The sequence below is a fragment of the uncultured Devosia sp. genome (assembly GCF_964244875.1).
In the GTDB taxonomy this organism is placed as follows: Bacteria; Pseudomonadota; Alphaproteobacteria; order Rhizobiales; family Devosiaceae; genus Devosia.
This window is the reverse complement of record NZ_CAXTKA010000016.1, coordinates 1-57,671: the sequence shown is the minus strand read 5'-3', so window position 1 is coordinate 57,671 and position 57,671 is coordinate 1. Positions and strand designations below refer to the sequence as shown.

The 57,671-nt window shown below is 62.2% G+C and carries 52 protein-coding genes and 1 pseudogene (1 of these 53 running past the window's edge); 30 read left to right on the top strand and 23 right to left on the bottom strand.

Features of this window, described 5'->3' with window-relative positions; translation table 11 throughout:
- From ACFE8X_RS16130 to sseA, 5 genes are all read left to right on the top strand, one after another.
- Positions 1-675, top strand: the 3' portion of a protein-coding gene (locus ACFE8X_RS16130; protein WP_375452540.1) for an ABC transporter substrate-binding protein. It extends 423 nt beyond the left edge of the window; 675 of the gene's 1,098 nt are visible here — the last part of the coding sequence; the start codon falls outside the window, past its left edge; the stop codon is at positions 673-675.
- Between the two features lie 109 nt (positions 676-784).
- On the top strand, positions 785-1,705 hold the full coding sequence (locus ACFE8X_RS16125; RefSeq protein WP_375452517.1) for an ABC transporter permease: 921 nt from the start codon (positions 785-787) through the stop codon (positions 1,703-1,705).
- A complete protein-coding gene (locus ACFE8X_RS16120) occupies positions 1,702-2,511 on the top strand; it encodes an ABC transporter permease (RefSeq protein ID WP_375452516.1) in 810 nt (269 codons plus the stop codon). The genes ACFE8X_RS16125 and ACFE8X_RS16120 overlap by 4 nt, the downstream gene beginning before the upstream one ends.
- Positions 2,512-2,520: 9 nt before the next feature.
- Positions 2,521-3,582 (top strand): ABC transporter ATP-binding protein, encoded by a 1,062-nt coding sequence (locus ACFE8X_RS16115; RefSeq protein WP_375452515.1) that lies wholly within the window; start codon positions 2,521-2,523, stop codon positions 3,580-3,582.
- Positions 3,583-3,643: 61 nt separating this feature from the next.
- Positions 3,644-4,477 (top strand): 3-mercaptopyruvate sulfurtransferase, encoded by an 834-nt coding sequence (gene sseA / locus ACFE8X_RS16110; RefSeq protein ID WP_375452514.1) that lies wholly within the window; start codon positions 3,644-3,646, stop codon positions 4,475-4,477.
- A 393-nt stretch (positions 4,478-4,870) separates the two neighbouring features.
- Here sseA and mmsB read toward each other — a convergent pair whose 3' ends face one another.
- The 3 genes from mmsB to chvE all read right to left on the bottom strand — a co-directional run bounded on the left by mmsB (position 4,871) and on the right by chvE (position 8,827).
- Positions 4,871-6,142 carry a multiple monosaccharide ABC transporter permease gene (mmsB, locus tag ACFE8X_RS16105; protein ID WP_375452513.1) on the bottom strand — a complete coding sequence of 424 codons (1,272 nt, stop codon included), beginning with the start codon at positions 6,140-6,142 and terminating at the stop codon, positions 4,871-4,873.
- Positions 6,139-7,671, bottom strand: a complete 1,533-nt coding sequence (gene mmsA / locus ACFE8X_RS16100) for a multiple monosaccharide ABC transporter ATP-binding protein (RefSeq protein WP_375452539.1) — start codon at positions 7,669-7,671, stop codon at positions 6,139-6,141. The genes mmsB and mmsA overlap by 4 nt, the downstream gene beginning before the upstream one ends.
- Before the next feature lie 127 nt (positions 7,672-7,798).
- Positions 7,799-8,827 carry a multiple monosaccharide ABC transporter substrate-binding protein gene (gene chvE, locus ACFE8X_RS16095; protein ID WP_375452538.1) on the bottom strand — a complete coding sequence of 343 codons (1,029 nt, stop codon included), beginning with the start codon at positions 8,825-8,827 and terminating at the stop codon, positions 7,799-7,801.
- Positions 8,828-9,323: 496 nt separating this feature from the next.
- On the opposite strand from chvE, the gene ACFE8X_RS16090 reads away from it, so the two are divergent.
- The 16 genes from ACFE8X_RS16090 to ACFE8X_RS16015 all read left to right on the top strand — a co-directional run bounded on the left by ACFE8X_RS16090 (position 9,324) and on the right by ACFE8X_RS16015 (position 27,982).
- The gene (locus ACFE8X_RS16090; protein ID WP_375452512.1) at positions 9,324-10,088 is read left to right on the top strand and encodes a FadR/GntR family transcriptional regulator; all 765 of its coding nucleotides are present in this window, start codon (positions 9,324-9,326) and stop codon (positions 10,086-10,088) included.
- A gap of 69 nt (positions 10,089-10,157) precedes the next feature.
- The gene (locus tag ACFE8X_RS16085) at positions 10,158-11,111 is read left to right on the top strand and encodes a sugar-binding transcriptional regulator (protein ID WP_375452511.1); all 954 of its coding nucleotides are present in this window, start codon (positions 10,158-10,160) and stop codon (positions 11,109-11,111) included.
- Between the two features lie 162 nt (positions 11,112-11,273).
- Positions 11,274-12,581, top strand: coding sequence for an ABC transporter substrate-binding protein (locus ACFE8X_RS16080; RefSeq protein WP_375452510.1), 1,308 nt, complete (start codon positions 11,274-11,276; stop codon positions 12,579-12,581).
- A gap of 205 nt (positions 12,582-12,786) precedes the next feature.
- Complete coding sequence (locus ACFE8X_RS16075) at positions 12,787-13,659, top strand: carbohydrate ABC transporter permease (RefSeq protein ID WP_375452509.1); 873 nt, start codon at positions 12,787-12,789, stop codon at positions 13,657-13,659.
- A gap of 93 nt (positions 13,660-13,752) precedes the next feature.
- Positions 13,753-14,583 carry a carbohydrate ABC transporter permease gene (locus ACFE8X_RS16070; protein ID WP_375452508.1) on the top strand — a complete coding sequence of 277 codons (831 nt, stop codon included), beginning with the start codon at positions 13,753-13,755 and terminating at the stop codon, positions 14,581-14,583.
- 351 nt (positions 14,584-14,934) lie between these two features.
- The gene (locus ACFE8X_RS16065; protein ID WP_375452507.1) at positions 14,935-15,939 is read left to right on the top strand and encodes an ABC transporter ATP-binding protein; all 1,005 of its coding nucleotides are present in this window, start codon (positions 14,935-14,937) and stop codon (positions 15,937-15,939) included.
- Between the two features lie 21 nt (positions 15,940-15,960).
- Positions 15,961-17,439: a mannitol dehydrogenase family protein gene (locus ACFE8X_RS16060; RefSeq protein ID WP_375452506.1), complete on the top strand. Its 1,479-nt coding sequence runs from the start codon at positions 15,961-15,963 to the stop codon at positions 17,437-17,439.
- Positions 17,440-17,509: 70 nt separating this feature from the next.
- Positions 17,510-18,190: an HAD family hydrolase gene (locus ACFE8X_RS16055; RefSeq protein ID WP_375452505.1), complete on the top strand. Its 681-nt coding sequence runs from the start codon at positions 17,510-17,512 to the stop codon at positions 18,188-18,190.
- A 2-nt stretch (positions 18,191-18,192) separates the two neighbouring features.
- On the top strand, positions 18,193-19,779 hold the full coding sequence (locus tag ACFE8X_RS16050) for an FGGY-family carbohydrate kinase (RefSeq protein WP_375452504.1): 1,587 nt from the start codon (positions 18,193-18,195) through the stop codon (positions 19,777-19,779).
- A gap of 129 nt (positions 19,780-19,908) precedes the next feature.
- Positions 19,909-23,241 carry a DUF2126 domain-containing protein gene (locus ACFE8X_RS16045; RefSeq protein WP_375452503.1) on the top strand — a complete coding sequence of 1,111 codons (3,333 nt, stop codon included), beginning with the start codon at positions 19,909-19,911 and terminating at the stop codon, positions 23,239-23,241.
- 10 nt (positions 23,242-23,251) lie between these two features.
- Positions 23,252-25,663 carry a circularly permuted type 2 ATP-grasp protein gene (locus ACFE8X_RS16040; RefSeq protein WP_375452502.1) on the top strand — a complete coding sequence of 804 codons (2,412 nt, stop codon included), beginning with the start codon at positions 23,252-23,254 and terminating at the stop codon, positions 25,661-25,663.
- A gap of 5 nt (positions 25,664-25,668) precedes the next feature.
- Entirely contained in the window at positions 25,669-26,547 is an 879-nt protein-coding gene (locus ACFE8X_RS16035) for a transglutaminase domain-containing protein (RefSeq protein ID WP_375452501.1), read from the top strand.
- A gap of 123 nt (positions 26,548-26,670) precedes the next feature.
- Positions 26,671-26,838, top strand: a complete 168-nt coding sequence (locus tag ACFE8X_RS16030) for a hypothetical protein (protein ID WP_375452500.1) — start codon at positions 26,671-26,673, stop codon at positions 26,836-26,838.
- Between the two features lie 44 nt (positions 26,839-26,882).
- Complete coding sequence (locus ACFE8X_RS16025) at positions 26,883-27,041, top strand: DUF3309 family protein (protein WP_082092705.1); 159 nt, start codon at positions 26,883-26,885, stop codon at positions 27,039-27,041.
- A 117-nt stretch (positions 27,042-27,158) separates the two neighbouring features.
- Complete coding sequence (locus ACFE8X_RS16020; protein WP_375452499.1) at positions 27,159-27,533, top strand: YqjD family protein; 375 nt, start codon at positions 27,159-27,161, stop codon at positions 27,531-27,533.
- Between the two features lie 5 nt (positions 27,534-27,538).
- The gene (locus ACFE8X_RS16015) at positions 27,539-27,982 is read left to right on the top strand and encodes a phage holin family protein (protein ID WP_375452498.1); all 444 of its coding nucleotides are present in this window, start codon (positions 27,539-27,541) and stop codon (positions 27,980-27,982) included.
- 13 nt (positions 27,983-27,995) lie between these two features.
- Here the strand turns inward: ACFE8X_RS16015 and ACFE8X_RS16010 are convergent, their stop codons facing one another.
- The 4 genes from ACFE8X_RS16010 to ACFE8X_RS15995 all read right to left on the bottom strand — a co-directional run bounded on the left by ACFE8X_RS16010 (position 27,996) and on the right by ACFE8X_RS15995 (position 32,861).
- Positions 27,996-29,417, bottom strand: a complete 1,422-nt coding sequence (locus tag ACFE8X_RS16010; protein ID WP_375452497.1) for a sensor histidine kinase — start codon at positions 29,415-29,417, stop codon at positions 27,996-27,998.
- Between the two features lie 188 nt (positions 29,418-29,605).
- Complete coding sequence (locus ACFE8X_RS16005; protein ID WP_375452496.1) at positions 29,606-30,535, bottom strand: diacylglycerol/lipid kinase family protein; 930 nt, start codon at positions 30,533-30,535, stop codon at positions 29,606-29,608.
- 16 nt (positions 30,536-30,551) lie between these two features.
- Complete coding sequence (locus tag ACFE8X_RS16000) at positions 30,552-31,967, bottom strand: sensor histidine kinase (protein ID WP_375452495.1); 1,416 nt, start codon at positions 31,965-31,967, stop codon at positions 30,552-30,554.
- 126 nt (positions 31,968-32,093) lie between these two features.
- Entirely contained in the window at positions 32,094-32,861 is a 768-nt protein-coding gene (locus tag ACFE8X_RS15995) for a Crp/Fnr family transcriptional regulator (protein WP_375452494.1), read from the bottom strand.
- On the opposite strand from ACFE8X_RS15995, the gene ACFE8X_RS15990 reads away from it, so the two are divergent.
- A complete protein-coding gene (locus tag ACFE8X_RS15990) occupies positions 32,842-33,315 on the top strand; it encodes a hypothetical protein (RefSeq protein ID WP_375452493.1) in 474 nt (157 codons plus the stop codon). The two genes, ACFE8X_RS15995 and ACFE8X_RS15990, sit on opposite strands and share 20 nt — an antisense overlap.
- 4 nt (positions 33,316-33,319) lie before the next feature.
- Here the strand turns inward: ACFE8X_RS15990 and ACFE8X_RS15985 are convergent, their stop codons facing one another.
- A complete protein-coding gene (locus ACFE8X_RS15985; protein WP_375452492.1) occupies positions 33,320-33,898 on the bottom strand; it encodes an RNA polymerase sigma factor in 579 nt (192 codons plus the stop codon).
- Positions 33,899-33,902: 4 nt separating this feature from the next.
- Positions 33,903-34,127 (bottom strand): NepR family anti-sigma factor, encoded by a 225-nt coding sequence (locus ACFE8X_RS15980; RefSeq protein ID WP_375452491.1) that lies wholly within the window; start codon positions 34,125-34,127, stop codon positions 33,903-33,905.
- 140 nt (positions 34,128-34,267) lie between these two features.
- Here ACFE8X_RS15980 and ACFE8X_RS15975 point away from each other — a divergent pair, with 140 nt between their 5' ends.
- Positions 34,268-35,062: a response regulator gene (locus ACFE8X_RS15975; protein ID WP_375452490.1), complete on the top strand. Its 795-nt coding sequence runs from the start codon at positions 34,268-34,270 to the stop codon at positions 35,060-35,062.
- A gap of 375 nt (positions 35,063-35,437) precedes the next feature.
- Positions 35,438-36,415, top strand: coding sequence for a sensor histidine kinase (locus ACFE8X_RS15970; RefSeq protein WP_375452489.1), 978 nt, complete (start codon positions 35,438-35,440; stop codon positions 36,413-36,415).
- A gap of 6 nt (positions 36,416-36,421) precedes the next feature.
- Here ACFE8X_RS15970 and ACFE8X_RS15965 read toward each other — a convergent pair whose 3' ends face one another.
- A complete protein-coding gene (locus tag ACFE8X_RS15965) occupies positions 36,422-37,213 on the bottom strand; it encodes a YdcF family protein (protein ID WP_375452488.1) in 792 nt (263 codons plus the stop codon).
- Between the two features lie 163 nt (positions 37,214-37,376).
- On the opposite strand from ACFE8X_RS15965, the gene ACFE8X_RS15960 reads away from it, so the two are divergent.
- The 5 genes from ACFE8X_RS15960 to ACFE8X_RS15940 all read left to right on the top strand — a co-directional run bounded on the left by ACFE8X_RS15960 (position 37,377) and on the right by ACFE8X_RS15940 (position 41,926).
- Positions 37,377-38,174, top strand: a complete 798-nt coding sequence (locus ACFE8X_RS15960) for an ABC transporter ATP-binding protein (RefSeq protein ID WP_375452487.1) — start codon at positions 37,377-37,379, stop codon at positions 38,172-38,174.
- Positions 38,175-38,263: 89 nt separating this feature from the next.
- Entirely contained in the window at positions 38,264-39,010 is a 747-nt protein-coding gene (locus tag ACFE8X_RS15955) for a transporter substrate-binding domain-containing protein (RefSeq protein ID WP_375452486.1), read from the top strand.
- Between the two features lie 131 nt (positions 39,011-39,141).
- Positions 39,142-39,990 carry an ABC transporter permease subunit gene (locus ACFE8X_RS15950; protein ID WP_375452485.1) on the top strand — a complete coding sequence of 283 codons (849 nt, stop codon included), beginning with the start codon at positions 39,142-39,144 and terminating at the stop codon, positions 39,988-39,990.
- Entirely contained in the window at positions 39,990-40,724 is a 735-nt protein-coding gene (locus tag ACFE8X_RS15945; protein ID WP_375452484.1) for an ABC transporter permease subunit, read from the top strand. Before ACFE8X_RS15950 ends, ACFE8X_RS15945 begins: the two co-directional genes overlap by 1 nt.
- 59 nt (positions 40,725-40,783) lie before the next feature.
- Entirely contained in the window at positions 40,784-41,926 is a 1,143-nt protein-coding gene (locus ACFE8X_RS15940; RefSeq protein WP_375452483.1) for a succinylglutamate desuccinylase/aspartoacylase family protein, read from the top strand.
- A gap of 38 nt (positions 41,927-41,964) precedes the next feature.
- On the opposite strand, the gene ACFE8X_RS15935 is transcribed toward ACFE8X_RS15940, so the two are convergent.
- The 3 genes from ACFE8X_RS15935 to ACFE8X_RS15925 form a co-directional block, all read right to left on the bottom strand.
- Positions 41,965-43,998, bottom strand: coding sequence for a putative bifunctional diguanylate cyclase/phosphodiesterase (locus ACFE8X_RS15935; protein ID WP_375452482.1), 2,034 nt, complete (start codon positions 43,996-43,998; stop codon positions 41,965-41,967).
- Positions 43,999-44,083: 85 nt separating this feature from the next.
- Positions 44,084-45,295 carry a mannonate dehydratase gene (uxuA, locus tag ACFE8X_RS15930; RefSeq protein ID WP_375452481.1) on the bottom strand — a complete coding sequence of 404 codons (1,212 nt, stop codon included), beginning with the start codon at positions 45,293-45,295 and terminating at the stop codon, positions 44,084-44,086.
- Between the two features lie 82 nt (positions 45,296-45,377).
- The gene (locus ACFE8X_RS15925; protein WP_375452480.1) at positions 45,378-45,992 is read right to left on the bottom strand and encodes a trimeric intracellular cation channel family protein; all 615 of its coding nucleotides are present in this window, start codon (positions 45,990-45,992) and stop codon (positions 45,378-45,380) included.
- Positions 45,993-46,069: 77 nt separating this feature from the next.
- Between ACFE8X_RS15925 and ACFE8X_RS15920 the strand changes: the two are divergent.
- Positions 46,070-46,688: pseudogene (locus ACFE8X_RS15920) on the top strand (hypothetical protein).
- Positions 46,689-46,758: 70 nt separating this feature from the next.
- Here the strand turns inward: ACFE8X_RS15920 and ACFE8X_RS15915 are convergent.
- From ACFE8X_RS15915 to sucC, 10 genes are all read right to left on the bottom strand, one after another.
- On the bottom strand, positions 46,759-47,088 hold the full coding sequence (locus ACFE8X_RS15915; RefSeq protein ID WP_375452479.1) for a cupin domain-containing protein: 330 nt from the start codon (positions 47,086-47,088) through the stop codon (positions 46,759-46,761).
- Positions 47,088-48,497 carry a dihydrolipoyl dehydrogenase gene (gene lpdA / locus ACFE8X_RS15910; RefSeq protein ID WP_375452478.1) on the bottom strand — a complete coding sequence of 470 codons (1,410 nt, stop codon included), beginning with the start codon at positions 48,495-48,497 and terminating at the stop codon, positions 47,088-47,090. The genes ACFE8X_RS15915 and lpdA overlap by 1 nt, the downstream gene beginning before the upstream one ends.
- Before the next feature lie 29 nt (positions 48,498-48,526).
- Positions 48,527-49,159: a LysE family transporter gene (locus ACFE8X_RS15905; RefSeq protein WP_375452477.1), complete on the bottom strand. Its 633-nt coding sequence runs from the start codon at positions 49,157-49,159 to the stop codon at positions 48,527-48,529.
- Between the two features lie 96 nt (positions 49,160-49,255).
- Positions 49,256-49,786, bottom strand: coding sequence for a hypothetical protein (locus ACFE8X_RS15900; protein ID WP_375452476.1), 531 nt, complete (start codon positions 49,784-49,786; stop codon positions 49,256-49,258).
- A 43-nt stretch (positions 49,787-49,829) separates the two neighbouring features.
- Positions 49,830-50,588 carry an SDR family oxidoreductase gene (locus tag ACFE8X_RS15895; RefSeq protein WP_375452475.1) on the bottom strand — a complete coding sequence of 253 codons (759 nt, stop codon included), beginning with the start codon at positions 50,586-50,588 and terminating at the stop codon, positions 49,830-49,832.
- A 125-nt stretch (positions 50,589-50,713) separates the two neighbouring features.
- Positions 50,714-52,081 (bottom strand): 2-oxoglutarate dehydrogenase complex dihydrolipoyllysine-residue succinyltransferase, encoded by a 1,368-nt coding sequence (gene odhB / locus ACFE8X_RS15890; RefSeq protein WP_375452474.1) that lies wholly within the window; start codon positions 52,079-52,081, stop codon positions 50,714-50,716.
- 91 nt (positions 52,082-52,172) lie between these two features.
- Positions 52,173-55,172, bottom strand: a complete 3,000-nt coding sequence (locus tag ACFE8X_RS15885) for a 2-oxoglutarate dehydrogenase E1 component (protein ID WP_375452473.1) — start codon at positions 55,170-55,172, stop codon at positions 52,173-52,175.
- Positions 55,173-55,445: 273 nt separating this feature from the next.
- The gene (gene sucD, locus ACFE8X_RS15880; protein WP_375452472.1) at positions 55,446-56,354 is read right to left on the bottom strand and encodes a succinate--CoA ligase subunit alpha; all 909 of its coding nucleotides are present in this window, start codon (positions 56,352-56,354) and stop codon (positions 55,446-55,448) included.
- A gap of 8 nt (positions 56,355-56,362) precedes the next feature.
- Entirely contained in the window at positions 56,363-56,734 is a 372-nt protein-coding gene (locus tag ACFE8X_RS15875) for a cupin domain-containing protein (RefSeq protein WP_375452471.1), read from the bottom strand.
- A gap of 4 nt (positions 56,735-56,738) precedes the next feature.
- Positions 56,739-57,671, bottom strand: a 933-nt coding sequence (gene sucC, locus ACFE8X_RS15870) for an ADP-forming succinate--CoA ligase subunit beta (protein ID WP_375452470.1), incomplete at its 5' end; no start/stop codon positions are given.

Here is a 57,671-nt window from a genome sequence, read left to right as displayed (position 1 = left end):
TACGGCGTGCTCGCCATCGGTGTGAACACCGATATCGTGACCGAACTGCCCACCAGCTTTGCCGATCTCAAGGACCCCAAGTTTGCCAACGCCGTCGCCATCCCCGGCGATCCGCGTACCGGCAACTCGACCATGATGACCGTTTACGCAGCGGGTCTCGCCAACGGCGCTGCCGGCGGCGCCGATGCGCTTAACGCGGGCATCGCCTTCTTCAAGGACCTCAAGGGCAGCGGCAATCTCGTACCGGTCAACGGCTCGGCCCAGAACCTGGCCCAGGGCACGACGCCCCTTTATTTCGACTGGGACTACAACCTGCTTGCCATGCGCGACCAGCTGGCCGGCAACCCACCTGTCGAAGTTATCGTCCCCAGCGACTCGGTCGTGGCCGGCGTCTACGTTCAGGCCATTTCCGCCTTCGCGCCTCATCCGAACGCTGCCAAGCTGTGGATGGAATATCTCTACAGCGACGAAGGTCAGCTCGGCTGGCTCAAGGGCTATTGCCACCCCATCCGCTTCAACGACATGGCGACCCGCGGCGTGGTTCCGCAGGATCTGCTTGACGCGCTGCCGCCGGCCGAGAACTATGCCAAGGCCGTATTCCCGAGCCTTGACGAGCAGGGCTCTGCCAAGGAAGCCGTGGCCGCCAACTGGGCAACCGAGATGGAAGTGCAATAAGCGCCTCGACCGGCTGCTTGCAGTCGCTCGCAACCGACTTTGGGCTGCCGGGACCTGGTTTCCGGCAGCCCGACGGATCTGATCATTTCCTCAATCTGGCGGGCCGACCATGACCGTGATCGCCGAAAATGCCGAACCCTTGGCGCGCCGCGCATCCAAGCCGGTCCCCAATCAGACCGCTGTTGCCAGGATCGACTGGAACTGGCTTGGTGCGGTGCCCTATTTCGCCTTCACCGCGCTGTTCATGATCCTGCCGATCTTCTACATCTTCATCGGCGCGTTCCAGACGCCCGAAGGCAGCTTTACCCTCCAGAATATCCTCGATCTGGCATCGCCCACCCTTGCCAACTCATACTGGCTGTCCATCCGCCTCAGCCTGGCCTCGGCCGCGATCGGCACCGTCTTCGGACTGGCCCTGGCCTATGCGGTGATCCTGGGCGGCATGCCCACCTGGATGCGGCACGCGTTCACCACGTTTTCGGGCGTAGCCGCCAATTTTGCCGGTGTGCCGCTGGCCTTCGCCTTCATCGCCACCCTGGGCCGGCTCGGGCTCGTGACCATCATCCTGCGCGATGTGTTCGGCATCAACATCTACTCGGGCGGCTTCACGCTGTTTTCCTTCTGGGGCCTGGCGCTGACCTATCTTTACTTCCAGCTGCCGCTGATGCTGCTGGTCATCACGCCGGCGCTCGAAGGCCTCAAGACCGAATGGCGCGAGGCTGCTGAAATCCTGGGCGCCAGCCGCATGCAATACTGGCGCATGGTGGGCGTGCCGATCCTGGCGCCCTCCGTGCTCGGCTGCTTCCTGCTGCTGTTCGCCAATGCCTTCGGCACGCTGGCCACCGTCATCGCCCTTACCGGCTCCAACTTCTCGGTCGTGCCGATCGTGCTGTTCCAGCAGATCCGCGGCAATGTGCTCTACAATCCCAACCTGGGCTATGCCCTCGCCTTCGGCATGGTCGTCATCATGGCGGTATCGAACATTTTGTACCTGATGCTGCGGGCGCGCGCCGAGCGGTGGCAGAAATGAAGCGGCAGTTCCCCTACGTCTCGACACTCATCGTCATCGCCAGCGCCGCGTATTTCCTCGTCCCGCTCTATGCCGCATTCCAGTTCTCCCTGCAGATGCGCCGGGGCGAAACGTCCTTGGATGCCTATGCGTCGGTGTTTTCGAGCCCGGTCTTTCTCAACACACTGACCTTTTCGGCCATCACCTCGTTTGCCGCCGTCATCATCGGCTCGGTTCTCGTGGTGCCGACCGCCTACTGGGTTCGCCTCAAGCTGCCCAAGCTCCGCCCCATCGTCGAATTTGTTTCGCTGATGCCGCTCATCATCCCGCCCGTCGTGCTGGTCTTCGGGCATTTGCGCCTGTTCGGCACCAATTCCATCCTGCCGCTGACCGGCAGCGATCTGGGCACCAATATCCTGCTGGTGCTGGGCTATGTGGTGCTGTCACTGCCCTACATGTTCCGCGCCGTCGACAACGGCATGGCCACAGTCGATATCGCCACCCTCACCGAAGCGGCCGAAAGCCTCGGCGCCTCGCGCCTGCGCATCGTCACCCAGGTGATCTTCCCCAATGTGCGCTCCGCCATCGTCTCGGGCGCCTTCCTGACCTTTTCGATCTGTCTGGGCGAGTTCGTGCTGGCCAGCCTGCTCAACCGCCCGGCCTTTGGTCCCTACATGGTGCAGCTTGGCCAGGATCGCGCCTACGAGCCTGCGGCCCTCGCCATCCTCAGCTTCGGCCTCACCTGGCTGTTGATGGCCTTCATGCAATTTTTCGCGACGCGTCGTCCGGGACAGCGCATCCTTCCCCGTTTCCGACCTGCCCGCTAGGAACCTCCCATGAGCTTTCTCAACGTTCGTTCGGTCAACAAGAATTTTGGCAGCAATGCCGTGGTCAAGGGTTTCAACCTGGCGGTGGAACGCGGCGAGTTCATCTCGTTCCTGGGGCCGTCGGGCTGCGGCAAGACCACGGTCCTGCGCATGATCGCCGGCTTCGAGACACCCTCGTCGGGCACGATCACCATCGATGGAGCCGACGTCACCAATCTGCCGCCCAACAAGCGCAAGATCGGCATGGTGTTCCAGGCCTATGCGCTGTTTCCCAACCTCGATGTGTTTGGCAATGTGGCCTTCGGGCTCAAGGTGGCCGGCGTGCCCAAGCCCGAAATCGAAAGCCGCGTCGCCGAAATGCTCAAGCTCATCGGCCTGCCGCATCTGGCCGACCGCTATCCCTACCAGCTCTCGGGCGGCCAGCAGCAGCGCGTCGCTCTGGCCCGCGCCCTCGCCCCCAAGCCGCAGGTCCTGCTGCTCGATGAGCCGCTCTCGGCGCTGGACGCCAAGATCCGCGTCTCCCTGCGCGAAGAAATCCGCGCCATTCAGCTCGACCTCGGCATTACCACCGTCTTCGTCACCCACGACCAGGAAGAGGCCCTCTCCATTTCCGACCGCGTCGTGGTGATGAATGCCGGCAATATCGACCAGCTCGGCCGCCCGCACGACATCTACAACAAACCCGCCACCCGTTTCGTCGCCTCCTTCGTCGGCCAGTTGAACAATATCGAGGGCACCGTCGTCGATCCGACCACCAAAACCGTGTCGATCGACGGCCAGCCCATCATCGTGCCCAACCTGCCCGCCAATACGGCAGTCGGCTCCAGCAGCATGCTGACGCTGCGGCCCGAGGTACTCTCGGTGGGGCCGCGCGACGGCAACGACATCACCCTCGCCGGCACCATATCCGATGTGACCTTCCTGGGCTCGGTGATCCGGCTGCGCGTCAGCCTGGGCAAGAATGTCGTCAGCCTCGACACCTTCAACGACCAGCGCACCGCCCCGCCCACCCGCGGCGAGCCGGTGACCATAAGCCTTGCGGGCAAGGATTTGCTGGCGCTCCAGCATTAGCCGCTTGCGAGGTAGGCAATGAGGGCGTTACCACCGTCTCCGTACCCAGGAGCAAAGCGCCGTGGAAACTCCTTTCGTCACCACTGACTGGCTGTCCCGGCACCTGAGCGATGCCAATCTGGTTATCCTCGACGGCTCCTGGCACATGCCGGCGGCCAACCGCGATGCACAGGCCGAATACCTTGCCGGCCATATTCCGGGCGCGGTGTTTTTCGATATCGACGCCATTGCCGATACCAGCACCGACCTGCCCCATATGCTGCCTGCCCCAAACGACTTTGCCCGCATGGCCGGCGCTCTGGGTCTGGCGGAGGACATGACCATCGTCATCTACGATGAGGCCGGCCTGTTCTCGGCGCCGCGCGTCCGCTGGACGCTGCGGACCATGGGGGCGAAAGACGTTCGCCTGCTCGAAGGCGGCGGGCCGCAATGGCGGGCGGAACGCCGCGCCATCCAGAGCGGCCCGGTGACCCGCGCACCGCGCACCTTCCGCGCCAGCTTCAACCCGGCCAATGTCGCCAACTTCCACACAGTGCAGGCCCGTAGCCGCGATCATGCAGCCCAGATCGCCGACGCGCGTGCAGCGCCACGGTTCAGGGGCGAAGTGCCCGAACCTCGCGCTGGCCTGCGCGGCGGTCATATTCCCGGCAGTGTCAATGTGCCGGTCGGCGCGCTGACCGTGGATGGCAAGATGCGGCCGGTGGGGGAGCTCAAGGCGCTGTTTGCCGAGCAGGACCTCGATCTCGACAAGCCCATCATTACCAGCTGCGGCTCGGGCATAACCGCGTCGAGCCTGGCGCTGGCACTGGAGCTGGCAGGCGCCAGGCAGGTTGCGGTCTATGACGGGTCATGGGCGGAGTGGGGCGGGCGCAGGGATGCGGAGGTCGAGGTTTGACGGCAGCGGCGTAACGCATGATGACTGATGGGTCCTCACTTTTGCCCCTCGCTCTTCTCCCAAGGCTATCGTAAATGGCTTTAACCTGATCTGGCCAGCGCCCAGGACGGCTCCTCCCCCTTCCAGGGGGAGGTTGGGTGGGGGTACGAGCGCCCCAAATATTAGGGCCAGCAGACCCCACCTTGATCCTACCCCTGCAAGGGGGAGGCGTTGACTGGGGCATTTTGGCAAGAGTCTTGGCTATATTCGGTAGCCCTACCTCTCCCCTGAGAGGGAGTGGAGGACGACCTGCGCAATGCGCCACGGCATCTATCAACCCGCACGCCGCCACCCTGAAACCAAACCGCCGCGATTTTGCGATCGCGGCGGCAAATCAATCCCGATCGAAACCGGTCAGGCCTTGTTCTTGTTATAAAGATCGAACACCACAGCGCCGAGCAGGACGACGCCCTTGATCATCTGCTGCAGGTCGATGTTGATGCCCAGGATCGACATGCCGTTGTTCATCACCCCGAGGATGAACGCGCCGATCACCGCGCCTGCCACCTGGCCGACACCGCCCAGCGCCGAAGCGCCGCCGATGAACACGGCCGCGATCACGTCGAGCTCGAAACCCTGGCCGGCTTTGGGAGTGGCGGTGTTGAGCCGCGCTGCGAAAATGAGCCCGGCCAATGCGGCCAGTGCGCCCATGATGACGAAGACATAAAAGGTCAACCGCTCGGTCTTGATGCCCGATAATTGCGCCGCCTTGGGATTGCCGCCCAGCGCATAGATGCGCCGGCCGATGGTCATGCGCTTGGTCATGAACACGAACAGGGCAATCAGGATCGACATCACGATCAAGACGTTCGGCATGCCTCGGTACGAGGCGACGAGAAAGGTAATGTAGAGGATCAGGCCGGCAATGATCGCGGTCTTGACCACGAACAGGGGGAAAGGCTCGGTATCATAACCATTGTTGCGGCGGCGGGCACGGGTGCGCAGATTGGAAAATACCATGCCCAGAATGATCAGAACGCCGATGACCATGGTGGTGGAATGCAGCACCAGGCTGGTTCCGGCAACGGCCTTGCCGGCCGCATCCAGCGTCGGCTGAATCAGCGTGATCGGGCCGATGACATCGGGAATGAAGCCGGCGCTGAGCAGCTGGAACTCGGTGGGGAACGGACCGACGGACTTGCCGCCGAGCACCGCCAGCGACAGGCCCTTGAATACCAGCATGCCCGCCAAGGTCACGATGAACGAGGGCACTCGCATATAGGCGATGAAATAGCCTTGCGAAGCGCCGATAATGGCGCCCAGCACCAGGCAGAGCAGGCCCGCCGGAATGGCCGGCACATGATATTGCACCATCAATATGGCGGCGATGGCGCCGATGAACCCCGACACCGAGCCGACCGACAGATCGATATGCCCGGCCACGATGACCAGCAGCATGCCCAGCGCCATGATGATGATGTAGGAATTCTGCAGCACCAGATTGGTCAAATTGACCGGCTTGAACATCACGCCATTGGTGAAAATCTGGAAGAACAGCATAATCGCCAGCAAGGCGACAACGAGGCCATAATCGCGCAGATTGGCCTGCAGGATCGAGCGGCGTGTCGGGCGAGCCACCAACTGGCTCGGCACCTCTGTGGGAAGGGGTGCGGTTTCGGTGGTCATGCGGTTCTTCCTTCTGCCCGGACAATGGCGCGCATGATCTTTTCCTGGCTGGCCTCGCTCCCCGCGAGTTCGCCTACGATGCGGCCTTCGTTCATAACGTAGATGCGATCACAAATCCCCAACAGCTCGGGCATCTCCGAGGAAATGACCAGAATGCCCTTCCCCTCGCCCGCCAGTCTGTTGATGATCGTGTAGATTTCATATTTGGCACCGACGTCGATGCCGCGCGTCGGCTCATCCAGGATCAACAGGTCCGGATTGGAGAACAGCCACTTGGACAGCACGACCTTTTGCTGGTTGCCGCCCGACAGGTTGCCGGTGAGCTGGAACACGCTCGATGAGCGGATATTGGTGGCCTTGCGATAATCGTTGGCCACCTTCATCTCGGCCATGTCGTCGAGTACGCCGCCGCGCGATACGCCCGGCAGATTGGCGATGGTGACGTTGTTCTTGATATGGTCGATCAGGTTCAGCCCGTAGGTTTTGCGATCCTCGGTGGCATAAGCCAGACCCGCGTCTACCGCCCGGCGCACGGTGGAGGTATCCACCGGCTTGCCGTTCATCAGCACCTGGCCGGTAATCTTTTGCCCATAGGTGCGACCGAACACGCTCATGGCAAATTCGGTGCGGCCCGAGCCCATCAGCCCGGCAATACCCACCACCTCGCCCTTGTTGACGTGGATACTGACGCCTTTGACCACCTGCCGGTCGGCATGCAGCGTGTGATAGACCGACCAGTCCTTGACCTCGAACATGGTCTCCCCGATCTGGGGCGTCCGGTCCGGATAGCGGTCATCGAGCGAGCGGCCCACCATCGAGGTGATGATGCGGTCCTCGCTGATATCGGCCTTGTTCATGGTCTCGATGGTCTTGCCATCGCGGATCACGGTGACCCGATCGGCGACGCGCTTGATCTCGTTGAGCTTGTGCGAAATCAGGATCGAGGTGATGCCCTGCGTCTTGAAGTCGATGAGCAGGTCGAGCAGCGCCGTGCTGTCCTTTTCTGACAGGGACGCGGTCGGCTCGTCCAGGATCAACAGCTTGACTTCCTTGCTCAAGGCCTTGGCGATCTCCACCAATTGCTGCTTGCCCACCCCGATATGGGTGATCAGCGTATCGGGATCTTCCTTCAGCCCGACCATGGTCAATAGCTTGCGGGCGCCATTGCGGGCCTCGTCCCAGTCGATGACGCCGTTCTTGGCGGTTTCATTGCCCAGGAAAATGTTTTCCGCGATCGACAGCAGCGGCACCAGCGCCAGTTCCTGGTGGATGATGACGATGCCCTGGTGCTCGCTGTCCCGGATCGTCTTGAATTGCATTTCCTGGCCGCGATAGATGATCTGGCCATCATAGCTGCCGGCGGGATAAACCCCGCTCAAGACCTTCATCAAGGTCGATTTGCCGGCGCCGTTCTCACCCACGATGGCGTGGATTTCACCCTCGCGTACGTCCAGATTCACATCCGACAGCGCCTTGACGCCCGGGAAAGTCTTGGTGATGCCGCGCATCTCCAGAATTGTCGTATCCATCGCTTCGCCTTCGATTTCACGCAAGCGCGGCGCTTAGCGCTATTTTTGATCCCATACAAGTGCGGCACGCCGACGTGACGGGAAAGGGCCCCGCGTTACCGCGAGGCCCCCGATATAAAAGCCCGAATTACTGGAGCTCTTCGGCCTTGATGTAGCCTGAGTCGACGACGAGTTCCTTGTAGTTGGACGCATCGACGGCATAGGGGGTCAAAAGAACCGAGGGAACAACCTTGACGCCATTGTTGTAGGTGGTGGTGTCGAGGCCTTCCGGCGTGCCGCCGGTCAGCAGCGTGTCGACCAGGTCCGCGGTCTTGGCAGCCAGTTCACGGGTGTCCTTGTAGACCGTCGAGTACTGCTCGCCCGCAATGATCGCCTTGACGGACGGCACTTCCGCATCCTGGCCCGAAATGATCGGCCATGGCTGATCGGCGGCGCCATAGCCCACGCCGCGCAGCGACGAGATGATGCCACGGCTCAACCCGTCATAAGGCGACAGCACGGCATCGACGCGCGAGCCGTCCGAATAGTTGGCCGAAAGGATATTGTCCATGCGTTGCTGGGCAGCGGCACCGTCCCAACGCAAAGTACCGACAGTTTTCATGCCCATCTGGCCGGACTTGACGACCAGGTCACCCTTGTCGATCAGCGGCTGCAAAACCGACATCGCGCCATCATAGAAGAAGAAGGCGTTGTTATCGTCGGGCGAACCGCCGAACAGCTCGATATTGAACGGGCCGGGCTTGCCGGGATAGCCCAGGCCGGTCAGCAGCGAATTGGCCTGGAGCACGCCCACCTGGAAGTTGTCGAAGGTAGTGTAGAGATCGACATTGGCGCTGTCGCGGATCAGGCGGTCATAGGCGACGACCTTGATACCCGCATCGGCGGCCTGCTGCAGCACGGCGCTGAGCGTAGTGCCATCGACGGCGGCAATGACCAGCGCCTTGACGCCCTTGGTGACCATGTTCTCGACCTGCGAGAGCTGGTTGGGGATATCGTCTTCCGCATATTGCAGGTCGACGGTATAGCCTTTGGCGGTCAGCGCGGCGACCAGTGCGTCACCGTCCGAAATCCAGCGCAGCGAGGACTTGGTCGGCATGGAAATGCCGATCGCGCCCTTGTCCTGGGCGAAAACCGCGGTCGAAGCGGTCAGCGCCATGGCGCCAACGGCGATCACGGTAGCAAGCGTTTTTAGAACCTTCATCTCGACTCCCTTTGTGTCTTTCGAGTTCAGAAGCTTGAATGGATATCCTGGAAGGATGACAGAAGAAGAAACCTGGCCGCGGACGATCCGCCTGCCCCGTCGCCAACCCCATGCCCGCAAAACCGCGTCGCATCAGCCTGCACCAACCTGCCAGGGCCAGCCATCCCGATGTCCTGCATGAAGTCCTCCTGCACGGCGGCAGAAGCCGCCGGAGCCCTCCCAAGCCCACGGGTGCAGCCTTAGAATAATCAGATACCCTTGTAAAGTGCGATTGGTGGCCCGGCGGCACTTTCCAGCGCTACCGAACGTTAAGCATAGTGCCTGCGTTTTGGCCGATTGCGCCCGCAGGGCAGTCTGGATATGGTGCCGGCTCGCGATACCGGATCATCCTTCGCACGGCCACAAAAGAGGCGTAAGGTAAACCAAAGGTATCTGATATCTCGGAGGAGATGTGACTCAGCATGGTGCGGACGACCGGCTCGATACCCCCAGCGCCGCCAGCACGGTCGCCGGGGACCTGGCACGCCTGATCCTGGGCGAGCTTGCGCCGGGCACCAGCCTGCCCAGCGAAGCCGACCTGGCCACCCGCTACGATGTCAGCCGGCTGACCATCCGCGAGGCGGTCAAGATGCTGGAGGGGCGCGGCTTGCTCGAAATCGCCCGCGGCCGCAAGGCGGTCGTGCGCGCCCCCGACGGCTCTGCCTTCGCCGATTTTTTGACCTCGGTCATTCGCTACGATGCCAAGGGACTGTTCGATCTGGTGGAGGTCCGGCTGTCGCTTGAAGTGCAGTCGGCAACCCTGGCCGCGCGGCACTCGACCCGGGCCGGCGTCGCGGCGGTCGAAGCGGCCTTGCAGGGCATGCGCGAGGCGGCCGACGGCGCCATGAACCTGCCCAGCGAAGAGGCCGAACTGCGCTTTCACAGCTGCGACGTCGGTTTTCACGAAGCCATTGCCCTGGCCAGCGGCAACCGGGTGCTGGGCTATCTGTTCGAAGCCATGTCGCTGCCGCTGCGCGAAGGCTTCTACATCAGCCGCCGCGGCCATGAGCAGCGCGGCCATACGGTCCAGGACACGCTACAAGCCCATCAGCGCATCCTCGATTGCATCAAGGCCGGCAATGGGCGCGCGGCCGCCGAAGCCATGCGCTTGCATCTCAAGGATACCGAGCGCGACATTCGCGCCGCCCTGACCAGCCGCCCTGCCCGCGCCGAATAGCCTTGCGATAGCCCCTTGCGGCATGGCCCGGCATAACCGAATAATCCGCCGATAGTGCGGGACCAAGTCATGGCGCCAAGACAAGACAGTTCCAGCCACCGGCTGGATGACGCGGCCCGGGCGGGCTGGCTCTACTATGTGGCCGGCAATACGCAGGAGGAAATTGCGTCCAAGCTGGGCATTTCCCGGCAATCGGCGCAGCGCCTGGTATCGCTTTCGGTCAGCGAGGGCCTGATCAAGGTGCGGCTCGATCACCCGATCGGCCGCTGCATGGACCTGGCCGGCCGGCTGCGGTCGCGCTTCGCGCTCGACCTGGTGGAAGTGGTGCCCTCCGATCCGGCGAGCGACTCGACCATCATCGGCCTTGCCGAAGCCACCGCCGCCGAAATCGAACGCTGGCTGCGCCGCTCCGACCCTATCGTCATGGCCATCGGGACCGGCCGCACGCTCAAGGCCGCCATCGAACAGCTGACGCCGATGGAGTGCCCGCAGCACAAGGTCGTCTCGCTGACCGGCAACATCGCGCCCGACGGCTCGGCGGCGTTCTACAACGTCATTTTCAACGTCGCCGACATGGTCAAGGCGCGCAGCTTTCCCATGCCCCTGCCCGTCATCGCCTCTTCGGCGCGCGAGCGCGAACTGCTGCATGCCCAGCCCATGATTCGCGAGACCCTGGCCCTGGCGGCGCAGGCCAACGTCACCTTTCTCGGCATCGGGGATATCGGTCCTGAGGCGCCGCTGTTCGTGGATGGGTTCATTACCAAGACGGAATTGCATGCCCTGCAGCAGGCCGGCGCCGTCGGGGAAATCTGCGGCTGGTGCTTCGATGCGGATGGCAAGCTGGTCGAGGGACTGACCAATAACCGCGTCGCCAGCGCGCCCATGCCCTCGCGCGAGCGCTCCCTGGTTGTGGCAATTGCCATGGGCCGCAAGAAATTGCCCGGCATCCGCGCCACGCTCAACCGCCGGCTGGTCAATGGCCTGATCACCGACGAGCGCACCGCCGAAAGTTTGTTAACTTAGTTTAACCCGTTGCAATAACTGAAATAATCACGTTCCGAAAACGTTTTCGGCCTACCGTACATCAAGCACCGAGCGCATGGCACGCTTGACTCCTGCGCATAAGTAGTGAGTATTTGCCCATCGCCGGGACAAATGCTCGTCTCGGTCACTGGGAGGATATCCATGAAACTGACACCCTTTATTGTGGGCGCGCTGACCCTTGCGCTGGCCTCGTCGGCTTCGGCCGAAACACTGACCATCGCCACGGTCAACAATGGCGATATGATCCGCATGCAGGCCCTGTCGCCCGCGTTCACCACCGAAACCGGGATCGATCTGAACTGGGTTGTGCTCGAAGAAAACACCTTGCGGCAGAACGTCACCACCGACATCGCCACCAATGGCGGCCAGTATGACGTGATGACCATCGGCACCTACGAAGCCCCGATCTGGGCCAAGCAGGGCTGGCTGGTGCCGCTCGACGCGCTGAGCGCCGACGCCACCTATGATGTCGACGACATCCTGCCCGCCATTCGCGGCGGCCTGTCGGTTGATGGCAAGCTCTACGCCGCCCCGTTCTATGGTGAATCTTCCATGGTCATGTACCGTAAGGATCTGATGGAAAAGGCCGGGCTGACCATGCCCGACGCGCCGACCTGGGAATTCATCGGCCAGGCCGCCCGCGCCATGACCGACCGCGCCAACGACATCAACGGCATCTGCCTGCGCGGCAAGGCCGGCTGGGGCGAGAACATGGCCTTCCTGACCGCCATGTCCAATTCCTTCGGTGCCAGCTGGTTCGATGAGAACTGGAAGCCGCAATTCGACAGCCCCGAATGGAAGTCGACCCTGGACACCTATCTGTCGCTGATGACCGATGCCGGCCCGGCCGGTGCGTCGTCCAACGGCTTCAACGAAAACCTGACGCTGTTCCAGCAGGGCAAGTGCGGCATGTGGATCGACGCCACAGTTGCGGCGTCCTTCGTCACCGGCAAGGACTCCACCGTCGCCGACCAGGTCGGTTTCGCCCTGGCGCCCGACAATGGCCTGGGCAAGCGCGGCAACTGGCTCTGGGCCTGGTCGCTGGCCGTTCCCACCAGTTCCCAGCATGCCGAAGCCGCCGAAAAGTTCATCAACTGGGCAACCAACAAGGCCTATCTGGCAACCGTTGCCGAAAAGGAAGGCTGGGCCGCCGTGCCGCCGGGCACCCGCACCTCGCTCTATGAAAATGCGGACTACCAGGCTGCTGCGCCCTTCGCCAAGATGACGCTGGACTCGATCAATTCGGCCGATCCGACCAAGCCGTCGGTCAAGCCGGTGCCTTATGTCGGCATCCAGTTCGTCGCCATTCCCGAGTTCGCGGGCATCGGCACCAATGTCGGCCAACTGTTCTCGGCAGCGCTTGCCGGCCAGATGTCCGCCGACGATGCCCTGGCCCAGGCCCAGGACGCCACGACGCGCGACATGACCCGCGCCGGCTATATCAAGTAGGTAAACTCTCCAAGCAACTGACGGTCGGAGAACCTGACCGTCATCGTCCCCCTCACCCTAACCCTCTCCCCAGAGGGGCGAGGGGATAGCTTCAGCGTCGGTGGCAACATGCTGCCCAAAACGCGATATATCCCCTCGCCCCTCTGGGGAGAGGGTTAGGGTGAGGGGTTCTGGCCCCGCAACAGTAGCCTGGAGACAAGCAGTAATGGCCACTGCCCAAACGCGCACCCTTGCCCGCACGATGATGTTGCCGTCCGTCGTGCTGTTGTTCATCTGGATGATCGTGCCGCTGGTGATGACGTTGTGGTTCTCGTTCCAGAACTACTCCTTGATCAACCCGATGATGACCGGCTTTGCCGGCTGGGCCAACTACATCTACGTCATCGGCGATCCCAGCTTTACCCAGTCGCTGGTCAATACCTTGATCCTGGTGCTGGGCGTGCTGGTGATCACCGTGGTCGGCGGCACCTTCATTGCGCTGCTGCTCGACCAGCCGGTCTGGGGCCAGGGCGTCCTGCGCATCCTGGTGATCTCGCCCTTCTTCGTCATGCCCCCGGTTGCGGCGCTGATCTGGAAGAACGGCTTCATGCATGCCGACTACGGCCTGCTGGCCCACCTCTGGCGCGTCTTCGGGCTGCGACCGATCGACTGGTTCGCCCAATATCCGCTCTTGTCGGTCATCATCATCGTCGCCTGGCAATGGCTGCCTTTCGCCACGCTGATCCTGTTGACCGCCCTGCAATCGCTGTCCGAGGAACAGCGCGAAGCCGCCGAGATGGATGGCGCCAATGCCCTGAACCGGTTCTGGTACATCATCATGCCGCATATGGCGCGGGCGGTGACCATCGTCATCCTGATCCAGACCATTTTCCTTCTGGGCATCTTCGCCGAGATCCGCGTCACCACCGGGGGCGGGCCGGGCTATGCCTCCACCAACATCGCCTTCCTGGTGTTCCGAACGGGTATCCTCTCCAACGACATCGGCGCCGGCTCTGCCGGCGGCATGGTCGCCGTCGTCATTGCCAACATCGTGGCGTTTTTCCTGATGCGGGCTGTCGGCAAGAACCTGGATGCGTGAGATGAGCCAAGACCCATCGGCATCGCTCATGTTCACTGCTCCCCCCGAGGGGGATGGTGAGACATCCCCAACCCTTGGCGCAAGGAGCTAGCCATGGCACGTAATGTTTCCACGCCGGCCAAGGTCGGCTTCACCATCGGCGCCTGGCTCGTCGCCCTGCTGCTGTTCTCGCCCATCCTGTGGGTGATCCTGACCGCCTTCAAGACCGAGGCCGAGGCAATCGCCAATCCGCCCACCTTCGTGCCGCAGACCTTCACGCTGGAGAACTTCGGCGCCGTGCAGGACCGCTCGGACTATATCAAGCACGTCACCAATTCGATCGTGGTCTCGCTGGGCTCGACCCTTCTGGGCCTGCTGATCGGCATTCCCGCCGCCTGGTCCATGGCCTTTGCGCCCACCAAAAAGACCAAGGACATCCTGATGTGGATGCTCTCCACCAAGATGATGCCGGCTGTGGGCGTCCTGATCCCGATCTACCTGATCTTTCGCGACCTGCGCCTGCTCGATACCGTGCATGGCCTGACCATCATCATGACGCTGATCAACCTGCCGATCATCATCTGGATGCTGTATACCTATTTCAAGGAAATCCCCGTCGATATCCTGGAGGCCGCGCGCATGGATGGGGCCGAACTGTGGAACGAGATCGTCCACGTGCTGGTGCCCATGGCCGTGCCCGGCATTGCCTCGACGCTGCTGCTCAACGTCATCCTGGCCTGGAACGAAGCCTTCTGGACCATAACGCTGACCTCGGGCCGCGCCGGCACGCTGACCGCCTTCATCTCCTCGTTCTCGAGCCCGCAGGGCCTGTTCCTGGCCAAGCTCTCGGCCGCCTCGCTCCTGGCCATCGCACCCATCCTGCTGCTCGGCTGGTTCAGCCAGAAGCAACTGGTTCGGGGTTTGACCTTTGGAGCGGTGAAATGAGCATGCGCCGGATCAAACTTATCCCCACTGGCGCCAAGCCGAGTAGTCTTGGCCTCATCACCCCGCTGGGCGGCCTGCAGGCAAACAGTAGTGGAGTGAGCCGGGTGCGGCTTTTGCCTGCTGCACAGGTTCGAGCGCCGGCCGCTGCGTGGCGAGCGACCACGCGGCGCGTTTCTCCGGCGCTGCTCCAAAAACCGGCGCCCCGAGGCGGTTTTCGTCTCACTAAAAAACCTATCAGAGGCGAACGCCGCCTCGGGGTCCGCTCATTGTTTTTGCCCGGAGGCGCCTGCGCCATCCGGCGTCTTGGCACGTCCACTCCTGCAAACCTGTCGTCTGCAAAGGACTACTGAAATGGGTTCCATCTCCCTCTCGCACGTCAACAAGTCCTTTGGCGACGTCCAGGTCATCCCCGATATCACGCTCGACATCCAGGATGGCGAGTTCGTGGTCTTCGTCGGCCCTTCCGGTTGCGGCAAGTCCACCTTGCTGCGCCTGATCGCGGGCCTAGAGGACACCACCGGCGGCCAGATTCTGCTCGATGGTGCCGACATGACCAAGGCACCGCCGGCGCGCCGGGGCCTGGCCATGGTGTTCCAGTCCTATGCGCTTTATCCGCATATGAGCGTGCGCGACAACATCGCCTTCCCGCTTAAGATGGCCAAGATGCCCAAGGAGCAGATCGACGCAAAGGTGGAATACGCCGCGCGCACCCTGAACCTGGGCTCATATCTCGATCGCCGCCCGCGCGCCCTGTCCGGTGGCCAGCGCCAGCGCGTCGCCATCGGCCGCGCCATCGTGCGCGAACCCAAGGCCTTCCTGTTCGACGAGCCGCTCAGCAATCTCGACGCGGCGCTGCGCGTCAATATGCGACTGGAAATCACCGAACTGCATCAGCAGCTCAAGACCACGATGATCTACGTCACCCACGACCAGGTCGAGGCCATGACCATGGCCGACCGCATTGTCGTGCTCAATGCCGGCAATGTGGAACAGTTTGGCTCACCGCTCGATCTCTACAACAAGCCTGCCAACCGCTTCGTCGCCGGCTTCATCGGCAGCCCTAAGATGAACTTCATCGATGGCGCCGAAGCCGGCAAATACCAGGCCCACTCCATCGGCGTGCGACCCGAGCACTTCACCCTGTCCCGCACACCCTCCCCCGGCGCCTGGAAGGGCACGGTCGCCGTGGCCGAACTGCTCGGCAGCGACACGTTCCTCCACGTCAATGTCGATGGCTTTGGGCTCTTCACCGTCCGCACCGGGGGCGAAGACACCTATCAACACGGCGACGACGTCTTCCTGACGCCCGAGCCGACGCGCATCTATAAATTCGGGCCTGATGGCAAAGCGCTTTAGGCCGGACTAAGGACTAAGTATATGACCACCAAGCTCTCCGCCGCCACGCTCGACGCCGTCGCCGGAACGGCATCGATTCCGCAATACGACCGGAGCAGCCTGACCGCCGGCATCGTTCATTTCGGCGTCGGCAACTTCCATCGCGCCCACCAGGCGGTCTATCTCGACGACCTATTCGCTACCGGCAGCGATCACGACTGGGCTCTGGTCGGTGCCGGCGTGCGCGCGGCGGATGAGGCGATGCGCCAAAAACTGTTGGATCAGGATTTGCTCACCACCGTGGTCGAGCAGGAGGCCGAGACCAGCACGGCCCGCGTCACCGGTGCGATGATCGATTACCTTCAGCCCGGCGATAGCGCCGCCATCATCGACAAGCTGAGCGATCCCGCTATCCGCATCGTCTCGCTGACCATCACCGAAGGTGGCTACTACATCGATCCGGCATCGCAAAAATTCGATCCCAAGCACCCCGATATAGCCTATGACGCGGCCCACTTTGACGCGCCCAGGACCGCGTTCGGCCTGATCCTGGGCGGCCTGCTGGCGCGCCGCGCCGCTGGTGTCCAGCCGTTTACCGTGATGAGTTGCGACAACATTCCCGGCAACGGCCACGTCACCGAAAACGCAGTGATCGGCCTGGCGGCGCTGCTTGATCCCGAACTCGCCACCTGGGTCAAGGCCAATGTTGCCTTCCCCAACGGCATGGTCGATCGCATCACGCCCGCGACCTCGGATCGCGAACGCGCCCTTTTGGCCGACGATTTTGCGATCGAGGATAATTGGCCGGTATTCTGCGAAAACTTCCGCCAATGGGTGCTGGAGGACAAGTTCCCCGCCGGCCGGCCGGCTCTGGAAAAGGTCGGTGTGCAATTCGTTGATGACGTGGCGCCCTATGAACACATGAAGATCCGTATCCTCAATGGCGGGCACGCGACCATCGCCTATCCCGCCGGGCTGATGGACATTCATTTCGTGCACGCGGCGATGGAAAACCAGCTGGTCGCTGCCTTTCTGAGGAAAGTCGAGAACGACGAGATCATCCCCGTCGTCCCGCCGGTGCCCGATACTAACCTCGACGATTATCTCGCTCTCTGCACCCGCCGCTTCGCCAATCCCAAGATTGGCGACACCGTTCGCCGGCTGGCTTTCGACGGCTCCAACCGCCAACCTAAATTCATCATTCCCTCCGCCGCCGATCGCGTTGCGGCCGGGCAGTCCGTGACTGGCCTGACTCTCGTCTCTGCCCTGTGGTGCCGCTACTGCTTCGGCACCACCGATTCGGGTGCGCCCATCGAGCCGAACGATCCAAGCTGGGAGCGTTTGACCACCCAGGCCAAGCTGGCGAAAGATGATCCCGGGGCCTGGCTCGCGATGAGTGACATCTATGGTGACCTCGCGAACGATGCGAGGTTTGCTGCAGCGTTCAGCCACGCATTGACGACGCTCTGGTCGATTGGAACCAAGGCGACGCTGGAGCGCTATCTGGCCGACCAATTGTGATCGGCGCCGGAAGCCCCGCCAACTGGATAAGTCTTCTCCCCGGGGAGCGGAAACAGATCGCACCGGACCGATGATCGACCTGATCATCTTCGATTGCGATGGCGTCCTCGTCGATAGCGAGCCGCTCGCCATGCGGATACTCGTCGCCGCTATCGCTGCGCAGGGCATTACCATCACGCTCGAGGCCGCCTATCGCGATTTCCTGGGACGCTCGCTGGCCGCGATCTCGTCTAGCCTGCTCGATGCCCACGGCGCTCCGCTCGGTCCGGCCGCGCTCGCCAGCATGCGTGGCGACCTTTATGCGCTCTACCGCCAGGAACTGCGCCCCAGCCCCGGCCTGCCCGAAATGCTTGGCCGGCTGAACGTGCCATTCTGCGTCGCCTCTTCGTCCGAGCTCGAACGCATCCGCCTGAGCCTTGCACTCACCGGCCAATTGCCCTGGTTCGAGCCGCATGTCTTTTCCGCCAGCATGGTGGAAAACGGCAAACCCGCGCCCGATTTGTTTCTTCATGCTGCACGGCAAATGGATGTCCAACCCGCCAATTGCCTGGTCATCGAGGATAGCCCCGCCGGCATCGCTGCCGCCCGCGCTGCCGGCATGGCGGTGTTTGCCTATACGGGGGGCAGCCACGTCGCGCCGGCCCGGTTGCAGGCCGCTGTCGCCGCCCTGCACCCCGACATGATTTTCAACGATATGCACACCCTGCCCGATCGGCTAAACTTGCCTCGAACCAACAAGAAGGCGCCATAGCGTTGCAGCAAAGCCTCCTGGTGGCAGTGGATGTGGGCACGGGGAGTGCCAGGGCCGGAGTCTTGACGCCGCAGGGCGCCCTGCTTGGCCGTGCCGAACAGCCCATCGCCATGAACCGCACCGATGCCAATCACGCCGAGCACGACAGCCAGAACATCTGGTTTGCCGTTTGCTGTGCAGTGCGGGGCGCCATGGCCCTGGCCCAGGCCGATCCTGCAGCGGTCGTCGGCCTCGGCTTTGACGCCACCTGTTCGCTCGTCGTGCGCGACAGCCGTGGCGCGCCCCTCAGCGTGTCCACTAACGGCCTGCCGCGCTGGGACACCATCGTCTGGCTCGACCATCGTGCCTTGGCGCAGGCCCAGGAATGCACCGCCACCGGGCACGACGTGCTGAAATATGCCGGCGCCGCCATGTCACCGGAAATGGAAGTGCCCAAGCTGATGTGGCTCAAGCGCCATCTGCCGGCGACCTGGACCAGCGCCGGCCAAATCTTCGACCTCGCCGACTTCCTGTCCTGGAAAGCCACCGGATCGCTGGCCCGCAGCCAATCGACGCTGGTCGCCAAATGGACCTATCTGGGCCATCTGACTGCGCCCTGGCGCCGCGATTTTTTGGCTTTGGTCGGCCTTGAGGATTTGTTCGAGCATGCCGGCCTGCCCGAAACCGCAAGCCCGGTCGGCGCCGATCTCGGCCCGCTCACCCCCGCTGCTGCCGCCGAACTGGGCCTGACCCCGGCATGCCGGGTCGGTGCCGGACTGATCGATGCCCATGCCGGCGCTCTTGGGGTGCTCGGCAGCTTTGCCGGGGATGTCGATACCATCGACCGGCACCTGGCCCTGATCGCCGGCACCTCTAGCTGCGTCATGGCGCTATCGGCCGAAGAGCGTCCGACTCCTGGCGTCTGGGGCCCTTATTTCGGCGCCGTCCTGCCAGGCGTCTGGCTCAACGAAGGCGGCCAATCCGCCACCGGGGCCCTGCTCGATCACATCATCAGATCGCACGGCGCCGGTGGCGAGCCGACACCCGCCATGCACACCCGCATCGCCGATCGTGTCGCGACACTGCGGGCGCGGGACGGCCAGGATTTCGCGCCGCGCCTGCACGTGCTCCCGGATTTTCACGGCAACCGGTCCCCACTCGGGGATTCCCATGCGCTTGGCGTCATCTCGGGCCTCACGCTCGACAGCGATTTCGACAGCCTGTGCCGGCTCTACTGGCGCACCGCCGTTGCCATCGCGCTGGGCGTCCGTCACATCCTCGAAACCCTCAATACCCGCGGCTACGCCATCGATACGCTGCACGTCACCGGCGGCCACACCAAGAACCCGCTGCTGATGGAACTCTATGCCGATGCCACCGGCTGTACCGTGGTCGAACCCGCCGCCAAGGACGCAACGCTCTTGGGCATGGCCATGGTCGCAGCGACTGCGGCCGGGCTTTACCCCAGCCTCGACCAGGCTTGCATCGCCATGCACCAGGGCGGCACGGAGCGTAAGCCTGACCCCACGGCCCGCCTGCGCTTCGACAAGGACTACGCGATTTTTTTGGAGATGCTGCGGCAGCGGCAGATTATCGACGCGATGGGTTAAGGCCCCCTGATCCGCCTCAAACCGCAACCCACTTGTTCATCCGTCCCGCCTATCCCTTGCCGCCAACACAGGCTAAGGTTTGACCGGGAAGTCAAAAATCGTGGCACTTGAAGCGAGCGACGCGAACGCATGTCGATCAAAGCCGCAATTTACCATCTGACCCATTATAAATACGACCGTCCGGTCGTTCTGCAGCCCCAGATCATCCGGCTCCAGCCTGCGCCCCACAGCAAGACCAAGGTCTTGAGCTATTCCTTGCGGGTGTCGCCGAGCAAGCATTTTGTCAATGTGCAGCAAGACCCCTACGGCAATTTCCTGACCCGCTTCGTCTTTCCCGAACCGGTGACCGAACTCAAGATCGAAGTCGATCTCGTGGCCGACATGACGGTCTATAATCCGTTCGATTTCTTCGTCGAGGAAAGCGCCGAAATCTGGCCTTTCGAGTACCCCGCAGATATCCGGGCCGACTTGTCGATCTATACGCAGCCCGAACCGGTCGGCCCGCTGCTGGCAACGTTCCTCGCCGGCATCGACCGCACGCCGATGAATACGGTGAACTTCGTCACCGCCATCAATGCCTCCATCCAGCAGCATATCGCCTATATCGTGCGCCTGGAAACCGGCGTCTGGAGCCCCGAGGAAACGCTTGGCAACGCGCGTGGCTCCTGCCGCGATTCCAGCTGGCTGCTGGTCCAGACCTTGCGCAATCTGGGCTTGGCCGCACGCTTCGTTTCCGGCTACCTGATCCAGCTCAAGCCCGATCTGGTCGCGCTGGATGGCCCCGCCGGCACCGACCACGATTTCACCGACCTGCATGCCTGGTGCGAAGTCTATCTGCCCGGCGCCGGCTGGGTCGGGCTTGATCCGACCTCGGGCCTGCTGACCGGGGAATCGCACGTGCCGCTGGCCGCAACGCCGCATTACCGCAACGCTGCCCCGATATCGGGCTTTGCCAGCTACGCCGAAGTCGATTTCGCCTTCGACATGCGCGTCGATCGCGTTGCCGAGCATCCCCGCATCACCAAGCCGTTCTCCGATGCCGCCTGGGATGAGCTCAATGCCTTGGGCCATCAGGTCGATCAGGTGCTGGTCGACAACGATGTCCGGCTCACCATGGGCGGCGAGCCCACTTTCGTGTCCATCGACGATTTCGAGGCCGACGAATGGAACACCGGCGCCGTTGGCCCCACCAAGCGCGCGCTGGCCGATGACCTGATCCGGCGCCTGCGCACGCGTTTTGCACCCACCGGCCTTCTGCATTATGGCCAAGGCAAGTGGTATCCCGGCGAAACCCTGCCGCGCTGGACGTTTTCGCTCTATTGGCGGCTCGACGGCAAACCGGTCTGGAACGACGAGGCTCTCATCGCCCGCGAAGGCGTCAAGACCGCCGCCACCCATGAGGATGCCAGAAAATTCCTCGATGCCTTTGCCCATAATCTGGGCCTGACCGGCGACACCATCGACGAAGCCTATGAAGACCCCGGCGAATGGCTGCTCAAGGAGGCCAATCTCCCGGCCAATGTCGATCCCGCCAACTCCCAACTGGCCGATCCCGAAGCCCGCTCGCGCATTGCCCGCGTGTTCGAGCGCGGCCTCACCAATCCCACCGGCTACGTGTTGCCGGTGCAGCGCTGGAATGCGCAGGCATCGAGCCCCTGGCTCACCGAAAAATGGAAGACGCGCCGGGGCAAACTGTTCCTTGCGCCCGGCGATAGTCCGGCCGGCTATCGCCTGCCACTGTCGGCGCTGAAACATCTCAAGCCTACCGATTACCCGCATGTGGTTGCCCAGGATCCCGGCGAGCCGCGCGGTCCCCTGCCCATGCCCGCTGAGGTCTCGGCCCGCCTGACAGCCGATCCGCGTGCCCAGACGGCGGCGGCCTTTACCGCCGCGAGCAAGCAGCAGGACCGCACCGAACAGGAGATCAGCGAGATCGAAGGCGAGGTGCGCACCGCCGTCACCGCCGAAGTGCGCGACCACCGCCTCTGCGTGTTCCTGCCGCCGGTGGAAAAGCTGGAGGACTACCTCGAACTGGTTGCCGCGACGGAAGCGGCGGCCAAGGCCATCGGCCTGCCGGTACATCTTGAGGGCTATGCCCCGCCACACGATCCACGGCTGAACGTCATCCGCGTCGCGCCCGATCCGGGCGTCATCGAGGTCAACATCCATCCCGCCGGCAATTGGGACGACTGCGTCGCGACCACGACGGCGATCTACGAGGAGGCCCGGCAGAGCCGGCTCGGCGCCGACAAGTTCATGATCGATGGCCGCCACACCGGCACCGGTGGCGGCAACCACGTCGTGGTCGGCGGCGCGACGCCTGCCGACTCGCCCTTCCTGCGCCGCCCCGACCTGCTCAAATCGCTGGTCTTGCATTGGCAGCGTCATCCGGCCATGAGCTACATGTTCTCCGGGCTGTTCATCGGCCCCACCAGCCAGGCGCCGCGCTTCGACGAGGCGCGTCACGATAGCCTTTACGAACTCGAAATCGCCATGGCGCAGGTGCCCCATCCTTCCTCCGGCCTGCCGGAGCCGCGCCCCTGGCTGGTCGATCGGCTGTTCCGCAACCTGCTGGCCGATGTCACCGGCAACACCCATCGCTCGGAAATCTGCATCGACAAGCTCTATTCTCCTGACGGCCCCACCGGTCGGCTGGGCCTGGTGGAATTCCGCGGCTTCGAGATGCCGCCCAATGCGCGCATGGCTTCGGCCCAACAGGTGCTGGTGCGCGCCCTCATAGCTCGGTATTGGACCACCCCGCTCGATGGCGCGTTCGTGCGCTGGGGCACCACCCTGCACGATCGCTTCATGCTCCCTCACTATGTCTGGGCGGACTTCCTCGATGTCCTCTCCGACCTGAAAACCCACGGCTTTACGCTCGATCCCGCCTGGTTCGCGGCCCAGCTCGAATTCCGCTTCCCGTTCTGCGGCGACGTCGCATATGAAGGGGTAAAACTTGAACTGCGCCAGGCGCTTGAGCCTTGGCATGTCATGGGCGAACAGGGCGCCATCGGCGGCACCGTGCGCTTTGTTGATTCATCGGTTGAACGTCTTCAAGTCAAACTCGAAGGCATTAATCCACAGCGTTATACGGTGACCTGCAACGGCCGGCCGGTCCCGCTCGACCGCACCGACACTGCCGGCACGGCCATTGCCGGTGTGCGCTACAAAGCCTGGCAACCCGCTTCCGGCATGCATCCCGAACTGCCCGTCAACACTCCGTTGGTGTTCGATATTTATGACCTTTGGAGCCAGCGCCCCGTCGGCGGCTGCGTCTATCATGTCGCCCATCCGGGTGGCCGCAGCTACGACACTTTCCCCGTCAACGGCAACGAGGCCGAAGCGCGCCGCCTCGCCCGCTTCGTGCCGCAGAACTATTCCGGCGGCAGCTTCATTCTGCACGACGAAACGCCTGCGCAGGAATTTCCGCTGACCCTTGACCTGCGCCGTCCGCCAAGGTGACCTGAGCGCAATGGAAACCCGCAACCATAAGCCTCACGGTACGGCCCCTGCCGGCCCCAGCATCATCGCTGACTACCGCCGGCAACCGGGTGTGCCCGATGAGATGATCGATCCGGCGGGCAATATCCGCCCCGGCTGGTCGGCGCTGATGCGCGCTTTCGATGATCTGGGCCCGACCGAACTGGCCGCTCGTTTCGAGCGCGCCGATCAGTATCTGCGCGACGCCGGTGTGTTCTACCGCAAATATGACGGCGCTGCGGGCAAGGAACGCGCCTGGCCGCTGGCCCATATCCCGCTTTTGATCGACGAGGCCGATTGGACGCGGATCAGCGATGGCCTGGTTCAGCGCGCCGAGCTGCTCGAACAGATCGTCGCCGACATCTATGGTGACAACACCCTGGTCCAGCGTGGCCTCTTGCCGCCTGATCTGGTCGCCCGCAACAACGAGTTCCTGCGTCCCCTCGTCGGCGTCAAACCCGCCTCGGGTCATTTCCTGCACTTCTGCGCATTCGAGCTGGGCCGCGGCCCCGATGGCGCCTGGTGGGTCCTGGGGGATCGCACGCAAGCCCCGTCAGGGGCTGGCTTTGCCCTGGAAAACCGCGTCGCCACCACCAGCGCGCTGTCCGACATTTATGCCAACATGAACGTGCATCGCCTGGCCGGCTTTTTCCGCGGCTTTCGCGACACGCTGTTTGCCCAGGGTCGGCGCGATGGCGGCCGCGTCGGCATCCTGACGCCCGGCCAGCTCAACGAAACCTATTTCGAGCACGCCTATATTGCCCGCTATCTCGGTCTGATGCTGCTCGAAGGTGAGGACATTACCGTCGAGGACGGCAAGGTCATGGTGCGCACCGTCGCCGGGCTCAAGCCGGTCAGCGTGCTATGGCGCCGCGTCGATGCGTCTTTCACCGATCCGCTCGAATTGCGCTATGACAGCCGCATCGGCACGCCCGGCCTGGTCGAGGCCCTGCGCCACGGCTCGATCTCGATGATTAACGCACTGGGCACCGGCATTCTGGAAACCCGCGCCCTCGCCGCCTTCTTGCCGCGCCTGTCCAAGGCCATTGCCCGCCGGCCGCTGGAATTGCCTGAAATCGCCACCTGGTGGTGCGGCCAACCAGCCGAGCGCGACTATGTCATCGACAATTTCGACAAGCTGATGATCGGTCCGGCCTTCGCCACCACCCTGCCGTTCGACGATCCGCGCGGCACCGCGCTAGGCTCCTCGATGACGCCCGAGCAAAAGGCCGAGCTGATCGCCCGTATTCGCGCCAATGGCGCTGATTATGTCGGCCAGGAACAGGTACAACTGTCGACCGCCCCGGTCTATGTTGATGGTACGCTGCAGCCGCGCCCGATCACGCTGCGCGTCTATGCCGCCCGCACAGACGCCGGCTGGACCATCATGCCCGGCGGGTTTGCCCGCGTCGGTTCGTCCTCCGATACCACGGCCATCGCCATGCAGCGCGGCGGCCAAGCGGCTGACGTCTGGGTGGTCAGCAACAAGCCGGTCGAGCGCGTCTCGCTGCTGCCCAGGGATGGCCAGAAGCTGGTGCGCAATTCGCCCGGCAGCTTGCCCAGCCGCGCCGCCGACAACCTGATCTGGCTTGGCCGCTACGCCGAACGCTGCGAAGCCACGGTGCGGATCCTACGCGCCTATAATGCGCGCCTGGCCGAGCTCAGCAAGGCCGACCTGCCTATCCTGACCCACACGCGCGAATTTCTTGAAACCATCGATGTCGATGCCACCGATGCTTTGCCTCAAGGCTTGCTCGCCAGCATCGACAGTGCCGTGCACAGCGCCAGCCAGATCCGCGACCGCTTTTCACCCGATGGCTGGCTGGCCCTGGCCGATCTGCAGAAATCGGCGCAACGCTTTGCTGCCCGCGTAGAGCCCGGTGATGACGCCACCCGCGCGATGACCGTTCTCCTGCGCAAGCTGGCCGGGTTTTCGGGGCTGGTGCATGAAAACATGTATCGCTTCGCCGGCTGGCGCTTTCTTGAACTCGGGCGCCGCCTTGAACGCGCCATGCAGATCGCCCGCATCGCCGCCTGGCTCACCGACCGCGGGGCGCCCGACGGCTCGCTGGAAATGCTGCTGGAAATCGGCGACAGCGTCATGTCGCACCGTCGCCGCTACTCGGTAAGCGCCGGGACCCAAAGCGCTATCGACCTATTGGTGCTCGATCCGCTCAATCCCCGCTCGGTGTTGTTCCAACTGACCGAGCTGCGCGCCCAGATCGAAATACTGCCCGGCGGCGTCGATGACGGCCAGCTCTCTCCGGCCGCCAAGGCCGCCCTGCAAGTGCATACCGATCTGGTTATTGCCGAGCCTGCCGATATGACCCCCGAACGCCTCGAAAAACTGGCGGCCGATATCGGCATGCTGTCCAGCCTCGTCGCGGCTGCTTATTTCGTGTAGCCGCCATGCTTTATGACGTGAAAATGGACCTGCACTACGATTACGACGCAACCGTTCATGGTGGACGCCACCTGATCCGCGTTGCCCCCATCAACGTGCCCGGCGTCCAGCGTGTCGTTGCCGCCAGCCTTTCGTTTGAGCCCCGTCCGCATCGCGAAAGCTACTTCAGCGATTTCTTCGGCAATTCAGTCACGACCATCACCTATGCCGCCCCACATGACACGCTCGACGTGCGCCTGTCCGCCCGGGTGCAGGTGGAGGACATCCATCCTCCGGCCGATCTGTCGCCAAATCTGGCTGGCCTCACTGAGGAAATTGCCCGTTTCTGGTCTGTCGCCCCCAACAGTCCGCATCACTTTCTGGCCGCCTCGCCGCGTGTGAAGGCCGATCCTGACATCACCCAATACACGCGTGACGTCATGGTCGGAACGCCCTCGGTGCAGGCGGCGGCCATGAGCCTTTGCCTCGCCATTCACCGCGATTTTGCTTATGACCCCAAGGCCACCGATGTCGCCACCAAGCCATCGGAGGCCTTTGTTCTGCGCAAGGGCGTGTGCCAGGATTTCGCTCACGTCATGATCGCGGGCCTGCGCGGTGTTGGCGTTCCTGCCGGTTATGTTTCGGGTTTTTTGCGCACCATTCCACCCGCGGGCAAAGCCCGGCTCGAAGGCGCTGATGCCATGCATGCCTGGGTGCGTGTCTGGTGCGGCCAGCATGCCGGCTGGATCGAGTTCGATCCCACCAATGCCATCATCGCCGGCCCTGATCATATTTCCATCGGCCACGGCCGCGACTATGGCGACATTTCACCCATCGTCGGCGTGCTCAAGACCCATGGTGGCCACGAGGCCACGCAGGCCGTCGACGTCGTCCGGGTCGAATAACCTGCGTTTATCGAGAATGGAACCAAACCGAGCACTGCCCGTTCACTGGGCAGGCGCACTACACCGCATACCATTGCGACTTTTCAGGGTCTCGACAGCCAGGAAGTCGGTTACGGAGGCGATATGACTAACATGGAAATCAAGGCTCTCGACGATGCCGGCCGCACCTCCATGGTCTGGTCGCCCGAAGGGTACGATGGGCAAACCCATTATGGCGCGGTATTGCGCTCGTTGGTCCCGTCCTTGTTGATCCTTATGGCCGTAGTTGCCCTCATGATGTTTGTTCTCTAGCCGCTTCCACTGGAACCTTAGCGTCAACATAAAGGAGTGTTCCCATGACCTTAGGCACAATTCTTATCATCATACTGATCTTGCTGCTGATCGGCGCCTTGCCCAATTGGGGCTATTCGCGCGGCTTCGGCTACTTCCCGTCCGGTATTCTCGGCGTGGTTCTCGTGGTCATCCTGATTCTGGTACTGATGGGCCGAATCTAGCGCCACATCGTCGATCATTACCCAGCCGCTGGCCTCGACGGCTGGGCCACCTGCGTTTCGCGGCAGGGAACAATCCCTGTATCGCCGCGTTTCCCGTTTGTTTAATGGAGCGTCACAATGGCCACTACCCCCGATCTTGCCCCGACCCGTCCGCCTGCAGCCGAGCCGATACGTCGCGCCGCGAACCGCACCAACAGCCGGGTCAAGGAAGCGCAGCTTGAAGACCAGATTGCCCAACTGCAGACCGATCTCAAGGCGATTGCTTCGACCCTGACCAAGCTCACCAACAGCAAGGTCGCCGAAGTGCGCGATGTTGCGACCAGCGAAGCGCGCCATTTGCAGCGCCAAGGCCAGAGTGTCATTGAGGATGTACAGGATCAGGCCGGCGCGCTTGAACAGCAGCTCAAGGATACCATCCGCGAGAAACCGCTGACGGCCGTCGCCAGTGCCATCGGCATCGGCTTTGTTCTTGCCCTGTTGTCGCGCCGCTAGTCGCCATGGGACTGCTGGCGCAACTCGCCGCGTTCTTGGGCTTTGAAGTCGCGGAAATTACCGATCGATTGAAGCGACTGGCCATTGCCAATGCCTTCATCGGCCTTTTCGGGCTTTTGACGATCGTCTTTCTTCTGGTTGCCGGCTTTTTGGCTCTGGCGGCACAGCTCGGCCCGATCAACGCCGCGCTGATTTTTGCGGGTGTTTTCTTGGTGCTGGGGGCGGCCGTGTATTTCGGCATGATGCTGGGTGAAAACAGCCGCAAGCGCCGTGTCACCGAAAAACGCCGCTCTACCGAAACCAGCGCCTTCGTGACCACGGCGGCAATTACCGCCCTGCCGATACTGCTGCGATCGCCCGTGCTGCGTAATATTGGGCTGCCGCTGGCAGCGGTCGTGGCGGCGGCGCTGTATCTCGGCAAGTCGCACGACGATAATCCCGGCGCCTGATTGGCGCCGGGTGCTAGGCTGGCAGCGGTATCCAGATATCGGCAGCCACGCCCTCGGGTTCGAACCTGAGCTTGACTTCGCTGTCCAACACCTTTGCCAGGCTTCTTTCGATCAATCGAACCCCCAGGCCGGCCTCGGTTGGCGTGTTTACACCTGGCCCGCCACGTTCGCGCCAATGCAGCGAAACCCCGCGCTCTGGCTCACCGCGCACGTCCCAATTGATGCTGACCACGCCCTCGCCGTTCGACCAAGCACCGTAGCGATGGGCATTGGTGGTCAGTTCGTGCAGGATTAATCCGAGCCCCAATGCGTGGTCCGCCGGCAGCGCCACGTCATCGCCACGCACCTCGGCGCGGTCGGGATTGCTGATGAAATGGGCCCCAAGCTGGGATCCTAGCACTTCGTAGAGCTGTATGCCGGACCAGTCGCGGTCGGCGAGCAGCACGTGCGCATCCGAAATCGTGCGCAACCGCCCCGAAAAGGCATCGATGAACTGCTTGGGATCGGGATTGTGCCGAATGGTCTGCCGCGCCACCGACTGGATCATTGCTAGTGTGTTCTTGACCCGGTGGTTCAGCTCGCGCAGCAGCAATCGCGTCTGCTCGGCACTTTGTTTGCTTTCCGTGATATCCAGGCTGGCGCCCATCATGATCAGCGGCTTGCCCTGGGCATCGCGCTGATAAACCCGCCCGCGCATCGTCAACCAGCGTCCACTGGCCCCGATTCGTGCCTCGGCATTGTAGTCCAGACCATCGGCGAAGCTGGCACTCATGCCTTCTTCCACGATGTGCCGATCCCGCACGTCATGGGCCGACAGCACCTCCTCGAAATTGATCAGGCCGATGTCGGGCAATCCGTACATCCGCCGGAACGTGTCGTTGCACGATATTTCTCCGGTCCTGATGTCCCACACCCAGCTGCCGACCTTGCCTGCTTCCAAGGTCAGCGCATGGCGCCATTCTTCCTTGATCAAAGCGGCCGCCACGCGCGCGCGCACCCGCGCCTCGTCCTTGAGCGAAAACAAGGTCGCCGCCATGTCCGCCATGTCGACCAGTTGCGCGATCAAGGCGGGTTCAATGACGGGTCTGGGTTCCGTGCCCATCACGCACAGGGTTCCGAGCCGCTGTCCGCGCACGACGATCGGCGCCCCCACGTAAAACCGCACATGGGGCGGACCAATCACGAACGGATTGGTCTTGAAGCGCTCGTCCTCCAGCATGTCCGGCACCAGGAGATGGTCACGGTCGAGCGCGGCAATGGCATGCGCACAAAACGAGACTTCGGTGGCCGTCTCGGTCAGACCGTCCATGCCAAAGCAGGAGCGAAACCATTGCCGGTCGGAATCGAGCAGCGTAACCAAGGCAAATTCGGAGCCGAACAACCGTGCCACGATCCGCGTCAGCCGATCGAAATCCTTGTCCGGTTCGGAGTCCATAATGTCGAGCGCCGCAAGGACTTCATGACGTGCCGGATCCCCCATAACCCTTTGGACCTCGTCCGGAAGGGGAGCTATCTTATCAATCACGTCTTGTCCTGAAACTAATGCCCGCCGGACAGGGAACTCTACCAACGATATTGGCGCATCGAAAACGCACCGTGACGCACTAGGTTGCACTGTGGCAATCATTTTTTTGGATCACCTTCGTTCAGCAGAACCCCAGCCGGCAGCATGACCTTGAGCGCTTGCGGATGAACCTTGAGAATAACCACGCGGTCAAGGCCGATCAACTCGCCATCGATGACTGCCTTGGCGCCGCGTTTGCGACTGGGAAACCGCAAGGTCAGCTCGGTGACCTCGTTTTCCGACACCATGGGGCTGGCGCGCCAGGTGCCCAAAAGCACGTCGAACGCCAGCTTCGCCATCGCCGAAGTGGACATCGGCGCGGCCACGTAAACGCCAAGCAAGGCGGCATCGAGCCGATCGGCGTGCGGAATATGTCCATCGCCCAACGGATTGTTGCTGACGGCGATACCCGCCACCTTGAGCACCTCCACGCCTTGGTCGGTGTGCACTTCGGCGGCAAATTCAGGCGGGTTGATCACCGTCGAGCCAATGGCACGCAAGCTGGCCAGCATCTTGCCAACCCGGCTGCTATAGCTCATGCGCTCGCGGATGCGCACCAGACGCGCATGCACGCCGACACCGAACTGGTGCACGAAGGGACGATCGTTGGCCGTGGCGATGTCAACTGCACCCACCATACCCCCGGCGATGGCCTCCAGCGCCTCCGGCAAGGTCAGCGGCATCCCCAGCGCGCGGGCGAAAAGGTTCATCGTACCGGCCGGCAACACGCCCAGCGGCACGCCGCTGCTATAAGCGATCCCTGCTGCGGTCGAGATCGTGCCGTCCCCGCCCCCGGCCAGGATGGCGTCGATCCCTGGAGTCTGTGCCGCCTGCCGCAATGTGGCCTCGACCCTGCGGCCCTTGACAACACGGCATTCCAGCTCATGTCCGTGCCGATGGAAAATTGCCTGGGCCTGCGTCGAGAAGACGTCGAGGTCCATGGTCCTGAGCGTGCCGCCATCGCGGTTAAGGACGGCTACAAAGCGCACGGGAGTCTCCGAAAATTCAGGCCGAAGGCACCGGCCGTTTCGCGCCTTCCAGGTTTGGCAGCGGCACCGTAACTGAAAGGCCGCCCGATGCGCGCCGTTCGTAAACCGGCACGCCGCCAAACTGCTGCGCCAGCTGCTTGATGATCACCGACCCCAAGCCGCCATCGCCCGGTTCAACCGTCTCAGGTACGCCGCGTCCATCATCGAATACCACCAGCGTCGGCCAGTCGCCATGGCCTCGAAACAGTTTCACCACGATTCGTCCGCTGCGCCCATCCGCGAACGCATGCTTATAGGCATTGGTCACCAGTTCGCCGACCACGATGCCGATCGTGGTGGCATCGCGCGCATTGATGACGATCGGCTCTACCTCGCCAACCAGTTCGACGGCATCGGCTCCGGTGGCCGTGGATTTGAGATCGTCGAGAACTGCAGTCAGGAATTCTTGGGCGTCTGTGGTTTCCAGATCCCCGCCCAGCCGCAGCCGTCGATGCGATGACGCGATGGCGTGCACCCGACCGCGCGCGGCCTCCAGAGCATCGCGCACTTCGCCGGATTTGGAGCGCATCAACTGCAGCCCAAGCAGCGAGGATACCGTGGCCAGCGAATTGCCAATCCGGTGATTGGTATCTTGCAGCAACGCTTCCACCCGTTCGCGCTCGCGTTCGGCATGGATCGTGGCCTCTTGGAGCGCCTGCGTGCGCTCATGCACGCGTAACTCCAGCGTCTCGTTTTCCATGCGCAAGGCGTTTTGCGTACTGGCCAGCGCGCTGATGTCCTGCCGCGTTCGGCCCAACAGGGACACGCCAAGGATACCTGCGCCTGCAAGAGCCGCCAGGATAGCGCCCACTAGCCAGCGGCGCGTGCCGTCCATGTCCTCGTTTCGGCCTAACAGGTTCTCGTTTTCTTCGGCGATGAACTGCCCCAGTGTACGGCGCACATCTTCCATCAGGCGCGCACCCATGCCGGTATCGGTCAGCGTCTGCGCCTGTTGCTGGCGCTGGGTGGCATAGAGCTCCACCGTGCGTGCCATCTCCGCCATCTTGATGCTGATCTGCCCGACAATGCTTTGCACGCGCTCCCGCTGGGCCGCGTCGTTCTGGGTTGCCGCAATCAAACCATCGATCTGCGCATCGATGCTCGAGGCAGCGCGCTCATAGGGTTCGAGATAGTCGGCGTCCCCGGTCAGAAGGTAGCCGCGCTGGTTGCTCTCGGCCTCGCTCAACGCGATGGTAAGTTCCTGGGCCTGCGCGCGCACGTCGTTGCTGTGCCGCACATCCTCGATCTGGTTTTGCACGCCCTGCACCAGAAATAGCGCCGATAACCCGGCTATTACTGCCAGCGCCAGCGACACTACGGTCGCAAAGCGTCGCCCGCCTTTAGGTGCAACCGCTACCGCCATCGATCCTGCCGAATTCACTGCGGTGCTCATCCGGTCCGCTCTCTGTCGTCGATCCAGTGTGCGAATCGCTCAAGCGTGGTCATCGCTAGCGCGGGTGAATGGCCGTATTGAGGCCAGCCTAGCGCCATTCCGTCTGCGCAGACAGGGACATTCGCCTTAAATCAATGGTCGCTTGCGTTCGGGCAGGCCGTCCCAATCGGCAATTTGCATCAGCCCGTCCACGTCGAGCACTTCACAGGCACGGTCCAGCCAGCGGATCAGCTTGCGATCAGCCAGTTTTCGCAAGGTCTTGTTGGTGTGAACGATCGAGAGACCCAACGTATCGGCAACATGGGCCTGCGTAATGGGTATATGCAGCGTTCGGCTGCCATCCGGCCCCACCGCCGCGGCGCGCTGATGCAGGAACGCGATCAAATAGGCCGCCCGCTCGATCGCCGTACGCCGTCCGAGACTCAGCAGGTGATCGTCCAGCATCCGCTCTTCGCGCGATGCCAACCACGTAATATCGAACGCCAGTCCCGGATGGTTGCTGAATAAGTCGTCCAGCCGGTCGCGCTGGAACACGCACAGGACCAGCGGCGACAGCGCCTCCACCGAGTGCTCCATCTCCCCGATAATGGACCCCTGCAATCCCAGCAGATCGCCGGGCAGCATATAATTGAGGATCTGCCGGCGCCCATCCGGCAAGCTCTTGTAGCGAAATGCCCAGCCGGACAGCAAGGTATACATATGCGCGCTATTGGCCCCTTCGGCGAGAAGGGTCGTGCCGGTATCGGCCATCAATTCGCCCGTCTTGAACGAGGCGACGAACTTGAGTTCCTGAGTTTCGAACGCCCGGAAATGCGGCATGGCCCGCAGGGGACATTGCTCGCAGGGCACCCGACGTCCGGAACTGGGCAGCGCGATGTTCAACGCGTGCTCCATTGCTGGCTTTGACCAAACCCGCGACATGTCAAAGTTAAATGACAGTTGTTCACATCGACTCCATGAAGCGGTTCCAGTTTGCGCGGGTGACCGGATGCTCAGCGGCCAGACCATTCTTATCGTCGAAGCGCAATTTCTCATCGCCCTGGATATCCAGCGCGTGCTGGAAGACTTTGGCGCCGCTCAGACCGTGTTTACGCGCAACACGCCCGAAGCTATCGATGCCGCCAGCCGCTGGCCTGGTTTAGCTCTGGCCCTGGTAGAGGTCCATGCCGACAACCAGGATGATATTGTGTTGCTTGAGGGTCTGCAACAAGCCGGCGTCAGGCTGGTGCTGATGGCTTCCGACGTTGCCTTGCGCCGTGGCAATGCCGGATTTCCGGCATCGCCCATGCTGATCAAACCCTTCACCGAAGAGGACCTGGCCAGCGCTATCCGACAGGCGCTGGCGTGACGCTTTAGAGCGAATGATTATGCGTTGTCACTTGCGAGGACACCGCATCCGGACCGTAATCGGCTTCGCCACTGACCTTGAGAATGTCTTGCAGCCGTGTGCGCGCCCGGCTAACCCGGCTTTTCATTGTACCGATGGCACAATCGCAGATTTCAGCCGCTTCTTCATAGGAGAACCCCGAAGCGCCGATCAGGATGACCGCTTCGCGCTGGTCGTCGGGCAGTTGACTCAGGGCCTTCTTGAAATCCTGCAGATCCATCGAGCCATATTGCGACGGATGCACCGACAGGCGTTCGGTGAAGGCGCCGTCGCTGTCCTGCACTTCACGGCCACGTTTGCGCATCTGGCTGTAAAACTCGTTGCGCAGGATAGTGAACAGCCAGGCTTTGATATTGGTGCCCATTTCAAAGCTGGTTTGCTTGGCCCATGCCTTCATCACCGTGTCTTGCACCAGATCGTCGGCCTTGTCGTGCTTGCCGGTCAATGACACAGCGAACGCCCGCAGGCTCGGCAAGGTCGACAGCATTTCGCGCTTGAACGTGGTCGGCTCGGCGTTTTTTTCGACTGACGCGGTATTCACCATGGCGCTATTCACCGCCACGAAGGCTGTTTTTGTCTTTGGACTGGGCCTGCTCGGCACCATCCAGCTTTTCCAAGAGGTCAAGCAATTGGTCTGGTACGCCTTCGTCCTGTACTGAACCGTAAAGGGCCCGCAACCGCGCCCCGATATCACTATTTGGGCCAAGACCGTCTTCAGCCCGCCCCGCCTGCACCCGCGTACGTTGCTGGGACACAATTTTTTCCTTTATCATAAACCCGCCAGATATGTTTGATTTGCCCGCATTCGACCTCTAATGCACCCAGGGCCTGAAAGTTCCCGCACGCAACGGAACTTTTACGGGCTCGGATCGTTTGTCGATTTCGCATAAGCGTCAATGGGGAGTTCTATTATATGACTTTGTCCACGCGGATCGCTCCGCATCTGCCGTATTTGCGGCGGTTCTCGCGAGCAACGACCGGTTCGCAGACCTCTGGCGACGCTTATGTCGCCGCTACCCTCGAGACGCTGATCGCCGATATCTCACTGTTTCCCGAGGCATCAAACGACCGGATCGCTCTGTACAAGCTGTTCTCGGCGCTGTTCTCATCCTCGTCAGTGAGCGTCCCCGAGCCGGTATCCTCATATGCGTGGGAGCAGCGCGCAGCGACCAATCTGGCCAATCTGTCGCCGCGCCCCCGCCAAGCCTTCCTGCTGGTCGCCGTAGAGGGCTTTACCCATCCCCAGGCCGCTGAAATTTTGTCCGTGCCGCAAGACGAATTTGCGTCGCTGCTGGACGAAGCTTCCATCGAAATTTCCCGGCAGGTGGCGACCGAGATCATGATCATCGAGGACGAACCGCTCATCGCCATGGATATCGAGCAATTGGTCGAAAGCCTTGGCCATAAGGTGGTGAGCGTCGCACGTACTCACAAGGAAGCGATCAACCTGTTCAACCAGACGCGTCCGCGTATGATCCTGGCCGATATTCAACTGGCCGACGGCAGTTCGGGCATCGACGCGGTCAACGATATTTTGAACCAGCATTCGGTTCCTGTGATCTTCATTACGGCTTTCCCCGAGCGCTTGCTGACGGGCGAACGGCCCGAGCCGACGTTTCTTGTCACCAAACCGTTCAATCCTGACATGGTCAAAGCTCTGATCAGTCAGGCCCTGTTCTTCGACGAAGGCTCGCGCGCCGCGGCCTGATTGTGGCAGTGACATCGACTGCAAAGGCCGAGTTTTCCCCGGCCTTTGTCTTGCCTTTCGGAACCGTGTGACAAGCCGCCCGTTAGTCAATGGAATGACTTAGGCTGTACGGGGAAACTAAATGCTCCACAACGCACTGGTTTTTTCCGTCGGTGCCCCGACAGCCGGCCTATTAGCGCTTGGCGGAATTGCCGTTGCCGTAGCGGGCCTCGCACCGATCTTGCTCTTGACGTGTTTAGCATTATTCGCCATCGCGCTCCTCGTGAGCACGACCCGCGGTGCGTGAAACCTTCGCCCCACTTGCGGACGCTACTGCGCGTACGCAGCGCCCTGCACTTTGGTTTCAGCCAGACTGCCTAGGCGAGGTTCTGGACCATGCACCAGCCGCTTCAAGATAGTTCCGGTGACAACGCGCTGCGGCTGCGTGCGCTTTCGGTCGGGCTAAAAAGCCGCAACATTGCCCTTCTGCATCAGGATGCCGACGGCAGCTACGACCTGGCCGAAAACCTGCCTCTAACGTGGCCCGGGGCTACCATCGGGAAAACCGACGCCGAAATCCTCCCCGCTGCCCTGGCCGACCGAATGGCCGCCGCCCGCCATCAGTGCATCGCCAGCGGCGAAGACCAGATTGTCGACTTCGAACTGATGGAGGCCAAACGCCGCCAGTTCCAGGCACGCTTCACCTTGGACCTGCCAGGTGTCATCATTGTCCTCGTCGACGTTACCGACGAGCGTAACCGCGACGCGGCCGTGACAGCGCTATTGCGTGAAGTCAGCCACCGCTCCAAGAACCTGCTCGCGATCGTGCAGAGCGTGGCGATGCAAACCGCCACCCACAGCGGCACGATCAAGGATTTCCTCAACAAGTTCCGCGGCCGTCTGCATGCTCTATCGAGCACCCAGGATCTGGTGACCGAAAGCGAGTGGCGCGGCACCCATTTCCAGACCCTGGTCATGGCCCAGCTCGCCCGCGTCAGCCCATCCGCGCTGCAAAATACCCGCTTGACCGGCGATAATCCCCTTCTTGGGCCAAACGCCTCGTTGCATATTGGCCTAGCCATTCACGAACTGGCCGCCAATGCCCTGGCATACGGCGCTCTTGCGCCGGGACAGGCCGGCCATGTCCGGGTCGATGCCCGGATCTCACGGACGACCGGTCTGCCTGACCAGCTCATTATCGAATGGGGGGAAACCGGGGTCGATCCGCAGCACATCCGCCAAGACCCACGCTTCGGCACCATGGTGCTTGAGCGCATCGTCCCCCTCTCGGTTGGCGGCAGCGCTCGCTACAGTATCGATGCGGATCGCCTCAGCTACCGCCTCACCGTTCCTTCGGACCAGTTCGAGCCCTGACCGCTCTCAGGGCTCGGGAAACAGCGCATCGATCCTGCCGGACCAGTGATAAACCGCAAGCCCGATCCATTCTTTGATGGCGCTCGTCAACGTAGACACATTATCGACCGGATTAACCAGATCGAGCACCAGCCCTTCGGTGCTGGCACTGCGATAATCTGTCGGCCACGGCACCACCACAAGGCCGGCCTTGCGAAACAGACCCACCGATCGAGGCATATGGAACGCCGATGTCACCAGTACGATCGGCCCATCCACATCGCCCAGCAGCGCAGCGGTGAAGTCGGCATTTTCGGCCGTGTTGCGCGCCCGATCTTCCAGCACGAGGCGATCGGGCGCTATTCCGAGCCCTTCGAAAAACCGCGCCGCGGTGGCCGCTTCGGGCTCTCCCTCTTCCCCCAACATTCCAAAACCGCCGGTGATCACGATCCGGGCCCGCGGATACAGTTGCGCCAAACGCAAGGTCTCGGTGAAGCGATCGCCCGCGGCGTTCAATTCGCTGACTCCGCGCGCCGCGCTGATGCGACTGTTCGTGCCGCCTCCCAGCATGACGATCGCGCCCACCGAAGGTGGCATGTTGGCGGGCCGCTCGAACCTGGCTTCCAGGGGCCCGATCATCGCGGCACCCAGTGTGGTAAAGCCGGCAACACCGAGTGCCAGCGTCCCCAGCAAGCTCAAGCCGAAGCCAAGCCGGCGCCTGCCCAGCGCCGTCAGCACCAGGCCGAGGCCAAGCACGAGAAATACCGCCGTCACCGGCTGAGCCAGAACCCAGAAAATTTTGGAAACCACAAAGAACATGGCCCATCCATAGCCGATCGGCCTGCCCAAGCAATGCCGCGACGCATTTGCCGCTTGCTATCTGGTCAAGTTTTGCTTTTCCTATAGGCGGATGTGATTGCCAGCATTAAAAACGAGCAATCCGCCCTTTCAAAAACGCCTGTCGACAGGCAAAATGGTGATTATGACGCAAGCGATGCCGGCACCGGCTATTAAGCCTAATATCGTGGCTATTCGCGACCTCCACAAATCGTTCGGCGACCTCGAAGTTCTCAAGGGCATTTCCTTCAATGCGCGCGAGGGCGAAGTCGTTTCGCTGATTGGCTCGTCCGGCTCCGGTAAGTCCACCTTGCTGCGCTGCATCAACATGCTCGAGGTGCCTGATCAGGGCAGCGTCGCCATCGCGGGCGAAGACATCCGGTTGCGGGGCGAGGGTGCACACCGCCGCATCGCCGACGAGCACCAGATCCAGCGCATTCGCTCCGAGCTGGGCATGGTGTTCCAGTCGTTCAACCTGTGGGCGCATCTATCAATTCTCGACAACGTCATGGAAGTGCCGCTCGTGGTGCAAAAGCGTCCACGCGCCGAGGTGGAGGCCGAGGCCCGCGCCATGCTGGCCAAGGTCGGTATTGCCGAAAAAGCTGCCGCCTATCCCGCTCAGCTCTCGGGCGGCCAACAGCAGCGCGCCGCCATTGCCCGCGCCCTCTGCATCAATCCGCGTGTCATGCTGTTCGACGAGCCGACCTCGGCGCTCGACCCCGAGCTGGAAGTGGAAGTCCTGCGCGTCATCAAGATTCTTGCCGACGAGGGCCGCACCATGGTGCTGGTCACCCACGATATGGAGTTCGCCCGCTCGGTATCCGATCGCGTCATTTTCCTGCATCAAGGCCGGATCGAAGAGGAGGGCACTCCCGACCAGGTATTTGGCGCCACGCGCTCACCCCGTCTCAAACAGTTCCTCAATGCTGCCAACCACGCGTGATGTGCCAACGCGCTCACGTTCGGCCAGCCTTGGCGACACGCCCGGTTCACGGGCACAACAAGACCAAAGTCATTCAACGGAGAATAATTATGAAGTCCATCCTTCTTGCAACAGCGGCCATTTTGGCATTGTCGGGTGCCGCCACCGCCCAGGAAACGGTGCGCATTGCCACCGAAGGCGCCTATGCGCCCTGGAATTACCTCGATGACGCAGGCCAACCGGCGGGGTACGAGATCGATCTGGCCAAGGCCATCTGCGATAAGGCCGCCCTCAGCTGCGAAGTCGTCACCAACGAGTGGGACTCCATCATCCCCAATCTGGTTGCGGGCAATTACGATGTGATCATGGCCGGCATGTCGGTAACCGACGAGCGCAAGCAGACCGTCGATTTTGCCGACGAATACAAGCCCGTCGATCCCTCGCGCTATGTCGCTCTCCCCGGCGCCGGCATTGATTTCGCCGCTCTGTCCGGCAAGCGCATCGGCGCCCAGGGCGGCACGATCCAGGAGGCTTACGCCCAGACCAATTTCGCCGCCGACAACACTGTCGTCGCCTTCGGCACTGCCGACCAGGCCATGGCCGATCTTGCCGCCGGCAATCTCGACATCATCCTGGCCGATGGCGCCTATCTCGAACCCATCGTTGCGACCGGCCAGGTGGAATTCGTCGGGGAGCCTGTCGAGATCGGCGGCGGCGTTGCCCCTGCCTTGCGCAAGGACGAAACCGAGCTCAAGGGCAAGATCAACACCGCCCTGACCGCGCTCAAGGCTGATGGCACCGTCGATACCCTGATCGCCAAATGGTTCGACGGCGCCGGCCCGTTCTACAAGCTGTAACAACGCCCTTTAAGAAGCCAAAGCGCCAATTGACCCTATCGGTCCCCTCCCCTTTTAAAGGAGGGGACCAGCGTCTGCACACTTGAGGCAGTCTTGCTTCACTGACCCAAAGCCAGGTAACCCACATCCCGATGCTCGATCTCTTGCCAACATGGATGCGCGACGGCCTCGGCGACGATGTCGCCTTCTGGCTGGGCTACCTGACCAATGGCAAGCACCTGCAGTTCTATGCCAGCTTCCAGTTCACCATCTTCGCCGCCGTGTTTGGCAGCCTGCTAGCGGTACTGTTCGGGCTGCTCGGCGCCACGCTCAAAAATTCTGCCTTCCCCCCGGCGCGCTTGCTCGGCACGCTTTATGCCGCCATCGTGCGCGGCGTGCCCGATGTGCTGTTCTTCCTGTTTTTCCCGCTTGCCTTCGAGCAGGCGGTGGAATGGGCGATGGCCAGCCAGGTCTGCACGCCCGAAACGCTGGCCGCCCAATCGGCCGCCTGGCCGCCCTGCAAGCAGGCCAATTGGCTGCTCAGCACGCCTGAATATTTGATCCTCGCCAGTGTGTCCCTCGGCATTGTCTATGGCGCTTTCGCCACCAATGTCATTCACGGCGCGCTGCGCGCGGTGCCTCGAGGCCAGCTGGAAGCCGCCCGCGCCTATGGCATGTCGAACGCCCAGGTGCTCTGGCGCATCCATATCCGCCAGATGTGGGTCTATGCCCTGCCGGGCCTGTCCAATGTCTGGATTTTGATCGTCAAGGCGACCTCGCTGCTGTCATTGCTGCAGATCGCCGATATCGTGCTTTGGGCCGATCGCCTGGGCGCGCCCAATTTCCTGCCCACCGTGGGCCTGGTGCATGACGATTGGCGCTGGCGCTATTATCTGGTGCTGTTCGTCTTTTATATTCTCGTGACCCTGGTGTCCGAGCGGGGCTTTGAGGCCCTGATGCGCCGGGCCGGCCGCGGCATTCTCGACGAGAGCCGCCGCTGATGGATATTTTCCTGGCCGAACTTACCGCCTTCGCCCCGGCCGTGCTGTTCAATATCTATTTCGCGCTCGTCTCCCTGCCGCTGGGCTTCGCTCTGGCGCTGCTGCTCGCCTTGGGCAAAGCCTCCCCCAATCCGCTGATTTCGCGGCTGTCGCGCATTTATATCTACGCGTTCCGCGGCTCGCCGCTGTTTATCCAGTTCTTCATGTTCTATTCACTGGCGCTCTCGCTCAACATCATCGTGTGGAAACCGTGGGGCGTATCCAATTGGGTGCTGCACCCCCTGTTTATCGGCCCGCTCGTGTTGATCCTCAACACCGCCGCCTATAGCGCCGAAATCTTCCATGGTGCCCTGCGCGCCGTGCCGCGCGGCGAGACCGAAGCCGCCCGCGCCTATGGCATGAGCCGTGCGCAACAATTCCGCTCGGTGACCTGGCCCAATATGATCGGCCTGGCTTGGCCTGCCTATACCAATGAAGTGGTGTTTCTGTTCCACGCCACGGCGATCGTCTATTTCGCCCTGCCCGTGATCGGCATGCAAATGGACCTGATGGTCACCGCCAAGTCGCGCTTCGAAAAAGACTATAATGCCTTCCTGCATTTTTCGGTCGCTGCACTCTATTTCCTGGCTGTTTCGCTGGTGGTGTTTTTCCTCTTCGGCCTGGTCTACAAACGCCTGATGCGCCACATGCCCGTTCAACCGCGGATGCGCTTCGCGCCCAAGTGGCTCCGCTGAGCCACGGCTCAACCATCTTTCCATCCAGCCGCCCAGCCTCCCACACGATCGGCCAAGCCATGACCTTCCAGCAACACCAGACCGTCCTGACTGGCGACACCCCCGGCGCCTCGGCCACGCTCTACAGCTATACCGCCGGCCCGCCCGACGCCCCCGTCAAGGTCCATCTGCAGGCGGCCTTGCATGCCGACGAGCAGCCTGGCACCATGGCGCTACACCATCTACTGCCCATGCTGCGCGATGCCGACGCTGCCGACCAACTCAAGGCCCGCTTTGTCGTTTTCCCCTCGGTCAATCCGCTTGGCCTGGGCAATATCACGCTGCGCCGTCATAACGGGCGCTACGACCTCGGCACCGGGCTCAACTATAATCGGCGCTGGCCCGATCTTTATCCCGCCATTGCGGCGGACATCGCCGGCAAACTGACCGATGATCCGGCCGTCAACATCGCCACCATTCGCGCTGCGGTCGCCGCCTTCATCGCTGCCCAGCGTCCAACATCGGCCACCCAACAGCTGCGCCTGCTCATCCTTCAATCGGCCCATGATGCCGACATCATGCTTGATCTGCATTGCGACGACGACAGCCTCAAGCACATCTTCACCTCCCCCGAGCTGATGCCCGGCCTGCAGGATCTGGCTGACTGGTTCGGTAGCACCGCCACGCTGACGGCCCAGGACAGCGGCGGCGGCTCGTTCGATGAGGTGCTGCCCATTCTTTATCGCCAGGCCCAGGCGGCCAATCCCGATTACCCCATCCCCGTGGCCGCGCAAACTGCGACGCTTGAATATCGCGGCCAGGCTGATGTGTTCGACACTACCGGCCGCGCCGACGCCAAAGGGCTGTTCGGCTTCTTCGCCGCTCGCGGCCTGATCGCGGCCGATCCTGGACTTCGTCCCGCTTCCGCCCCTGCTCCAGTGCCGTTCGACGCCACCGAGGTCGTGCGTGTCGATGCGCCCGGACTGCTCGCCTATCGGGTCGCCCTGGGCGATCGGGTCACCAGGGGCCAGCCAATCGCCGATCTGATCGCCATGGACGGTCCCGGCGCCTTCCTCGCGCGCCAGCCCATCCTGGCAGGTACGGATGGGTTCATCCTGTCGCGCACAGCGCTCAAATACGTCAAGCGCGGCAGCAATATCGCCAAGATCGTCGGCACCGAGCCGCTTGCCGCCCGCTCAGGAGGCTATCTGCTGGAGGATTAAGCGGCATTTGACCCCGGCCCGTGGAAGAGGCGAGCCTGCTACCCCACCAAGGCCAGTTGCGCAGGCTCCGTCTTGCCCGGCCGGCTCCGCCTCGGGACGACGGTCAGCAGATAATAAGGCATGTCGATAGGGTCCAGCGGCCGCGAAAAATAGAACCCCTGCAATTGATGGCACGCGATATCGCGCAGAAATTCGGCCTGTTCCTTGGTTTCCACGCCCTCGGCGGTAATCTTGAGCTTGAGCGTCTTGCCCAGCGAGGCAATGGCTTTAAGGATATCGCGCGCTACCGCATCGCTGCTCGATGCGTCCACGAACGAGCGGTCGATCTTGATCTTGTCGAATGGAAATTTCATGAGATAGCTCAAGCTGGAATAGCCGGTGCCGAAATCGTCCATGGCGATCGTTACGCCCAGCGTGCGCAATTGGGCTAGTTTCTCGATCACCTCGTCCGGATACTCCATCAGCAGCCCTTCGGTGATTTCGATTTCCAGCCGCTGCGGCGCAATCCCCGACAGCGCCAAAGCTTTTTTGACTACCGTGCAGATATCCGAGCGCCGAAAATGCTTGGCCGACAGGTTGACCGCGACCGTCAACTGCTCCGGCCAAGTCGCCGCTGCCAGACACGCCTGCTCGATCGCCCAGTCCCCGATATCCACGATCAGGTTGGACTGTTCGGCGATCGGGATAAAATCGGCCGGCTGTACCAGGCCACGGTCCGGATGGTTCCAGCGGATCAGCGCTTCGAAGCCGGTCGGCTGCCCGTCGCTCGCCGAAACCAGCGGTTGGTAATAAAGCAGCAATTCCTGGTTCCTGATGGCGTCGCGCAACTCGGCCTCCAGAAGTCGCCGGTTGCGCACTTCGTTGTCCATCTCGCTTTCAAAAAATCGGAACACCGAGCGGCCATCCGCCTTGGCGCGATACAGCGCCAGATCGGCATTGCGCAAAATCTGGTCGGGCCGCGTTCCGTTGACCGGCGCCATGGCAATACCGATGCTGAGCCCGATCGAGATCAGGTGGCCATCGATTTCATAAGGTTTGCGCACAGCATCAAGCAGGCGTGTGGCCAGCCCACCCAGATTGTCGGCAGTCGCCTCATTCGGCACGATGACGGCGAACTCGTCTCCACCCAGCCGCGCCACCACATCGGTCTCGCGCACCAGGTTCTGCACCCGCTTGGCGACCATGACCAGAAGCCTGTCGCCGGTCAGGTGCCCCCGTGTGTCGTTGACCGATTTGAATTGGTCGAGATCGAGGAACAACACCGAAAAAGGCGTGCCGTAGCGTTCGAGCCGTGCCACGGATTGATTGAGCTGATCGGTGAATTTGGTGCGGTTGAGCAGGCCCGTCATCGGATCATGATGCGCCAGTCGCGTGATCCGCCGCTCGGCGATCTTACGCTCGCTGACGTCTGAGCTGGTGCCGATATAGCCCAGATACATCCCGTTCTCGTCCAGGATTGGCTTGCCGGTCAGGGTCCACCAGCATTCGGGCCCGCCCGCTTCTACGCGCAGTTCGATATCCCGAAAACCGTGCCGACCTTGGATATCGAAAGCGATTTGTGCCAGCATCGGATCGCCGGGCGCGGTGATGCAGGCCAGAAATTCCACCAGATCGGCTCCCAAGAGCGTGTCCTCGGTCACGCCCGTAGCGCTGGTGAATCCTGCCGACAGCCGATTGATCGCCCCGCTGTCGTCAAAGCCCCAGATCCAGTCCGACTTGTTCTGCTCGAACTCGCGCATCAACAGGGCGGTGATCTGGCTGTTCTCCTGCACCAGACCGGGCGAAATGCGTGCCAGCACCGCGGCAAAAAGATAAAGCATGTTGATTGCACCAAGGCAGGCCAGCAGCGGCACAAACCGGTCACTGCCCCAGATCAGCACAAGCAGTATCGCGCTGACCATAAGCGAACCGGCCAGCAGGGCCAGCGTTGTCCACCCGATCGAGCGCAATTGCTGGCGCACCAGCTTGTGGCGGACGTGCGGCGCCAGCCCGCCCGCACCAATGGCACGGTCGACCAGTCTATTCGCCAACAAGACCAGCCCCGCGACGGGTGCATATAGAAAGACGCGCATCGCCTGATCTTGCCTGAGAGCATTTAATATTGCGTATGCACGACGCTGCGCAATCGATCGCCGTCATTCCACTGTCGAACAGGCCTCAAACGCCGAGCACGCCATGTTCCAGCGCCGTCATAACGCCACGCAATTCCGCCAATCCCTTCATTCGCCCGATCGTCGGATAGCCCGGCTGCGAGCGCCGACCCAGATCGTCCATGATGTCCTGGCCATGGTCGGGCCGCATCGGAATGGTGTGGTCGGACCGCCCTGCGGCCCTGCGCTTTTTCTCCTCGCGCACTATCGCCGCGATCAGCGCTACCATATCCGTGTCGCCGCCCAGATGCTCGGCCTCGTGGAACGAGCCGGCGATGGCGTCACCGTCACGCTTGACGTTGCGCAGGTGCAGGAAGTGCACCTTATGGCCCAGCCGCTCCATCATCCCGGGCAAGTCGTTGTCTGGCCGCGCGCCCAGTGAGCCCGAGCACAGCGTCATCCCGTTGGCCGGGCTGTCCACCGCGTCGAGCATGGTTGCATAGTCCGCCTCGATCGACATCACTCTCGGCAGGCCCAGCATCGCAAACGGGGGATCGTCGGGGTGGCAGCATAGCCGCATCCCGAGCTCCTCGGCCGTCGGCACCACCGCCTCGAGGAAATCCACGAAATGCGCCCGCAACCGCTCGGCGGAGATCGCGCCATATTCATTCAGATGCGCCCGCAAATCGTCTAGCGTCATCGATTCGGTCGATCCGGGCAGACCCATGGTCACATTGCGCGCCAACGCCTTTTTGCCCGCCTCGTCCAGCCGCGCAAAACGCCGTCCGGCCTCGTCGGCGACCAGGTTGCCGTAGTCGGCGGCCGCACCCGGTCGCTCGAGGATATGGATATCGAACACCGCGAAATCGTTGATATCGAAACGCATACACGAGCCGCCATTGGGCAGCGTCCAGCGCAGATCGGTGCGCGTCCAGTCCAGCACCGGCATGAAATTGTAGCAGATCACCGCAATGCCGCTATCGCATAGGTTGCGCATCGAAGTCTTGTAGTTTTCGATATGGGCGCGCCAATCGCCCTTCTGCTTTTTCATGTCCTCGGTAACTGGCAGGCTCTCGACCACGTCCCAGGTGAGCCCCGATGGCGTTCCGTCCTTGCGCGTGCCGATCTCGCCATGCCGCCTGGCGATTTCCTCGGGTGTCCATACTACGCCATTGGGCACATGGTGCAGCGCACTGACCACGCCCGCGGCGCCGGCCTGGGTAATGTCATCGATCGAGGTCAGGTCCTGCGGGCCGAACCACCGCCATGTCTGTCGCAAGGCATCCCTCCACGCTTGTATGGAAGTGATTTGCCACACCGCCACGCTTCGATAAAGCGCTAAGCTTCAGGTCATCGTGCGTTTATCGCAAATCCTTGTCGTAGACGAATTTGGGCATTTCCCATTTCATCATGATCGCCGTCACACGCAGCGAAAACCCGACCACCACCGCTCCGGCGATCACGAGGTCATGCGGCCAGCCCAGTTCTAGCCCCGCGTAATACAGCGCCCCCGTCAGCGCCGAAACCGTGGCGTAAAGTTCACCGCTGAACACCAGCGGAATGTCGTTGCACAACACATCGCGCAAGATGCCGCCCACAATGCCCGTCAGCATGCCCGCGACGATTACGATGACCGGATGCACCCCCATCGCCATGCCCACATTGCACCCGATGATCGAAAACACCACCAGCCCGAGCGCATCGAGCAGCAGGAACGGCCAGCGCAACCGATGCACGATCCGGGCAATGGCGATGGTCAGCAGCGCCGCCCCGCAGCTAAGCACCAGCAGATAAGGATTTTCCACCCAACTCAGCGGATAGTGCCCCAGGATGATATCGCGCGCCGACCCGCCCCCCAGCGCCGTTACGCAGGCGAGTACGCAGACCCCAAACCAGTCCATCTTGCGCCGGCCGGCCGCCAGTGCCGCCGTCATCGCCTCCACCGTGACGGCGACATAAAAGATCATGGTCAGCATGGGCGCCCTCGCGGCGGAAACCGGGTTGTCGCGACGTCAGTGCCGGATCATGGTTCCTCATCAAGAGGATGTTGATCATGCCAAAGCCGCCTAGCGTCAAGGCCCTCGAAACGTTCGGCCGCGTCCGCCTGTCGCCCAGCTTCTTCATGCGCGATTTTCTCTATTCGGAGATCGCCGTCATCAACGGCTTCCTCAATTTCCCGGACGATCCCGACCTCGCCATCGCCAGCGGCAAGATGCTTTGCGAGACCTTGCTCGAGCCGTTGCAGGCCCGCTTCGGCCGCCTCTCCGTGCGCTCCGCCTATCGCTCGCCAGAGGTCAACGCATTCGGCAATCGCCACAAGCTCAATTGCGGCAGCAATGACAGCAATCATGCCGGCCACATCTGGGACCGCCGCGACGCCGCCGGCCGCAAGGGCGCCACAGCCTGCATCATCGTCAACCGCTTCATCCTATTATGAACGCACCGGCGACTGGGAAGCCATCGCCTGGTGGGTGCATGACCACCTGCCTTACTCGGACATGGAATTCTTCCCCCAGTTCGCTGCCTTCAACCTGCAATGGCGCGAGGATCCGATCCGCCAAGTCCTGAGCTACATCCCGCCGCGCCGAGGAAGGCTGACCGGCCCTGGCAATCCCAACTGGTCCGGAACCCACGCTGTGGCCTATGCCGCAATGCTGGAAGAAATCGGCTAGGGACCCCTCATCCGCCCTCGCTTTTGCGGGGCAGGATCTTTGGTCGAGGGGTTCTTCCCAAATAGCTAAACTACAAGAAATCCGCCCGCGCCGGCGTAAACACGTCCACCAGCCGCCCCGCTTCCAGCGCCCGCACTCCGTGCACCAGCCCGCTCGGCACGATGAAACTGCCTCCGGTGCTTACCGTTTCGGTGACCCCATCGATGGTCACCTCGAAGCGTCCCTCAGCCACATAGCTCACTTGCACATGGGGATGGCTGTGCAGCGCGCCAATTGCCCCGGCATCGAAGGCAAATTCCACCTGCATCATTTCGCTCGTGTGGATCAGCACCCGCCGCCGGTTGCCCGGCGCCAGTTCGACCCATTGGGCCGCACCGGCCTGTGCAAACACCTTGCTCATCAGATATGGATCGCCCCATCTTGCAGCGACAACGCCGCCTCGCGCACCGCCTCGGACAATGTGGGATGCGCATGGGTCGTGCGCGACAAATCCTCGGCCGAGCCGGAAAATTCCATCAGTACCACCAGTTCGTGGATCATATCGCCGGCATTCTTGCCCACAATATGGGCCCCCAGCACCCGATCCGTCTCCACATCGGCGAGAATTTTGACGAAACCCTGCGTTGCCAGCATCGCCTTGGCGCGCCCATTGGCGGAGAACGGAAACTTGCCGATCTTGTAGTCCACCCCCTCCGCCTTGAGCTCGTCCTCGGTCTTGCCCACCGAGGCGATCTCGGGATTGGTGTAAACTACCGCCGGAATCGCATGGTAGTTTACGTGCCCCGCCTGCCCCGCCAGGATTTCGGCCACCGCGATACCCTCATCCTCGGCCTTGTGCGCCAGCATCGGCCCGGCAATCACGTCCCCGATGGCGTAGATGCCATCCACCGAGGTCTTGTAGTGCCCATCGACCCGCACGCGGCCCCGCTCATCCAGCGCCACGCCCACGATATCGAGCCCCAGCCCCTCCGTGAACGGCTTGCGCCCGATCGCCACCAGTGCGACGTCGGCCTCGAGGACTTCCTCGTCCCCGCCCGCCGCCGGCAACACCTTTACCTTGAGCGAGCCATCATCGGCGCGGTCGATCCCCGCAACCTTGCTCGACAGCTTGAACTCCATGCCCTGCTTTTGCAGCATGCGCTGGAATTGCCGTGCCACTTCGCTGTCCATCCCCGGCAGGATCCGATCGAGATATTCCACCACGGTCACCTGGCTACCCAGCCGCGCCCATACCGAACCCAGCTCCAGCCCGATTACGCCGGCGCCGATCACCAAAAGCCTGCCCGGAACCTGCTCCAGCGCCAATGCGCCTGTCGAGGTCACTATGCGCTTTTCGTCGATCTCGATCCCCGGCAAATTCGCCGATACCGATCCCGAGGCAATGACGATCGTCTTGGTCTCGATGTCCTCTCGCGCGCCGTTTTCCGGAGTCACGAATACCTTGCCGGGCGCAGCGATAGTCCCGATGCCGCGAAAGCGGGTGATCTTGTTCTTCTTGAACAGATAATCCACCCCGCCCACATTGGCGGCCACCGTTTCTACCTTGTGGTTCATCATCTGCGGCAGGTTCAATTCCGGCGCCGGAATCTCGATGCCCAGCGCCTTAAAGCCGTGCTTGGCCTCCTCGAACATTTCGCTGGCATGCAACAGCGCCTTGGACGGGATGCAGCCGATATTGAGGCAGGTACCCCCCAGCGTGCTCCACTTTTCCACCACCGCCACCTTGAGGCCCAATTGCGCCGCCCGGATTGCCGCGACATAGCCGCCCGGGCCTGAGCCGATGATGGTGAGATCGAACGCGTCTGCCATGAGATTGCCCCAATAACCGTCAGGTCTGCCTAGTGCTGCTGGCTCACGGCCACGCGGACCGCCAACAGAATAAATGTAATGCCGGTCACCCGATTAAACCATCGGCCCAACCGGAAAAAGCCCTGCCTAATATTGGCCGTCGTAAAGAACACCGATACCAGCGCGAACCAGGCAAACAGCATGATGCTCATGCACGCGACATAGACAATTTTGACCTCGCCTGCCGTTTGTGCCGACACTAGCGTGGTGAACAGCGCGAGGAAAAACAGCACCGCCTTGGGATTGAGCAGATTGGTCAAAAAGCCCAGCCCGAAGGCCGCCCAGTCGCCGCGTTTGACGTCACCTGCAACCGCAATATCTGGCGCCGTCGGCGGCGCACTGCGCAGCGCCGAAAGCGCCAGCCACATCAGATAGGCTGCACCTGCCCATTTCAGAATATTGAACAGCAGCAGCGACTGCCCCACGATCACCCCGACGCCTAAGAGCGTATAACTGCCGTGCACCAGGATCGATGCGGCAATGCCGGCCGAAGTGAACAGCGACGCGCGACGGTCGTGGGCGATGGCCTGGCGCAGCACCATCGCGAAATCGGCGCCTGGAATGACCGCATTGATGCCGAAGGCCAACATCAGGCCGGCCCATTCCAGCCATGGGAACGCCATTGTCTCACCGCGCCGTTATATCACGCTCCATCCCTACACAGGACGCCTCGTCCGCGAAAGCCAAATCCAGCTGTTACTGTCGCCGTGGCGCAACGATTATTGCGAGGCTATCTCCTGTGCCCGCTTCAACGGCGCGGCCAGTTGCTTGTCGATGTCAAGCGCTCCGCTCTCAACCTCGCCGAGGAATTTGCGGCAAAAGGTGTCCTTGTCGCCGGCCTGATTGTAGGCGCTCATGATCTGCGTGCCGCCATAAGTTTCAGCCGCTTCCAGCTGGCCGGGTACACCGCCGCCCAGCCGGTCGATCACCCGGTCCGCCAGTTCGAGAAACCCCACATTGCGCAAATACCAGTTGTCGCCCGCCGTCTCGTAAGCACTGTCGAGGCCCGTCGTCTCATAACAATGGGACGTCATGGCCGAAACGATGGCGGCCGAACCGTGAAACGCCATCAGTTCTCCCACCAGTTGGGGATCGTTGTCCTGCCCCAGCGCCATGCCGCCCAGCGTCATCACCATTGCCGCGCCCGCGACTGCCCTCAAACCTGCCAACCACACCACTCCGACACCAATCCCAATCACGCGCAACATCAGCTTGGCGTGGCTGATACCGGCAAATCCTTGCCCACCCATTGCCGATCCGGTGCAGCGTGATCACTTTTGCCGGAGATCGCGTTTATGGCGTGCTGGCGCGGCCACCGCTGACATTGATGACCGAGCCGGTGGTATAGCTGGCTTCGTCCGACAGCAGCCAAATAATCGCCTTGGCAACTTCCTCGGCCGTGCCGGCGCGGGGAATAGGCAACGATGGTGCCATCCGTTCCGCCCTGTCGGGATCGCCGCCGGCGCCGTGAATATCGGTGGCGATAATCCCCGGCCGCACACCGTTGACGCGAATGCCCTCGCCCGCCACTTCCAGCGCCAAGCCTACCGTGAAGGTATCGATTGCTCCCTTGGCCGCAGCATAATCCACATAATTGTTGGGTGCACCCAGCTTGGCTGCAGCCGAGCTTACATTGACGATCGCACCGCCCTTGCCGCCAAACTTGGTCGACATCCGCTTGACGGCGCGCCCGGCGCACAGGATCGACCCATAGGTATTGATGGCGAACATCCGCTCCAGCCGCGCTAGGGTCAGCTCGTCGACCCGGGTCGCCAGATCGACCACGCCGGCATTGTTGACCAGGCCGGTCAATGTCCCCATGCGATCGGCGGCCGCGAAAATCTGGTCGATATCCGCCTCGAGCGCCACGTCGCCGCGCACCGCAGCCGCCTCGCCCCCCTTGGCATGGATCGCCGCGCAAACCGCTTCCGCTGCCGTGACATTGCCAGCATAATTAACGATGACACTATAGCCCCGCTCCGCCGCCAGCAGCGCCGTCGCCGCCCCGATCCCTCGCGATGCACCCGTGACGACAAGAACATTGTCGGACATGAAACCCTCCCTTTCGCGGAAATGACGTCGTGAGAAGTGAAGCTCCGTGCGCAGCACATTAGCGGCAGGTGCCAAGCAAAAAGGCGCAGTCGCCTGCGCCCTCTTCAAACCCAATACGCCAACCCTTAAAGGTCCAGCACCAGCCGCTCCGGTGCTTCGAGGCTTTCCTTGACCCGCACCAGGAACGTCACCGCTTCTTTGCCGTCGACGATCCGGTGATCATAGCTGAGCGCCAGATACATCATCGGGCGCACCACGACCTGCCCGTTCACCGCCACCGGCCGTTCCTGGATCTTATGCATGCCCAGAATGCCCGATTGCGGCGCGTTCAGGATCGGCGTCGACATCAACGAGCCATAGACCCCACCATTGGAGATGGTGAACGTGCCGCCCTGCATGTCGGCCATCGACAACTGCCCGTCGCGCGCCTTCTTGCCCAGCGCATTGATCGATTTTTCGACTTCGGCGATCGACATCTGGTCGGCGTTGCGCACCACCGGCACCACAAGGCCTTTGTCCGTCCCTACGGCCACCCCGATATGGGCATATTGCTTGTAGATCAGCTCGTCGCCATCGATCTCGGCGTTGAGCGAGGGGATCTCCTTGAGCGCATGGACCACGGCCTTGGTGAAAAAGCCCATGAAGCCCAGCTTGACGCCATGCTTTTTCTCAAACAATTCCTTGTAGGACGCCCGCAAGTCCATGACCGGCTTCATGTCCACTTCGTTGAAAGTGGTCAGCATAGCCGCCGTGTTCTGCGCATCCTTGAGCCGGCGCGCGATGGTCTGACGCAGCCGGGTCATCTTGACCCGCTCCTCCCGCGAGGCGTCGTCGGCAGTGCTCGGCGTGCGTGGCGCAGCAGGAGCCTTGGGCGGCTCCACCGGCTTAGGCGCGCCTGCCGTGACTTCGGGCGCCTTGACAGCCGGGGCCGAAGCGGGAGCCGCCTGGTACACCGCCGGCGCTCCGCTGGTATCGAGCGGTGAAGCCGCTACCTGTGCTGCCGGTTTGCCGCCTGCCTGCAGCACATCTTCCTTGAGCACCTGCCCGCGCTTGCCGGACCCATCGACATCGGCGCCGTTGAGGCCCTTTTCGTTGAGCAGTTTTTGCGCCGACGGTGCCGGCGGCATGCTCGTGGCGGTCACTGGCGCGGCAGCAGGCTGCGCCTGGATGGGCTCTGGCCCGGCCGCATTGTTGGCAGGCGTCGCGGCTTTGGCCTCGGCCGGCGCCACTGGCGGTGGGCTACCAACGCCCGCCCCTGCCCCACCGATGGCACCCAACAGCGCTCCCACATCGACGGTATCGCCAGGATTGGCCGCAATGGCTTCGAGTACGCCGGCCGACGGCGCCGGCACTTCGATGGTCACCTTGTCGGTTTCCAGTTCCACGATCGGCTCGTCGGCGGCGACATTGTCGCCCACCTTCTTGAACCATTGTCCGATCGTGGCTTCGGTGACGCTCTCGCCCAGGGTCGGCACCCGGATTTCGGTCGACATAATTGGCAGGTCCTTTTCTTATGTCCCAAGACGCCCCTGAGCGGGACGCCGCAAACTAGCGCGTTATGATGGCGCTTCAAAGCGCCTTCGATCAGGTCGCGTAGGCCTCGTCGAGGAACGCCTGCAACTGCGCCAGATGCGTGCGCATCAGGCCCGTTGCCGTCGAGGCCGAGGCCGGCCGGCCGACATAGCGCACGCGCTGCCCGTTGCGGCCCATTTGGTCGAACACCCATTCCACATAGGCTTGAATGAACGCCCACGCGCCCATGTTCTTGGGCTCCTCCTGGCACCAGACGATTTCCGCATTGGGGAAACGGTTGAGCTCATCCAGCAAAGCCTTGGCCGGGAACGGATAGAGCTGTTCCAGCCGCAAGAGGTAAACGTCGTTCAGCCCCTTCTTCTCGCGGTCCTCCAGCAGGTCATAATAGACCTTGCCGGTGCATAACACGACGCGGCGAATTTTATCGTCGCTCGCCAGCCGTACCGTTGTCTTGGGCGCGCCTGGCGCTTCTGCATCATCCCACAACAGGCGGTGGAAGCACGAATCGGGCCCTAACTCGTTGAGCCCCGAAGTCGCCCGTTTGTGCCGTAACAAGCTCTTGGGCGTCATCAGGATCAGCGGCTTGCGGAAATCGCGGTTCACCTGCCGACGCAGCGCATGGAAATAGTTGGCCGGCGTCGTGCAATTGGCCACCTGCATATTGTCTTCCGCACACAGTTGCAGGAACCGCTCCGGTCGCGCCGAGGAATGCTCGGGACCCTGCCCCTCATAGCCATGCGGCAACAGCATCACCAGCCCGCTCATGCGGAACCACTTGCGCTCGCCCGAGGAGATGAACTGGTCGATCACCACCTGCGCGCCGTTGACGAAATCGCCGAACTGGGCTTCCCAGATGGTCAGCGCCTTCGGCTCGGCCAGCGAATAACCGTATTCGAACCCGAGCACCGCTTCTTCCGAGAGCATCGAGTTGATGACCTCGTAGCGCGCCTGGCTGTCGCTCAGATTGTTGAGCGGGGTATAGGTGTGGTCATCCACCTGATCGTTCAGCACCGAATGGCGCTGGCTGAAGGTTCCCCGTTCCACGTCTTGCCCCGACAGGCGCACCGGATGGCCTTCGCTCACCAGCGTGCCGAATGCCAAGGCTTCCGCCGTCGCCCAGTCGATGCCCTCACCAGCCTCGATCGCGGCCAGGCGATTGTCCATGAACCGCTTGACAGTCTTGTGCACGTTGAAATCGGGCGGCACGTAGCTCAGCTTCTGCCCAAGCTTTGCCAGCGTATCAATGCCCACGCCGGTATCGCCCCGGCGCGGGCCGTCCTTCTCGGCGGGCTTGAAATCCTTCCACACGCCATCGAGCCAGTCGGCCTTGTTCGGTCGATAATCCTGTCCCGCCTGGAACTCGCCTTCCAGATGTGTGCGCCACCCGGCCTTCTGCGCTTCGATGTCTTCGGCGCTCAGCAAGCCTTCGGCGATCAACTTTTCCGAATAGATCTCGAGCGTGGTCTTGTGCGCCCGGATCTTGGAATACATCATGGGCTGGGTGAACGATGGCTCGTCGCCCTCGTTGTGCCCGAAGCGGCGATAGCAGAACATGTCCACTACCACCGGTCGCCCGAACTTCTGCCGGAACTCCACCGCTACCTTGGCCGCGAACACCACCGCTTCCGGATCGTCCCCGTTTACATGCAAGACCGGCGCTTCGATCATCTTGGCGACGTCAGTCGGATAGGGCGACGAACGCGAATACAGCGGGCTCGTGGTGAACCCGATCTGGTTGTTGATCACGAAATGGATGGATCCGCCCGTCCGGTGCCCCTTGAGCCCGCTCAGGCCCAGGCATTCGGCGATCACGCCCTGTCCGGCAAACGCGGCATCGCCATGCAGCAACAGCGGCAGCACCATGGTGCGATCCGGCTTGCCGTCCGTCGCGATATTGATCAGCTTGCCGTCGGGGGAAATGTGCTGGTCCTGCTTGGCGCGCGCCTTGCCCAGCACCACCGGATCGACGATTTCCAGATGGCTGGGATTGGCGGTCAGCGACAGATGCACCTTGTTGGCATCGAACTCACGGTCCGACGAAGCGCCCAGGTGATACTTGACGTCGCCTGAGCCTTCCACGTCCTCGGGATAAAACGCGCCGCCCTTGAACTCATGAAACAGCGCCCGGTGTGGCTTGTGCATCACCTGGGTCAAAACGTTCAGCCGGCCACGATGGGCCATGCCCAGGACGATATCCTTGATCCCCATGGCGCCGCCGCGCTTGATGATCTGCTCAAGCGCCGGGATCAGCGATTCCGATCCATCCAGGCCAAACCGCTTGGTACCGGTAAACTTGACGTCGAGGAACTTCTCGAACCCCTCCGCTTCGATCAGCTTGGACAGGATCGCCTTCTTGCCTTCAGGCGTGAACGAAATTTCCTTTTCCGGCCCCTCGATGCGCTCCTGGATCCACTGTTTGGCCTCGGGATCCGAGATATGCATGAACTCGATGCCGAGCGTGCCGCAATAGGTGCGTTCCAGGATCGCCAGCATTTCGGGGATGGTGGCGTATTCCAGCCCCAGATAGCCATCGATGAAAATCTTGCGCGAAAAATCGGCTTCGGTGAAGCCATAGCTCTTGGGGTCGAGTTCGGGCGCCGGCTCGTCGGCCTTGAGCTTGAGCGGATCGAGATCGGCATGCAGATGCCCGCGCATGCGATAGGCCCGGATCATCATGATGGCGCGGATCGAGTCGCGTGTGGCCTGCAACACGTCGCCAGGCGTTGCCGCCGGAGCGCCGGTGGCCTCGGCCTTTTTGGCCAGCACTTTTTCAGTCTTGACGACGATGTCGCCCCAATTGCCATCCAGAGCGCTGACCAGTTCGCCATTGGCGCTTTGCGGCCAGTCGTTCCGGCTCCAACTCGGCCCATCGACGTTTTTCTGGGCGTCGGGGCCGCTATCGTCCAGCTTGCCGAAAAAACCGGCCCAGGTCGGATCGACGCTGTCCGGATCGGTCTTGAACCGGGAGTAAAGTTGTTCGATGTAATCGGCGTTGCCGCCGTAAAGAAATGAAGTCAGCAAGAACTCGTCGTTCTTTTCTTGTCGTGCCATCGCTTTTGTCGCGAGGCCCACGCCCCGCCATCCTTCTCAACGGGCCGAACCAGCCGGCCTTACGCGGTCCTCAAATTCGGTTGGATACTGACCGCTTATCCTTAGTATCCTGTTAAGTGTTGCAGACCCTGAGCGGGACTGCGGCTCAATTCACATTCACCACTGCAGACACACCGCTGACCTACCACCATTCTGTGTCCGAAGCGCGACCAACATTGGTCGAATCCTTGGTGTCACATCTCCGAAGTTAGGGCCCGATCAAGTCCTTCCGTCTCAGCCCTTCAGCACTTCCGCCAGCGTCCTGCCGATCCGCGCCGGCGATGCCGCCACCTTGATCCCTGCGGCTTCCATCGCCGCGATCTTGTCCTCGGCTCCGCCCTTGCCGCCCGAAATGACGGCGCCGGCATGGCCCATGGTACGCCCCTTGGGCGCTGTCAGCCCAGCGATGAACCCGGCCATCGGCTTCTTGCGGCCTTTCCTGGCTTCATCGATCAAGAACTGCGCCGCGTCTTCCTCGGCCGACCCGCCGATTTCACCAATCATGATGATCGACTTCGTCGCTTCGTCGGCCAGGAACATCTCCAGGATATCGATGAATTCGCTGCCCTTGACGGGGTCGCCGCCGATACCCACGGCAGTAGTCTGGCCAAGGCCCTCATTGGTGGTCTGGAACACTGCTTCATAGGTAAGCGTACCGCTTCGAGAAACAATCCCCACCGACCCTTTGGAAAAGATCGAGCCGGGCATGATGCCGATCTTGCATTCCTCCGGCGTCATCACGCCGGGGCAGTTCGGCCCCAGCAGCCGCGATTGCGATCCAGCCAGCCGCGCCTTGACCCGCACCATGTCGAGCACCGGAATGCCCTCGGTAATACACACGATCAGCGGAATTTCCGCCTCGATCGCCTCGATGATGGCGTCGGCCGCGCCGGGCGGCGGCACATAGACCACCGACGCATTGGCGCCCGTGCGCGCCTTGCCCTCGGCGACGGAGGCAAACACCGGCAATGACGCCGATGCATCGACACCGCTGGTCCAGGTCTCGCCGGCCTTTTTAGGGTTCACCCCGCCCACCATCTGGGTGCCGAAATAGGCCAGTGCCTGCTCCGTGTGGAACGTCCCGGTCTTGCCGGTCAGCCCCTGCACGAGCACCTTGGTGTTTTTGTCGACGAGAATGGACATGGATTTTCCTACAGTCTTCGGAGTTCGGTGACGGTCTTATCGCTGACGGCATTGCCGGTATTGATCGTCGTTGCAGGCTCCACCATGAGCACGATCGGCTCATGGGTCAGCGCGCGTGGCCGATGCTCGGTGGCCTTGGGCACGACGACGAATTCACCCTCGCCCAATTCCACCACGCCATCCCTGAAATCGATGGCGATCCGTCCCTTGAGCACCAGGAACGCCTCGTCCTCGTGTTCATGGGCATGCCAGTCGAAGACCGGACCGAATTTGGCGATCTTGATCTGGCTATCGTTTATCTCGCCAGCAATATGGGGCTGCCACACGCCGTTAATCCCAGCTTCGGCCGCCTCGACCAGATTGATCTTGCGAGGCACCATCGACTTAGCCCTTCACCGCCGCAACGATCTTCTGCGCTGCATCGTCCAGATCGTCGGCGGAGATGACGTTCAACCCGCTCTTGTTGAGGATGTCCTTGCCTTCCTTGACGCGCGTGCCTTCCAGCCGCACGACCAGCGGCACCTGCAGGCCCACTTCCTTGACCGCGGCGATCACGCCTTCGGCAATGACGTCGCAGCGCATGATGCCGCCGAAGATATTGACCAAAATGCCTTCGACGGCCGGGTCGGCGGTGATGATCTTGAATGCCGCCGTCACCTTCTCCTTGGTAGCGCCGCCACCCACGTCGAGAAAGTTTGCCGGCTCGGCGCCGTAAAGCTTGATGATGTCCATCGTGGCCATTGCCAGCCCGGCGCCATTGACCATGCAGCCGATATTGCCATCGAGCGCCACATAGGCCAGATCGAACTTGGAGGCCTCGATTTCCTTGGCGTCTTCCTCGCTCAGGTCGCGCAGGTCCTTGAGTTCATCGTGGCGGAACGCGGCATTGTTGTCGAAGCTGACCTTGGCATCGAGCACGCGCAAATGCCCATCGGCCATCACAATCAGCGGATTGACCTCAAGCAGGCTCATGTCGGTTTCGACAAAAGCCTTGTAGAGAATGGGAAACAGCATGGCCGCATCCGCCTTGGCGTCGCCATCCAGCTTGAGCGCCGCAACGATTTCGGCCACGTCCTTACCGGTCACGCCGGCCAGCGGATCGATATCCACCGCGATGATCTTGTTCGGCGTGTCTTCGGCAACGGCCTCGATATCCATGCCGCCTTCGGTCGAGACTACGAAGGATACTCGTCCGGTGGACCGATCCACCAGTAAGGAACAGTAGAGCTCGCGTGCGATATCGGCGCCGTCCTCGATATACAGGCGGTTGACCTGCTTGCCGGCCGGGCCGGTCTGTTTGGTCACCAGCGTGTTGCC

Coding starts and splice junctions, on each gene's coding strand:
- ACFE8X_RS15925 (WP_375452480.1), bottom strand. CDS start 45,992: ATGCTGACCATGATCTTTTATGTCGCCGTCACGGTGGAGGCGATGACG.
- ACFE8X_RS16080 (WP_375452510.1), top strand. CDS start 11,274: ATGAAACTGACACCCTTTATTGTGGGCGCGCTGACCCTTGCGCTGGCC.
- ACFE8X_RS16075 (WP_375452509.1), top strand. CDS start 12,787: ATGGCCACTGCCCAAACGCGCACCCTTGCCCGCACGATGATGTTGCCG.
- ACFE8X_RS16055 (WP_375452505.1), top strand. CDS start 17,510: ATGATCGACCTGATCATCTTCGATTGCGATGGCGTCCTCGTCGATAGC.
- ACFE8X_RS15955 (WP_375452486.1), top strand. CDS start 38,264: ATGAAGTCCATCCTTCTTGCAACAGCGGCCATTTTGGCATTGTCGGGT.
- ACFE8X_RS15975 (WP_375452490.1), top strand. CDS start 34,268: ATGACTTTGTCCACGCGGATCGCTCCGCATCTGCCGTATTTGCGGCGG.
- ACFE8X_RS16070 (WP_375452508.1), top strand. CDS start 13,753: ATGGCACGTAATGTTTCCACGCCGGCCAAGGTCGGCTTCACCATCGGC.
- ACFE8X_RS16035 (WP_375452501.1), top strand. CDS start 25,669: ATGCTTTATGACGTGAAAATGGACCTGCACTACGATTACGACGCAACC.
- ACFE8X_RS16115 (WP_375452515.1), top strand. CDS start 2,521: ATGAGCTTTCTCAACGTTCGTTCGGTCAACAAGAATTTTGGCAGCAAT.
- ACFE8X_RS15935 (WP_375452482.1), bottom strand. CDS start 43,998: ATGCGCGTCTTTCTATATGCACCCGTCGCGGGGCTGGTCTTGTTGGCG.
- ACFE8X_RS15985 (WP_375452492.1), bottom strand. CDS start 33,898: ATGGTGAATACCGCGTCAGTCGAAAAAAACGCCGAGCCGACCACGTTC.
- ACFE8X_RS15885 (WP_375452473.1), bottom strand. CDS start 55,172: ATGGCACGACAAGAAAAGAACGACGAGTTCTTGCTGACTTCATTTCTT.
- odhB (WP_375452474.1), bottom strand. CDS start 52,081: ATGTCGACCGAAATCCGGGTGCCGACCCTGGGCGAGAGCGTCACCGAA.
- ACFE8X_RS16010 (WP_375452497.1), bottom strand. CDS start 29,417: ATGGACTCCGAACCGGACAAGGATTTCGATCGGCTGACGCGGATCGTG.
- ACFE8X_RS16085 (WP_375452511.1), top strand. CDS start 10,158: ATGGCGCCAAGACAAGACAGTTCCAGCCACCGGCTGGATGACGCGGCC.
- ACFE8X_RS16030 (WP_375452500.1), top strand. CDS start 26,671: ATGACTAACATGGAAATCAAGGCTCTCGACGATGCCGGCCGCACCTCC.
- ACFE8X_RS15965 (WP_375452488.1), bottom strand. CDS start 37,213: ATGTTCTTTGTGGTTTCCAAAATTTTCTGGGTTCTGGCTCAGCCGGTG.
- ACFE8X_RS15900 (WP_375452476.1), bottom strand. CDS start 49,786: ATGGGTGGGCAAGGATTTGCCGGTATCAGCCACGCCAAGCTGATGTTG.
- ACFE8X_RS15940 (WP_375452483.1), top strand. CDS start 40,784: ATGACCTTCCAGCAACACCAGACCGTCCTGACTGGCGACACCCCCGGC.
- ACFE8X_RS15960 (WP_375452487.1), top strand. CDS start 37,377: ATGACGCAAGCGATGCCGGCACCGGCTATTAAGCCTAATATCGTGGCT.
- lpdA (WP_375452478.1), bottom strand. CDS start 48,497: ATGGCAGACGCGTTCGATCTCACCATCATCGGCTCAGGCCCGGGCGGC.
- ACFE8X_RS15990 (WP_375452493.1), top strand. CDS start 32,842: ATGTTCAACGCGTGCTCCATTGCTGGCTTTGACCAAACCCGCGACATG.
- ACFE8X_RS16025 (WP_082092705.1), top strand. CDS start 26,883: ATGACCTTAGGCACAATTCTTATCATCATACTGATCTTGCTGCTGATC.
- ACFE8X_RS16000 (WP_375452495.1), bottom strand. CDS start 31,967: ATGAGCACCGCAGTGAATTCGGCAGGATCGATGGCGGTAGCGGTTGCA.
- ACFE8X_RS16040 (WP_375452502.1), top strand. CDS start 23,252: ATGGAAACCCGCAACCATAAGCCTCACGGTACGGCCCCTGCCGGCCCC.
- ACFE8X_RS15945 (WP_375452484.1), top strand. CDS start 39,990: ATGGATATTTTCCTGGCCGAACTTACCGCCTTCGCCCCGGCCGTGCTG.
- ACFE8X_RS15980 (WP_375452491.1), bottom strand. CDS start 34,127: ATGATAAAGGAAAAAATTGTGTCCCAGCAACGTACGCGGGTGCAGGCG.
- mmsB (WP_375452513.1), bottom strand. CDS start 6,142: ATGACCACCGAAACCGCACCCCTTCCCACAGAGGTGCCGAGCCAGTTG.
- ACFE8X_RS15875 (WP_375452471.1), bottom strand. CDS start 56,734: ATGGTGCCTCGCAAGATCAATCTGGTCGAGGCGGCCGAAGCTGGGATT.
- ACFE8X_RS16015 (WP_375452498.1), top strand. CDS start 27,539: ATGGGACTGCTGGCGCAACTCGCCGCGTTCTTGGGCTTTGAAGTCGCG.
- ACFE8X_RS16065 (WP_375452507.1), top strand. CDS start 14,935: ATGGGTTCCATCTCCCTCTCGCACGTCAACAAGTCCTTTGGCGACGTC.
- mmsA (WP_375452539.1), bottom strand. CDS start 7,671: ATGGATACGACAATTCTGGAGATGCGCGGCATCACCAAGACTTTCCCG.
- sucD (WP_375452472.1), bottom strand. CDS start 56,354: ATGTCCATTCTCGTCGACAAAAACACCAAGGTGCTCGTGCAGGGGCTG.
- ACFE8X_RS16045 (WP_375452503.1), top strand. CDS start 19,909: ATGTCGATCAAAGCCGCAATTTACCATCTGACCCATTATAAATACGAC.
- ACFE8X_RS16020 (WP_375452499.1), top strand. CDS start 27,159: ATGGCCACTACCCCCGATCTTGCCCCGACCCGTCCGCCTGCAGCCGAG.
- chvE (WP_375452538.1), bottom strand. CDS start 8,827: ATGGCGCTGACCGCTTCGACCGCGGTTTTCGCCCAGGACAAGGGCGCG.
- ACFE8X_RS15970 (WP_375452489.1), top strand. CDS start 35,438: ATGCACCAGCCGCTTCAAGATAGTTCCGGTGACAACGCGCTGCGGCTG.
- ACFE8X_RS15950 (WP_375452485.1), top strand. CDS start 39,142: ATGCTCGATCTCTTGCCAACATGGATGCGCGACGGCCTCGGCGACGAT.
- ACFE8X_RS16125 (WP_375452517.1), top strand. CDS start 785: ATGACCGTGATCGCCGAAAATGCCGAACCCTTGGCGCGCCGCGCATCC.
- ACFE8X_RS15895 (WP_375452475.1), bottom strand. CDS start 50,588: ATGTCCGACAATGTTCTTGTCGTCACGGGTGCATCGCGAGGGATCGGG.
- ACFE8X_RS15995 (WP_375452494.1), bottom strand. CDS start 32,861: ATGGAGCACGCGTTGAACATCGCGCTGCCCAGTTCCGGACGTCGGGTG.
- ACFE8X_RS15905 (WP_375452477.1), bottom strand. CDS start 49,159: ATGGCGTTCCCATGGCTGGAATGGGCCGGCCTGATGTTGGCCTTCGGC.
- ACFE8X_RS16060 (WP_375452506.1), top strand. CDS start 15,961: ATGACCACCAAGCTCTCCGCCGCCACGCTCGACGCCGTCGCCGGAACG.
- ACFE8X_RS15915 (WP_375452479.1), bottom strand. CDS start 47,088: ATGAGCAAGGTGTTTGCACAGGCCGGTGCGGCCCAATGGGTCGAACTG.
- ACFE8X_RS16120 (WP_375452516.1), top strand. CDS start 1,702: ATGAAGCGGCAGTTCCCCTACGTCTCGACACTCATCGTCATCGCCAGC.